At 44.9% G+C, this 57,671-nt stretch carries 51 protein-coding genes and 1 pseudogene (1 of these 52 only partly in view); 6 read left to right on the forward strand and 46 right to left on the reverse strand.

Annotated elements, in window-relative coordinates; genetic code table 11:
- The 4 genes from spoVK to H539_RS0103665 form a co-directional block, all read right to left on the reverse strand.
- Positions 1 to 455, reverse strand: partial view of a stage V sporulation protein K gene (gene spoVK / locus H539_RS0103650; RefSeq protein WP_026692390.1) — the start only. Its footprint begins 502 nt before the window's first position; only the first 455 of its 957 coding nucleotides appear in the window; its start codon is at positions 453 to 455; its stop codon lies off the left edge, out of view.
- A 315-nt stretch (positions 456 to 770) separates the two neighbouring features.
- Positions 771 to 1,007: an RNA chaperone Hfq gene (gene hfq, locus H539_RS0103655; protein WP_026692391.1), complete on the reverse strand. Its 237-nt coding sequence runs from the start codon at positions 1,005 to 1,007 to the stop codon at positions 771 to 773.
- A 29-nt stretch (positions 1,008 to 1,036) separates the two neighbouring features.
- On the reverse strand, positions 1,037 to 1,987 hold the full coding sequence (gene miaA, locus H539_RS0103660) for a tRNA (adenosine(37)-N6)-dimethylallyltransferase MiaA (protein ID WP_026692392.1): 951 nt from the start codon (positions 1,985 to 1,987) through the stop codon (positions 1,037 to 1,039).
- Between the two features lie 162 nt (positions 1,988 to 2,149).
- On the reverse strand, positions 2,150 to 2,518 hold the full coding sequence (locus H539_RS0103665) for a winged helix-turn-helix transcriptional regulator (protein ID WP_026692393.1): 369 nt from the start codon (positions 2,516 to 2,518) through the stop codon (positions 2,150 to 2,152).
- A 198-nt stretch (positions 2,519 to 2,716) separates the two neighbouring features.
- Between H539_RS0103665 and H539_RS0103670 the strand changes: the two genes are divergently transcribed.
- The 3 genes from H539_RS0103670 to H539_RS0103680 all read left to right on the forward strand — a co-directional run bounded on the left by H539_RS0103670 (position 2,717) and on the right by H539_RS0103680 (position 6,785).
- A complete protein-coding gene (locus H539_RS0103670) occupies positions 2,717 to 3,916 on the forward strand; it encodes an MFS transporter (protein ID WP_026692394.1) in 1,200 nt (399 codons plus the stop codon).
- Between the two features lie 280 nt (positions 3,917 to 4,196).
- On the forward strand, positions 4,197 to 5,294 hold the full coding sequence (locus tag H539_RS0103675) for an NAD(P)-dependent alcohol dehydrogenase (protein ID WP_026692395.1): 1,098 nt from the start codon (positions 4,197 to 4,199) through the stop codon (positions 5,292 to 5,294).
- A 15-nt stretch (positions 5,295 to 5,309) separates the two neighbouring features.
- Positions 5,310 to 6,785 (forward strand): aldehyde dehydrogenase family protein, encoded by a 1,476-nt coding sequence (locus H539_RS0103680; protein WP_035321878.1) that lies wholly within the window; start codon positions 5,310 to 5,312, stop codon positions 6,783 to 6,785.
- 123 nt (positions 6,786 to 6,908) lie between these two features.
- Here the strand turns inward: H539_RS0103680 and H539_RS30605 are convergent.
- From H539_RS30605 to cotE, 5 genes and pseudogenes are all read right to left on the reverse strand, one after another.
- Positions 6,909 to 7,052, reverse strand: a pseudogene (locus H539_RS30605) (aldo/keto reductase); the annotation flags it as partial.
- 192 nt (positions 7,053 to 7,244) lie between these two features.
- Positions 7,245 to 8,222, reverse strand: coding sequence for a ring-cleaving dioxygenase (locus H539_RS0103685; protein ID WP_026692397.1), 978 nt, complete (start codon positions 8,220 to 8,222; stop codon positions 7,245 to 7,247).
- Between the two features lie 397 nt (positions 8,223 to 8,619).
- Positions 8,620 to 10,572, reverse strand: a complete 1,953-nt coding sequence (gene mutL / locus H539_RS0103690) for a DNA mismatch repair endonuclease MutL (protein ID WP_026692398.1) — start codon at positions 10,570 to 10,572, stop codon at positions 8,620 to 8,622.
- A gap of 132 nt (positions 10,573 to 10,704) precedes the next feature.
- Positions 10,705 to 13,305, reverse strand: a complete 2,601-nt coding sequence (mutS, locus tag H539_RS0103700) for a DNA mismatch repair protein MutS (RefSeq protein WP_026692399.1) — start codon at positions 13,303 to 13,305, stop codon at positions 10,705 to 10,707.
- A 119-nt stretch (positions 13,306 to 13,424) separates the two neighbouring features.
- Positions 13,425 to 13,979, reverse strand: a complete 555-nt coding sequence (gene cotE, locus H539_RS0103705; RefSeq protein WP_026692400.1) for an outer spore coat protein CotE — start codon at positions 13,977 to 13,979, stop codon at positions 13,425 to 13,427.
- A gap of 319 nt (positions 13,980 to 14,298) precedes the next feature.
- Between cotE and H539_RS0103710 the strand changes: the two genes are divergently transcribed.
- A complete protein-coding gene (locus H539_RS0103710; protein WP_026692401.1) occupies positions 14,299 to 14,604 on the forward strand; it encodes a hypothetical protein in 306 nt (101 codons plus the stop codon).
- Positions 14,605 to 14,651: 47 nt separating this feature from the next.
- Here H539_RS0103710 and H539_RS0103715 read toward each other — a convergent pair whose 3' ends face one another.
- The 18 genes from H539_RS0103715 to H539_RS0103805 all read right to left on the reverse strand — a co-directional run bounded on the left by H539_RS0103715 (position 14,652) and on the right by H539_RS0103805 (position 33,190).
- On the reverse strand, positions 14,652 to 15,083 hold the full coding sequence (locus H539_RS0103715; RefSeq protein ID WP_026692402.1) for a YlbF/YmcA family competence regulator: 432 nt from the start codon (positions 15,081 to 15,083) through the stop codon (positions 14,652 to 14,654).
- A gap of 3 nt (positions 15,084 to 15,086) precedes the next feature.
- On the reverse strand, positions 15,087 to 16,628 hold the full coding sequence (miaB, locus tag H539_RS0103720; RefSeq protein ID WP_026692403.1) for a tRNA (N6-isopentenyl adenosine(37)-C2)-methylthiotransferase MiaB: 1,542 nt from the start codon (positions 16,626 to 16,628) through the stop codon (positions 15,087 to 15,089).
- Between the two features lie 325 nt (positions 16,629 to 16,953).
- Positions 16,954 to 18,132 carry a glycine C-acetyltransferase gene (locus tag H539_RS0103725; protein WP_026692404.1) on the reverse strand — a complete coding sequence of 393 codons (1,179 nt, stop codon included), beginning with the start codon at positions 18,130 to 18,132 and terminating at the stop codon, positions 16,954 to 16,956.
- Positions 18,133 to 18,165: 33 nt separating this feature from the next.
- Complete coding sequence (gene tdh, locus H539_RS0103730; protein WP_026692405.1) at positions 18,166 to 19,206, reverse strand: L-threonine 3-dehydrogenase; 1,041 nt, start codon at positions 19,204 to 19,206, stop codon at positions 18,166 to 18,168.
- Between the two features lie 226 nt (positions 19,207 to 19,432).
- The gene (locus H539_RS0103735; RefSeq protein WP_026692406.1) at positions 19,433 to 20,299 is read right to left on the reverse strand and encodes a 2-oxoacid:ferredoxin oxidoreductase subunit beta; all 867 of its coding nucleotides are present in this window, start codon (positions 20,297 to 20,299) and stop codon (positions 19,433 to 19,435) included.
- Entirely contained in the window at positions 20,286 to 22,037 is a 1,752-nt protein-coding gene (locus tag H539_RS0103740; RefSeq protein WP_026692407.1) for a 2-oxoacid:acceptor oxidoreductase subunit alpha, read from the reverse strand. The genes H539_RS0103735 and H539_RS0103740 overlap by 14 nt, the downstream gene beginning before the upstream one ends.
- Before the next feature lie 314 nt (positions 22,038 to 22,351).
- On the reverse strand, positions 22,352 to 22,612 hold the full coding sequence (gene spoVS / locus H539_RS0103750; protein ID WP_026692408.1) for a stage V sporulation protein SpoVS: 261 nt from the start codon (positions 22,610 to 22,612) through the stop codon (positions 22,352 to 22,354).
- Positions 22,613 to 22,929: 317 nt separating this feature from the next.
- Positions 22,930 to 23,724, reverse strand: coding sequence for a TIGR00282 family metallophosphoesterase (locus H539_RS0103755; protein ID WP_026692409.1), 795 nt, complete (start codon positions 23,722 to 23,724; stop codon positions 22,930 to 22,932).
- Positions 23,725 to 23,800: 76 nt separating this feature from the next.
- Positions 23,801 to 25,360 (reverse strand): ribonuclease Y, encoded by a 1,560-nt coding sequence (gene rny, locus H539_RS0103760; RefSeq protein WP_026692410.1) that lies wholly within the window; start codon positions 25,358 to 25,360, stop codon positions 23,801 to 23,803.
- Positions 25,361 to 25,644: 284 nt separating this feature from the next.
- Positions 25,645 to 26,688: a recombinase RecA gene (gene recA / locus H539_RS0103765; protein WP_026692411.1), complete on the reverse strand. Its 1,044-nt coding sequence runs from the start codon at positions 26,686 to 26,688 to the stop codon at positions 25,645 to 25,647.
- A 449-nt stretch (positions 26,689 to 27,137) separates the two neighbouring features.
- Complete coding sequence (locus H539_RS0103770; RefSeq protein ID WP_026692412.1) at positions 27,138 to 28,385, reverse strand: competence/damage-inducible protein A; 1,248 nt, start codon at positions 28,383 to 28,385, stop codon at positions 27,138 to 27,140.
- 21 nt (positions 28,386 to 28,406) lie between these two features.
- Positions 28,407 to 28,991 carry a CDP-diacylglycerol--glycerol-3-phosphate 3-phosphatidyltransferase gene (gene pgsA / locus H539_RS0103775; RefSeq protein ID WP_026692413.1) on the reverse strand — a complete coding sequence of 195 codons (585 nt, stop codon included), beginning with the start codon at positions 28,989 to 28,991 and terminating at the stop codon, positions 28,407 to 28,409.
- 82 nt (positions 28,992 to 29,073) lie between these two features.
- Complete coding sequence (locus tag H539_RS0103780; RefSeq protein WP_026692414.1) at positions 29,074 to 29,961, reverse strand: helix-turn-helix domain-containing protein; 888 nt, start codon at positions 29,959 to 29,961, stop codon at positions 29,074 to 29,076.
- Positions 29,962 to 29,978: 17 nt separating this feature from the next.
- Positions 29,979 to 30,770 (reverse strand): DUF3388 domain-containing protein, encoded by a 792-nt coding sequence (locus tag H539_RS0103785; RefSeq protein WP_026692415.1) that lies wholly within the window; start codon positions 30,768 to 30,770, stop codon positions 29,979 to 29,981.
- A gap of 286 nt (positions 30,771 to 31,056) precedes the next feature.
- Positions 31,057 to 31,317 (reverse strand): DUF3243 domain-containing protein, encoded by a 261-nt coding sequence (locus H539_RS0103790; RefSeq protein WP_026692416.1) that lies wholly within the window; start codon positions 31,315 to 31,317, stop codon positions 31,057 to 31,059.
- A gap of 221 nt (positions 31,318 to 31,538) precedes the next feature.
- A complete protein-coding gene (locus H539_RS0103795) occupies positions 31,539 to 31,940 on the reverse strand; it encodes a MaoC/PaaZ C-terminal domain-containing protein (RefSeq protein ID WP_026692417.1) in 402 nt (133 codons plus the stop codon).
- Positions 31,937 to 32,389: an FAS1-like dehydratase domain-containing protein gene (locus H539_RS0103800; RefSeq protein WP_026692418.1), complete on the reverse strand. Its 453-nt coding sequence runs from the start codon at positions 32,387 to 32,389 to the stop codon at positions 31,937 to 31,939. The genes H539_RS0103795 and H539_RS0103800 overlap by 4 nt, the downstream gene beginning before the upstream one ends.
- A 36-nt stretch (positions 32,390 to 32,425) precedes the next feature.
- Positions 32,426 to 33,190 (reverse strand): SDR family NAD(P)-dependent oxidoreductase, encoded by a 765-nt coding sequence (locus H539_RS0103805; RefSeq protein WP_026692419.1) that lies wholly within the window; start codon positions 33,188 to 33,190, stop codon positions 32,426 to 32,428.
- A gap of 200 nt (positions 33,191 to 33,390) precedes the next feature.
- Between H539_RS0103805 and H539_RS0103810 the strand changes: the two genes are divergently transcribed.
- Positions 33,391 to 34,608 (forward strand): NAD(P)/FAD-dependent oxidoreductase, encoded by a 1,218-nt coding sequence (locus H539_RS0103810; RefSeq protein ID WP_026692420.1) that lies wholly within the window; start codon positions 33,391 to 33,393, stop codon positions 34,606 to 34,608.
- Between the two features lie 375 nt (positions 34,609 to 34,983).
- On the forward strand, positions 34,984 to 35,874 hold the full coding sequence (locus tag H539_RS0103815) for a PHP domain-containing protein (RefSeq protein ID WP_026692421.1): 891 nt from the start codon (positions 34,984 to 34,986) through the stop codon (positions 35,872 to 35,874).
- 364 nt (positions 35,875 to 36,238) lie between these two features.
- Here the strand turns inward: H539_RS0103815 and H539_RS0103820 are convergent, their stop codons facing one another.
- The 19 genes from H539_RS0103820 to H539_RS0103910 form a co-directional block, all read right to left on the reverse strand.
- Entirely contained in the window at positions 36,239 to 36,499 is a 261-nt protein-coding gene (locus tag H539_RS0103820; RefSeq protein WP_026692422.1) for a hypothetical protein, read from the reverse strand.
- A 160-nt stretch (positions 36,500 to 36,659) separates the two neighbouring features.
- Positions 36,660 to 37,379 carry an elongation factor P 5-aminopentanone reductase gene (ymfI, locus tag H539_RS0103825; protein WP_026692423.1) on the reverse strand — a complete coding sequence of 240 codons (720 nt, stop codon included), beginning with the start codon at positions 37,377 to 37,379 and terminating at the stop codon, positions 36,660 to 36,662.
- 104 nt (positions 37,380 to 37,483) lie between these two features.
- Positions 37,484 to 38,770 (reverse strand): EF-P 5-aminopentanol modification-associated protein YfmH, encoded by a 1,287-nt coding sequence (gene yfmH, locus H539_RS0103830; protein ID WP_026692424.1) that lies wholly within the window; start codon positions 38,768 to 38,770, stop codon positions 37,484 to 37,486.
- Between the two features lies 1 nt (position 38,771).
- Positions 38,772 to 40,049 (reverse strand): EF-P 5-aminopentanol modification-associated protein YfmF, encoded by a 1,278-nt coding sequence (yfmF, locus tag H539_RS0103835; RefSeq protein WP_026692425.1) that lies wholly within the window; start codon positions 40,047 to 40,049, stop codon positions 38,772 to 38,774.
- A gap of 185 nt (positions 40,050 to 40,234) precedes the next feature.
- Complete coding sequence (locus tag H539_RS0103840) at positions 40,235 to 41,155, reverse strand: ABC transporter permease (RefSeq protein ID WP_425414693.1); 921 nt, start codon at positions 41,153 to 41,155, stop codon at positions 40,235 to 40,237.
- A gap of 39 nt (positions 41,156 to 41,194) precedes the next feature.
- On the reverse strand, positions 41,195 to 42,241 hold the full coding sequence (locus H539_RS0103845) for an ABC transporter permease (protein ID WP_026692427.1): 1,047 nt from the start codon (positions 42,239 to 42,241) through the stop codon (positions 41,195 to 41,197).
- Positions 42,234 to 43,772, reverse strand: a complete 1,539-nt coding sequence (locus tag H539_RS0103850; RefSeq protein WP_026692428.1) for an ABC transporter ATP-binding protein — start codon at positions 43,770 to 43,772, stop codon at positions 42,234 to 42,236. The genes H539_RS0103845 and H539_RS0103850 overlap by 8 nt, the downstream gene beginning before the upstream one ends.
- A 199-nt stretch (positions 43,773 to 43,971) precedes the next feature.
- Entirely contained in the window at positions 43,972 to 45,045 is a 1,074-nt protein-coding gene (locus H539_RS0103855; RefSeq protein WP_026692429.1) for a BMP family lipoprotein, read from the reverse strand.
- Positions 45,046 to 45,112: 67 nt separating this feature from the next.
- The gene (locus tag H539_RS0103860; protein ID WP_026692430.1) at positions 45,113 to 45,838 is read right to left on the reverse strand and encodes a GntR family transcriptional regulator; all 726 of its coding nucleotides are present in this window, start codon (positions 45,836 to 45,838) and stop codon (positions 45,113 to 45,115) included.
- A 221-nt stretch (positions 45,839 to 46,059) separates the two neighbouring features.
- Complete coding sequence (locus H539_RS0103865; protein WP_026692431.1) at positions 46,060 to 48,432, reverse strand: DNA translocase FtsK; 2,373 nt, start codon at positions 48,430 to 48,432, stop codon at positions 46,060 to 46,062.
- Positions 48,433 to 48,664: 232 nt separating this feature from the next.
- Entirely contained in the window at positions 48,665 to 48,895 is a 231-nt protein-coding gene (locus H539_RS0103870; protein ID WP_026692432.1) for a YlzJ-like family protein, read from the reverse strand.
- Positions 48,892 to 49,629, reverse strand: coding sequence for a ClpP family protease (locus H539_RS0103875; RefSeq protein WP_035321884.1), 738 nt, complete (start codon positions 49,627 to 49,629; stop codon positions 48,892 to 48,894). The genes H539_RS0103870 and H539_RS0103875 overlap by 4 nt, the downstream gene beginning before the upstream one ends.
- Before the next feature lie 175 nt (positions 49,630 to 49,804).
- Positions 49,805 to 51,472, reverse strand: coding sequence for a ribonuclease J (locus tag H539_RS0103880; protein WP_026692434.1), 1,668 nt, complete (start codon positions 51,470 to 51,472; stop codon positions 49,805 to 49,807).
- Positions 51,473 to 51,652: 180 nt separating this feature from the next.
- Positions 51,653 to 52,534 (reverse strand): 4-hydroxy-tetrahydrodipicolinate synthase, encoded by an 882-nt coding sequence (gene dapA, locus H539_RS0103885; RefSeq protein WP_281171379.1) that lies wholly within the window; start codon positions 52,532 to 52,534, stop codon positions 51,653 to 51,655.
- A gap of 12 nt (positions 52,535 to 52,546) precedes the next feature.
- Positions 52,547 to 53,803 (reverse strand): aspartate kinase, encoded by a 1,257-nt coding sequence (dapG, locus tag H539_RS0103890; protein WP_026692436.1) that lies wholly within the window; start codon positions 53,801 to 53,803, stop codon positions 52,547 to 52,549.
- 117 nt (positions 53,804 to 53,920) lie between these two features.
- Positions 53,921 to 54,979, reverse strand: coding sequence for an aspartate-semialdehyde dehydrogenase (gene asd / locus H539_RS0103895; protein WP_026692437.1), 1,059 nt, complete (start codon positions 54,977 to 54,979; stop codon positions 53,921 to 53,923).
- 133 nt (positions 54,980 to 55,112) lie between these two features.
- Positions 55,113 to 55,712, reverse strand: a complete 600-nt coding sequence (locus H539_RS0103900; protein WP_026692438.1) for a dipicolinate synthase subunit B — start codon at positions 55,710 to 55,712, stop codon at positions 55,113 to 55,115.
- A complete protein-coding gene (dpaA, locus tag H539_RS0103905; protein WP_026692439.1) occupies positions 55,709 to 56,611 on the reverse strand; it encodes a dipicolinic acid synthetase subunit A in 903 nt (300 codons plus the stop codon). The genes H539_RS0103900 and dpaA overlap by 4 nt, the downstream gene beginning before the upstream one ends.
- A 731-nt stretch (positions 56,612 to 57,342) precedes the next feature.
- Positions 57,343 to 57,594 (reverse strand): YlmC/YmxH family sporulation protein, encoded by a 252-nt coding sequence (locus H539_RS0103910; protein ID WP_026692440.1) that lies wholly within the window; start codon positions 57,592 to 57,594, stop codon positions 57,343 to 57,345.
- Between the last annotated feature and the right edge of the window lie 77 nt (positions 57,595 to 57,671).

Here is a 57,671-nt window from a genome sequence, read left to right on the forward strand (position 1 = left end):
ATGGCTTTCTTAATCAAATCTCTCGTCTTCTGTGCTGTGTGGCCGATATATTCTCCTACAAGATCAGCTCTCTCGGCTTCAATTAGATGCCCCTTCGACAAAACATTCATCTGATGAAATAGTTTACCGATTAATCGTGCTACTGTGGTTTTACCCGTTCCTGGATTCCCTTTAAACATCATATGAAGAGACTGCTTTTCTGCCTTCAGGCCGCTTTCTTCCCTTTTTTTGTTTACGTAGATCCAGGCATAGATTTCTTTTATCATTCTTTTCATTTCATTCATTCCCACTAGAGCACCCAATTCATTTTCCAATTCTAGCAGCGGGGCGTGCTTCAGCGGGAGAACCTCCGCTTCCATGCGGGACGGTATCTCTTTTTTTATGGCTTTCCTCTTTTGCCCGTTAAGTACAATATTAATCTGTCCGTTATTTTTCATCCGGAAAGGCTGCTCCACTTGTCTCACCTCTCGATCCTGTATATCGAATAAATGGGGCTTTTTCTTTTGACGCCTGCCTGTCATGTTAGACAGGCGGCCCCTGCACTTTCGCTATCCAGCTTTTTAATCTGCATGTTTCTACAAATATATTAAGGAATGTCATATTTTGCGCTTTCCCAGAAAATAATCCCTCTTCCTATAGATATTCAACTTAAAGTTATAACAGTATCAAATATTAAAAAAACTAACCATAAAAAAAGCAGGTGCTTCCTGGCCTCAGGTACATTGTACCGAGAACCTGGTGAACACCTGCCTGCAGACATTTTTTGTTTTTTAAGATTCCTTGCCTTCGAAATCTATTTGAACATTCCTTTGCGGCGCAAAGGTTGAAATGGCATGTTTATAGACCAGCTGCTGTTTGCCTTCACTTTCAAACAATACTGTAAAGTTATCGAAGCCTTTGATTTGGCCTCTGATCTGAAATCCATTTAATAAAAAGACAGTTACATATGTACTTTCTTTTCTAAGTACATTTAAAAATTGATCCTGGATATTTACGGATTGCTTCATGAATATGTCCTCCTCTATTCTCTCTATTGTTATCTATTCGCCTTTATTTTCAGCTTTCCTGCAATAAATGCGGATATTTCCTCAACTTTTTTCTCGAAACTGACGGGAGTTCCCATTTCAAACCAGGTGACATCCAGCTTGTTGCGGAACCAGGTCAGCTGCCGTTTCGCGTATCTCCGGGAATTTTGTTTCAAGCTTTCTACTGCGTCCTCAAATGAGGATTTTCCATCAAGATAAGCATACAGCTCCTTATAACCAATCGCCTGAATGGACTGGCAGTCCCTTAAGTCTGCCTGATATAAAGCTGACACTTCATCAAGGAGTCCCAAATCCATCATCATGTCCACCCGGTCGTTGATCCTCTGATAAAGCATATCTCTATCCATATCAAGGCCGATGATCGAAGCATCGTATTTCAGTTCCCGGGGCTGATCCTCCATCTGCTCGCTCATCGTTTTTCCCGTGCAATGGTAAATCTCCAGGGCACGTATGATCCGCCTTGTATTTTGATAAGGAATCCGCCCTGCGCTTGCAGGATCAATTTCCTTCAGCAGCTCATACACGGCTTCTGGACCCTCTTTCTCTGCCTTTTGTTCAAGAGAGCACCTGTATTTTTCATCACTTGGAGTTTCGGGAAATTGATATCCGTAAAGGACGGATTGTATGTATAGCCCTGTTCCCCCGGCAATGATGGGGAGCTTCCCGCGGCCGGCTATATCTGCTATCAATGAGCTTGCCAGGCTTTGGAACTCTGCAGCATTAAAGCTTTCACCCGGATTTTTAATATCTATGAGATGATGGGGGATGCCCATCATTTCCTCTGAAGTAATTTTGGCTGTACCTATGTCCAATCCTTTATAGATCTGCATAGAATCACCGCTGATGATTTCTCCATTGAAGCGGTGCGCCAGCTCGACGCTCAGCCTGGTTTTCCCGACAGCAGTCGGTCCGATAATGACTAATAATTTTTCCTTTTCCAACTTCCTTCACTGCCTAACTATCTTTTTCCCTATCTTACCATACTATTTTAAAGCAATTGAACATTTAACCATTATAGTTAAATATCTCTGGTTTTATACAGGGAAGTCAAAAAAACTTCCCTGATTGTATTACCCTGTTTCAAATGAGCGAAAACATGAAATTTATTTAAGCTGTTCATTCAGGATACTGTCTTCTAATACGGAAAATTTATCTCCATACACCTTTGTAATGTGAGTGGCTCCCCATGCACACAGCGAATCCAGGATTCCTTCTAAGCTCTCTCCGTATTCGCTCAATTCATATTCGACCTTCGGCGGGACCTGGTTATACACAATCCGGTTGATGATGCCGTCCTCCTCAAGCTCCCGGAGCTGCTGGGTAAGCATTTTTTGGGTAATCCCTGGCATCAGCCTCTTCAGCTCGCTGGTCCGTTTTTTACCTTGCGTCAAGTGGCAGAGAATCACACATTTCCATTTGCCTCCGATTACCTCTAGGGTTGCTTCGACCGATATATTATATTTTTTCGACATCGTCTTTCGATCTCCTTTATTAAGGCACTTAAAAGTACCTATAGAACTTTTTGGTTCCTATAGCACAAAAAAGTGCGTACTTTTCTATTTCACCTTTATATCCCATAATAACAGTTGCCGTCCAAAAATGGCTATATTTTTTTATCATTGACGTTCAGACGGCTGCACATACTAAAGATCATACTAGGAGGAATTATCATGTCCATCAATAAGAAAAGGAGTACCCTTGCTCTTCTGGCCCTCGCTGTTTCAGCTTTTGCCATCGGAACGACAGAATTCATCAGCGTCGGCCTTCTGCCGCTGATCGCGAGGGATTTAAATATATCTGTCACCACTGCAGGGCTTACCGTTTCCATGTATGCCCTGGGAGTTACTTTTGGAGCTCCCATCCTGACATCCCTGACATCGGGAATCTCCAGAAAGACCCTGCTTTTGTGCATAATGATCGTTTTCATTATCGGGAATACGGTTGCGGCCATGGCGCCAAATGTAGGCATCCTGCTAACAGGCCGTGTTATTGCAGCCCTTTCTCACGGGGTATTCATGAGCATCGGTTCTACCATTGCGGCTGGACTTGTATCAGAAAGCAGGCGGGCCAGCGCCATTTCTATCATGTTTACGGGTTTAACGGTCGCGACTGTTACAGGCGTTCCATTTGGTACATTCCTGGGACAGCAATTTGGCTGGAGAATTTCATTTTTCACGATTGTCATCTTTGGGGTAATCGGATTTGTGGCCAACATGATCCTGATTCCCGGCACTCTTCCAAAGGGAGTAAAAACAGGGTTTCAGGACCAGATCAAACTGTTGAAGAATGGACCGCTGCTTCTTATGTTCATTATTACAGCTCTCGGGTATGGCGGAACATTTGTAGTATTCACCTACCTTTCTCCTTTACTTGAAAAGGTGACCGGTTTTCATTCCGGAAGTATCGCAGCCATCCTGCTCATTTATGGAATTGCGATAGCGATAGGCAATATGATTGGCGGAAAGCTTTCAAACCGCAATCCCATATCCGCGTTATTCTATATGTTTATCATTCAGGCCATCATATTACTTGTTCTCACCTTTACCGCTCCATTTAAGATTGCCGGCCTGATCACCATCATCCTGATGGGTCTGCTGGCTTTTATGAATGTTCCCGGCCTGCAGGTATACGTAGTCATGCTGGCGGAGCGCTATGTTCCCGCTGCGGTGGATGTGGCATCTGCCCTCAATATTGCAGCCTTTAATGCCGGCATTGCCATAGGAGCGTATTTAGGAGGAATCATCACTGATAGAATCGGTTTGATTCATACGCCATGGATCGGCGCCCTGATGGTCGCTTCCGCAGTGATTCTTACCGGCCGGAGCCGCTCACTCGAACGGAAGAGCCAGAGGGCTGCCGCAGGAAATTAATCATAAAAAATGGATCAGTCCTGGAGCGGGCTGATCCTTTTAATTTTTTCAGTATAAACGGTACTCCCAGAGCTTACGTCTAAAACTATAATGAAATAAGCGTGTATTAAATTCTTATACGCTACTGATAATTTTAACTCAGTGATACATAATAGTACGTTTAATTTTATAAAAGCAAAAATTTAAAATAACGAAAATACAATAATGAAATTAAATAACTCAAATACAAGATATATTATTTATGAAAACGCTTACTATTTTAAAGGCGGGGGTGAAGTATGTGCTAACAAAAGCAGCTGTAACGTATGGAAAAGGAGAACCTTTTCAGATTGATGACATTACGATCGACAAACCGAAAGATGGAGAAGTGTTGGTCCGTATTAAAGCGGTCGGTATTTGCCATACGGATTTAATTGTAAGGGATCAATATTATCCTGTTCCTTTGCCGGCCGTACTCGGTCATGAAGGATCGGGTATTGTGGAGGAAGTCGGCACAGGTGTTACGAGTGTACAGCCGGGGGATCACGTTGTATTGTCTTTCAGTTCATGCGGGCAATGTACGAAATGTTTGTCCGGCAATCCTTATGCATGTGATACTTTTTTTGAGTTGAATTTCACAGGCACTATGGGAGATAGCACAAGCCGATTGCACAAAGACCATCATGACGTTTCAAACTTTTTCGGTCAATCAAGTTTCGCTCACTACTCCGTTGTGTCAGAGCGTAATGTCGTAAAAGTTCCAAAAGATGTGCCACTGGAAATTTTAGGTCCGCTTGGATGTGGAATTCAAACAGGCAGTGGTGCGGTATTAAACAAATTGCAGCCGCCTGAAGGGTCAAGCATTGTGGTATTTGGATGTGGTTCTGTAGGCTTAAGCGCGATTATGGCTGCAAACGTCGCCAACTGCACAACGATTATTGCGATCGACCTTCAAGAAAGCCGTTTAGAGCTTGCAAAGGAATTGGGAGCAACACATGCCATTAACCCGAAAGACGTCGCCAATACAGTAGAAGAAATTCAAAAAATCACTGGCAGCGGCGCTAATTATTCTGTTGAAACAACAAGTATCCCTGCCATACTGCGTCAAGCTGTTGACTGCCTGGCAACGCTGGGAAAGGCAGCGGTCATTGGAGCACCGCCAGTTGGGACAGAAGTTTCATTAGATGTTAATACGCTTTTGTTTGAAAGATCTGTGACAGGAGTTTTGCTTGGATCGGGTGTGCCGCAGACGTATATTCCAAAACTGATTGACTTGTATAAAAACGGCAAGTTTCCATTCGATAAATTAATTAAATTTTACTCTTTGGAAGAAATCAATCAAGCCTGTGAAGATTCTGAAACAGGAATAACGATCAAGCCGATTTTAAAGCTTTCTTAATTAGAGGAGGGAAATATGTTGGAAACAAAAACAGCGAAATACACTGACTGGAACAAGCTAATGATCAATGGTGAGTGGAAAAATGGTTCAAGCAGCAGAGAGTGTGTTGTTGAAAACCCTTATAATCATGAAGTGCTGACAACTTTTCAATATGCAAGTAAAGAAGATATAAATGAAGCATATGAGACGGCTGAAAAAGCGCAAGAGCATTGGGGTGCTTCTTCTGCTTATGAACGTGTGGAACTGCTGGAAAAAGTAGCTGCGTTATTTGAAGAGAGAAGAGAAGAGCTTGTTCAGCTTTTAGTTGAAGAATCAGGAAGCTCGCAATTAAAAGCAAATGTGGAAGTCAGCTGCTCTATTGCTGACCTTAAAGAAGCGGCAAAATATCCGCTGCAAATGGAAGCATCCATCCGCGCTTCAGCCGTTCCGGGAAAAGAAAACCGTGTGTATCGTGATCCAATCGGTGTTGTAGGAGCGATTACACCTTGGAACTGGCCTCTTTATTTAACCATTCGTGTTGTCGCTCCAGCCATTGCAACAGGAAACAGCATTGTTGTTAAATCCGATTCACAGACGCCAATCACGGGCGGCCTTATCATCGCTAAACTCTTTGAGGAAGCGGGTCTTCCAAAAGGCGTATTGAATGTCTTGGCAGCGGATCTTGAAGAGGTAGGCGATTACTTTGTAGAGCATCCTGTCCCACAGGTTATTTCATTTACCGGCTCAACAGCTGCAGGGAGACATGTTGGTTCACTAGCCGTGAAAAATCTGAAAAAACCAGCACTTGAACTGGGCGGAAACAATGCGCTTATCGTCCTTGATGATGCAGATGTTGACCTTGCCGTATCTGCCGCTGCCTTTGGCAAATATATGCATTCCGGTCAAATTTGTATCGCGCTTAATCGTATAATTGTAGACTACAAGATTTATGATTCATTTGTGGAAAAATTTAAAGCGGCCAGCTTGAAGATTAAAGCCGGAAACCCGGCGGAGAGCGACACAATTATTGGTCCGCTAATTAATCGTAAGCAGGTAGACCGTGCGCTGAACCTTGTGGATCAAAGTATTGGTGAGGGCGCAAGAGTAATCTTAAAAGGGGAAGTAAATGGAAACGTAGTAGAACCAATCATTTTAGCAGATGTAACGAATGATATGGCTGTTGCTCAAAATGAAGTGTTCGCGCCTGTGGCAGTTATTATACCGGTTGGTAGTGAAGAAGAAGCAATCAAAGTCGCAAACGGCACTCCATTTGGCTTGAGCGGCGCGGTATACTCAGGTTCCATTGAAAGAGGCATCAATGTCGCTAAAAAAATCAAAACGGGCATGATTCATGTGAACGACCAGTCTATTAATGTAGAGCCAAATGTTCCATTCGGCGGGGAAAAACTCTCTGGAATCGGCCGTTATTGCGGTGAATGGGCCATCGATGAATTTACTACAGTTAAATGGTTATCCGTCCAAAAAGAACCACGTGAATATCCATTTTCATAAATAAGGAATCCCCCTGACAATAAGCGGGATTCCCATTATAATGAATGAACGGCTGTTCTTGAAATAAAAATACGAAAGAGGGAAAATTCTTTTCCTCTTTTTCTATTTGCTTATTGAGTTTATCACTATAAATTTCGTAATAATAAACAATTCATCTCTTGCTGCACCACTGCGCTTGATTGCACTGCCGAATGCTTCTTCATTAAAATATGAGTCAGCGGTATCAATCAGACGATAGCCTGCCATAGAAGCGTCATAAACAGCTTGATAAAAAAATTGAGTGTCCTTTATTTACCCGCTCTGATTGCGTACCCATCGATAAAAACTATTCGTTAAAATTGCATTTCACGTTTCCCGCTGCTATAGAGTCTGACATGGATTTTCCTATTATGGGCAAAGTTATTATAGTATAACCAAAAAGACGCCTCCCTCATAAGTCCTGAGAGAAGCGCCTCTTGATTATTCTTTTATAAATTCCTTTGTACTGCGCACTGTGTCAATGGGTCTTACCAGTCTTTCAATCTGCTCGCGCTTCGGCTCAAGAAATGGAGGCAGCGAAAGCTTCTCCCCTAAGGTTTCATATGGCTCGTCTCCCATAAATCCAGGGCCGTCTGTCGCGAATTCGAATAAAATTTGAGGAGCCACCCTTGCATACAGCGACTCAAAAAAGTGCCTGTCCACATATCCTGAGGTCTGGAAGCCAAAGCTTTCCATGCGCTTGATCCACTCTTCCAAAACAGAACGGTCGGCCACCCGGAAGGCTGTATGATGGACGGTTCCGTATCCTTGGCGGGCTTCAGGAAGAATCGCATTATGCTCCACAACCACAGAGGCGCCATTTCCGCCCTCACCCACCTCAAACAGATGGACAGAGCCTTCCTTTCCAGTCTCCTTGAAAAGAAGGACTTTCTCCAGCATTTCCTTAAAATAATCAAAGTTTGCAACCCTGACAAAAATCGGGCCCAACCCAGTAATGGCATATTCCAGCGGGACCGGCCCCTTCTGCCATGGAGTGCCTGAGGAAACTCCCTGATTCTTTTCGTCCGATATCAGCTGGTACTGCTGATCATCAAAATCCGAGAAAGAGAGTGTCAGTTTACCAAATTGCTCCTTGATGCCGGAATGCTTCACTTCAAGGTGGTTAAACCGCTTTTCCCAATACTCCAATGCCGCATCACTCGGAACCCTGAACGATGTTTTGGAAATTTCATTTGTACCGTGAACTCCCTTAGGAATGCCCGGGAAATCAAAAAACGTCATATCTGTTCCCGGACTTCCAGTATCATCCGCAAAGAATAAATGATACGTCTGAATATCATCCTGGTTGACCGTTTTCTTTACAAGGCGCATTCCTAGGACATATGTGAAAAACTCATAATTTTTTTCTGCACTGCTGGTGATCGCTGTAACATGGTGAATTCCCTTTAAATGATTCATGCTGATTCCTCCTCTTCTTCCTTTAATCTTTCCTCTTTAATCGGTAATCTAATCTTTTATCCTTAATTAAAATATCTCTAATTGAAAGTAATATATCACATCACCCTCCATACGTCAAATTCCGCGGATATAAAAGGCCCGCACTGGCTCTCCCGTGACTGACCTTACGAAGCTTGGAGCGTTTAAATGGACTCGAAGTGGAATTCCAGCCAGGATGGATATATAAAAGAAAACAAAGACTATTCTATAAAAAATAGAGAGATAAGGAAAAAGTAAAAATGTTTTGTAATATATAAAATCTGCACCACATTACTTCAGAGCAATTGCGGCAATGTACGCAATCAGGCTGCTGGAAAATGGGTGCAGATGATATAAATGTGGAAAATCCTCCCCCTCTTTACATGACCCTTTTAAACATCTTCTCCATCTCATAGGTGGAATAATGAACAATGATCGGCCGCCCATGAGGGCAGGTAAATGGATCGGATGACCTTCTAAGCTCATCAAGAAGCGCCTGCATGTCTTCCTGGCGCAGGTAGTGGTTGGCTTTGATGGAGCCTTTGCAGCTCATGAGGATGGCTGCTTCTTCCCTTAATTTTTTCACATCGACCTTTTTCATATTAAGGAGCTGCTGGATCATATCCTCGATGACTTCCTGTTCGAGGCCTTTTGGCAGCCACTGCGGGTGTGCCCTTACAATATAGCTGTTGTGGCCGAATTCCTCCAGGAACACTCCGACCTTTTCGAGCTCGTCTTTGTTCTCCTGAATCCGGATCACTTCATCCGTTGAAAATTCCAGGGTCATCGGGATGAGCATTTCCTGCAGCTCGCTTTCAATCTGTCCGACTTTCTCACGGAAATACTCATATTTGATCCGTTCCTGGGCGGCATGCTGGTCGATGATATACAAGCCCTTTTGATTTTGTGCCAGGATATAGGTTCCGTGCATCTGACCGATCACATAAAGTACGGGTACCCGTGGGGCAGGGGCAGCTTCTGTTTCAGGAGAGATTCCGCTATATGAAGCCTCTTCCTTATGTTGAAATTCCTCTTCCGCAGGAATTTCATGAAAGGGATCAGCATCTGCAAATGAAGTCCCAAAATCCGTATCAGAAAATGAAAAGCCGCTGTCTTCCTCTTTGGATTCCTTGTAGGGTGATAGTCTATCGGCCCGCGGTATTTCCAGCTGCGGCACAACGGTTTCCTGCTTGAATGAATGTACTTCATTCATAGCCTCCTGCGTGCTTACCTGCTGCTCCTTTACGGAAAAACCGCTTGGTGGTGAATAGCTGTCAAACGAAAAGGCGGCCTGTTCGCTTTCTGGCTTTTTCTCTTTTTTGACAGGTGCAGCATTTGGGATCAGTTCCCTGGTTTTAAAGGCTTTTTTTATGGACTCTTCTATGAGCTGAAACAGTTCTGCCTCCTTGCTCAGCCGCACCTCCATTTTCGATGGGTGCACATTTACATCCACAAGGAGCGGATCCATCGTGACGGAAAGGAGCACGATCGGATATCTCCCGATCGGGAGCAGGGTATGATACCCTTCCATTACAGCCTTGGCCAAGGCAAAGTTTTTAATGAATCTCCCATTAATCATTGTCGAAATATAATTCCTGGAAGCTCTCGTGGTTTCAGGGAGGGAGATGAAGCCATTGACCTCAAAATCCAGTGACTTTCCCCTGATTGGAATCATGTTTTTGGCAATTCCGAGGCCGTAAATGGCCGCGAGCACCTGCCGGATATCTCCATTCCCATGCGTATGGAGAAGCTTTTTGCCATTATTGATGAGTTTGAAGGAAATGTCCGGATTAGCAAGCGCCAGCCTGTTCACTGTATCGGAAATATTGCCAAGTTCCGTATGGATGGATTTCATATACTTCAGGCGTGCCGGAGTATTGAAAAACAAATCCGCGACCGTGATATCCGTCCCTTTCCTGCTGGAATATCCTTCGTGCTCCTTCAGCTCCCCTCCTTCCATCACCACTCTTGATCCTGGTCCATCCCCGGTGGATGTGCGGAGCTCAAGCCTTGATACGGAAGCTATGCTGGGCAGCGCCTCTCCCCTGAATCCCAAGGTCCTGATCCTGAACAGATCCTGTTCATCTTTAATTTTACTTGTGGCATGCCGCTGAAAAGCTCTTAACACATCATCCGGTTCAAGACCATGGCCATTATCGATGATCCTGATACTGGAAAGACCCGCCTCCTCAAGGTGTATTTCAATGAGCGTACTTCCTGCATCGACGGAATTTTCCGCCAGTTCCTTCACTACGGATGCAGGACGTTCGACGACTTCACCGGCCGCAATTTTATTCGACAATGCATGATCAAGCTGAACGATTCTGCCCATGCTTCCACCTCCTAAACTAAATATTTGAATAGATCCCAAAATGTTCTGAAATGCTCATAATGCTTCTAAAGCATTCCGAATGAATCGGAAGAGATTCCGTACGGTTCGGAATCCCTTCTGAAGGTTTCAAAACTATAGGCTCTTAATCTTTTTCTGAATGTTATACAAGGCGTTCAAGGCTTCAAGCGGAGTCATTTCCAGTACAGATAAGGATTTGATTTCCTCCAATGCCTTTTCAGCCTTTGAATCCTTTTTCCGGCTCTTCTGGCTTTCACCGAAGAAGGAAAGCTGCTGGTCTACTTCAGCGGCCGTTGCCGGCTTCTTTTCGGGAACTATGGCCGCCTGCTGTCTGCCTGAGCCTTTTTCTAGCTCCTCGAGGATGCTGTTTGCCCTCTTGATCAGTTTATCCGGCAGCTCTGCCAGCTGGGCGACATGGATTCCGTAGCTTTTATCCGCTGCCCCTTCTTTGACTTTATGAAGGAACACGACCTTGCCATTCTGTTCAACTGCACTTACATGCACATTCTGGACTCTGCCGAGGGTTTCCCCAAGGACTGTCAGCTCGTGATAGTGAGTGGAAAAGAACGTTTTTGCCCCTATCTCATCATGAATATATTCGATGATGGACTGAGCGAGGGCCATTCCATCATAGGTGGAGGTTCCCCGCCCGATTTCATCGAATAGAATCAAGCTGTTCTCTGTGGCATGATCGATAGCATTTTTAGCCTCAAGCATTTCGACCATGAATGTACTCTGGCCGGAAATTAGATCATCCGCCGCTCCAATCCTCGTGAAGACTTTATCAAATATAGGGAGGACGGCCTCCTCGGCAGGTACAAAACAGCCGATCTGCGCCAGGATGGCGGTCAGGGCAATCTGCCTCATGAAGGTACTTTTACCGGACATATTCGGCCCGGTGACCAGAAGAATTTCCCGCTCCGCATCCATCCGGCAGTCATTCGGGACATAGCTTTGAGCCTGCATCACCTTTTCCACCACCGGGTGGCGCCCGCCTTGGATCCAAAGCTTCTTGTCTTCAGAAAACCTCGGTTTGGTATAGTGCCTCGCCTCACTTACAGCAGCAAAGCACTGGAGGGCATCCAGCTCACTGATCGCTTTGGCGAGCTGCTGAAGTCTTGGGATATATTCTTTAACCTTCTCCCTCAGAGTCAGGAATAATTGATATTCAAGCTCCATGCTTTTCTCTTCAGCCTCTAGAATAAGGGCCTCTTTTTCCTTGAGCTCCGGTGTAATGAAACGTTCAGCATTGGAAAGCGTCTGTTTCCGCTCATACCTTGTATCATCAAGGAGGTGGAGATTCGCTCTTGTAATCTCCAAATAATAGCCGAAGATCCGGTTGTAGCCGATTTTCAACGATTTTATCCCGGTTCGTTCCCGCTCGTCGCGTTCCAGCTGGGCAATCCAGCTCTTCCCATTTCTTGAGGCATCTCTGTACCTGTCCAGTTCGGAATGATAGCCATCCTTAATCATATTTCCTTCTTTGACAGACAATGGGGCGCTTTCCATGATCGCATTTTCCAGAATTTCTGCAAGATCACCGCATGGATCCATTCCTTCCGACATTTCTTTTGCGTGTCCCCCCAGGCTGTCTAGGACATGTATGATGCCGGGAACCTGCTGAAGGGATTTCTTCAGCTGAAGTAGGTCGCGTGCATTCACATTGCCAAACGCTACACGTCCTGCGAGCCTTTCCAGATCATAGACTTCCTTTAACCGCTCCCTCAGCTCCTCCCGTTCAAAGAACTGCTCCAGCAGCTGGGCAACCACATTCTGCCTTTTTTCTATAACATGCCTATTGATCAGGGGCCTGTCTATCCATTGTTTAAGGATCCGGCTGCCCATGGCAGTCTTGGTTTCGTCCAACAGCCATAATAAAGATCCTTTTTTTCCTTTGGACCTTACCGTTTCAGTCAATTCAAGGTTTCTCTTAGAATGGTAATCTATATTCATGAACTGGCTTCCTTCGTAATATGAGACCGGCTGCAAATGATCGAGGCTCCGCTTCTGCGTCCTGAACAAGTAATGAAGGAGCCTTGACACGGTCTTTTCTAAATCCGGCCTGCCCTTAATTCCTTCCAAAAGCCTTGTGAAATCCTCATGAGGTGAGTGTACCTCCTCAAAGGAAACGGCCATGCTTCCCCGCTCTTTAAAAGACTTCAAATGCTCGGGATTATGTCCGGGATCGACGACAACCTCCCTTGCCCCAATGGCCGCCAATTCATTGACCAGTTCATGGATCCTGCCCTGGACCACGGTTGCTCTGATTTCTCCGGTTGATAAGTCATTATAAGCCAGGCCGAAGCTATTCTCATCAAGCAGAGTGATAGAAGCGATAAAAATGTTTTCCTTATCCTCCCTGCCCTTTCCTTCCATCACAGTCCCCGGGGTGATCAGCTGGACGACTTCCCTTTTTACAACCCCTTTTGCCTGCTTGGGATCCTCCGTCTGTTCACAGATCGCCACCTTATATCCTCTCGCGATCAGCTGCTCTATGTAGCCTGCAGCCGAATGATAAGGAACACCGCACATCGGAATCCTGTCCTCCGTGCCTCCTTCCCGGCTGGTTAAGGTAATTTCAAGTTCCTGGGATGCAAGCTCTGCATCTTCAAAAAACATTTCATAAAAATCGCCAAGGCGAAAAAATAAAAAGGCATCCTGGTACTCTGCCTTAATTCGTAAATATTGCTGTATCATCGGCGTATATCCTGCCATATGCTCACAAAACCTTTCCTTACTTTGATTCATGTTCTCTTATTATAGCATTATTTTAAGAATTTCGTTCCTGGCACAATTTTAGCAGCAAAAGAAAAACCAGGAAGAAAAATTTCCTCCTAGTTTGAAGATTCTTTATCCTTTTCTTCAATGAAATCCGTCTTGATATCATCAAATTCGTCCTCGTCGACTTCACTGTCCCAGTCTTCGTCATCCTCGCTGAAGCCGTCTGGATGAACGGGCACCGTTACTTTTGTCTCGCCGATGACTTCTGTGTAAAATTCTTTCTCTACATCTACAAGAATCTTGGTCCCGCAATCTGAAATATATGCTTCCATACAATTTGGCTGCTGGTCGACCTTTACTACAATTTCATTGTCGTCCAGGCAGTCCGGATCACGGTACTTGAGCTTGATGGTTTCGGTATAGCGGATTTTCTCGGTAACCACTTCCGTTTTGGTATTCTTATTGTAGGAATACCAGCAGTTGACATCAAAAGTCCCGGTAATTTCTATCTTTTTCCCGACTTTTTTGGCATCATATTTATGATTAATAAGCCAGCAGCCTAGGATGCTTGTAGGATGATGGGCCGGACTTATGCTATGATTGGATTTTGTATATTTGCGCCCTTTCGCCACCACCGCTTTTGTTATTATCTGTCTGTATTGTGACATGCGAGCGAACCCTCCTCATTCAGTTTCAATTCATCCTATGCGGGTTAATAGTCTAATGTGCTTGCCCTTTCTATCTGGACACTTCTCTTTGTTCAAAATTTTATCTATCCCATCATATGCCCAGTGCCTACTATTGGTGTATCCTGTAAAGCCCAGGACAGCTTCTATAAAAAATATGATTCTATTATGTCACTTGTCCATACACTCGTCCCTTTTCTGCATATTTTATAGAGAAGCTAGTTAAAAGGGAGGGGAACACAAATGAGTTTTTGGCGTAATTGGGGTTTTTCTAACCGGCAAAACCAAAATAGGAACGATAATGAGGAATCAAACCGCTCAGAAAACCAAAGACATTACAACAATAGCAGCTATAGCAGCAATCATGACTATTCTGAAGAAGATGATCATTATTCAAATGCGGAGGACCAATATCATACAGGTTCTAATAACCGGGGAAGCGCAAAGCACCGGAGCGATGACTACAGCACAAATTACGGTGCAAACAACAACTTTGGAAACAGCGGAGGGCGCACTTATTCTTCCCGCTGCGCTTGCAAGAAAAAAAGAAAACATTATTGCTGAGAAAAAAGAGGCGCATCCAATATGCGCCTCTCGTCTATCCTAATAAAAAAGAGGATGTCTCCACCCCTTATGAGACATCCTCTTTTTCGATCAGCTGCAGCTACCGCCCGGGCTTGTTCTAACCTGTGAACCTGTTTCCCCTCGGAGTACATCGCCTCCGGTGGACTCAACAATTAAGTCTGTGACCGTGTTTGACACTGAAGAGGCCACCATTTGAAGAAGGTCATTCACATCGATTTGAGACTGCTTGAATTCCTGGACAATCGGAATTTCATCCACTTCCTGCTCCAGCGCCTCAATCTTTGCTTCCACCTGCTTTAAAGCTTCAAATTTTCCATAGTGCTGAAAATTCACAGCTTGTTTTTGCAGGCTCTTAATGCTTGCGATCAGTTCGCGCACCTTCTGGTTTTCGTTAATCTGAGCTTCTGCTTTTTTAAAGAAATCAACTTCTTCTGTATCGGCTATCATTCTGGATAATTCATCTGCTTTAGCTAAAATATCCTCTTTTGTGTATTTCCCCATTTTTTAAACCACCTCTGCCGTTTCTTCTACTACCATTTCCCCATTCAGTGACCATGTGTTTGCATTTGTGATTTTAACTTTCACCAGCTGTCCGATTGCTGTTTTTGGAGCTTTGAAATTAACAAGCTTGTTCTTTCTTGTGTAGCCTGCAAGGACATCCGGATTCTTTTTGCTTTCCCCTTCAACAAGAACCTCTACAATCTGGCCCTCATAATCCTTCATGATGCGCGCAGATGTTTCATTCACAAGCTCATTCAGGCGCTGCAATCGTTCTTTTTTAACCTCCATCGGCACATTGTCATTCATTTTAGCCGCGGGTGTTCCTTCCCTTGGAGAGTAAATGAATGTATACGCCGCATCATAGCCCACTTCCCGGTAAAGGGAGAGCGTTTCCTCGAACTGCTCTTCTGTCTCATTCGGATATCCTACAATGATGTCGGTTGTCAGAGTGGCATTCGGAATCGCGGCTTTAATTTTACGGACAAGCTCCAGATACTGCTCACGGGTATATTTCCGGGCCATAATTTTCAGGACATCGGTGCTTCCTGACTGGACAGGGAGGTGGATATGCTCCACAAGGTTCCCGCCTTTAGCAAGAACTTCAATCAAATGGTCATCAAAGTCTCTTGGATGGCTTGTTGTAAAACGGATCCTCGGGATATCAATTTTGCTGATTTCATCCATAAGATCACCGAGTCCGTAATTCATATCACTGAGGTCCTTGCCGTAAGCATTCACATTCTGTCCAAGCAGGGTAATTTCCTTATATCCCTGTGCTGCAAGATGGCGGACTTCCTGGATGATTTCCTCTGGTCGGCGGCTTCTTTCCTTTCCGCGTGTATAAGGGACGATACAGTACGTACAGAATTTATCGCAGCCGTACATGATATTCACCCAGGCCTTGATATTGCCTTTTCTTACTTTAGGAAGATTTTCAATGACATCTCCCTCTTTCGACCACACTTCCACTACCATTTCCTTTGAAAGGTAGGCTTCATTCAGGATATTGGGAAGGCGGTGTATATTGTGTGTACCGAAGATCATATCTACGAAGGAGTGCTTGGAGAGGATTCGGTTGACTACGGATTCTTCCTGCGACATACAGCCGCATACTCCAAGAAGCAGATCCGGCTTCTCAAGCTTCAGGGCTTTTAAGTGGCCAAGCTCGCCAAACACTTTATTTTCTGCATTTTCACGGATGGCACAAGTATTCAGCAGAATCACATTGGCATCCTCCACACCATCTGTAGGCTCATATCCCAGCGCCATGAAAATTCCAGCCATAACTTCGGTATCATGCTCATTCATCTGGCAGCCATACGTTCTGATGTAAAATTTTCTTCCTTCGCCCATTCCGCGGAATTCCTCGGGAATGGCAAAGTCATTGTGATACTTTACTTCTTCCTTTCCGCGCTTCTTTGCATCCTTTAGGGAAGGAGCAGTATACACCTTTTCAAAGTATTTGCTATAATCTTTTTCAGGCTTTTTATCCGGAGCTTGGGCGGCAGCAGCCTGTAATCCGTCTAATCTCTGATTTTCATTCATATAAAACGTCTCCTTTCGTGCAAAAAAACGGAGAAAAAAATCCGTTCTCCTTCATGCTTGATGGACCGGCAGGCGGCTCATACCCATATATCGATCTGCAATCGAACCACAGAATAAATGCATATATTCTAATATATTTACTACCTTGCACATTATCATAGTATAAAGCTTTTTTCGTGCTTAAACAATACTTAGAGACTTTAATCATGGACCTTTTCACATTTCCTTCCAGTCTGCATGGACTTCTTCCCGTCTATGACATTGTCAGCCAGCATTCATGAAAAAAGCGGCCTGCTATCCGAAGACAGCAGGCTGCTTTTCCATCTTATATAATTCCAAGTTCCTTTCCCGCTTTTTCAAAAGCATTCAAGGCTTCCTGAAGCTCTTCCTTGGAATGCTGGGCTGTTACGATGGTGCGTACACGCGCCATACCTTTTGCCACTGTCGGGAATGCGATTCCTTGTGCAAACACTCCATATTGCAGGACTCTGTCTGAAAAATGATGGGATAAGGCTTCCTCTCCCACAATAATCGGTGTGATCGGCGTCTGGCTCTTACCAGTGTTAAAGCCCAGGCTTTGAAGCCCTTTTTTAAAGAACCGGGTGTTGTCCCATAATCTTTCAATCAGTTCAGGCTCTTCAAGCAGGACATTCACCGCCTCGATACAGGCCATGGTCACCGCGGGCGGGTGGGAGGTGCTGAAAAGGAACGGCCTTCCTTTAAGAATCAAGTAGTCGATCAAGGTTTTGGTGCTTGCGACATAACCGCCCAGCACACCGATAGCCTTGCTTAAGGTTCCAACCTGGATATGGACCCGCCCGTCCAGCCCAAAGTGATTGACCGTCCCGCGGCCGTTTTTCCCAAGTACACCCGAAGCATGGGCATCATCCACCATGATGAGGGCATCATATTTCTCGGCAAGCTCCACAATTTCTGGCAGAGGCGCAATATTTCCATCCATGGAAAAAACTCCATCTGTTACAATCAGGCGCTTTCTATAGTCCTTTGATTCTAGCAGGGCCCTTTCAAGATCCTTCATATCGACATGCTTATACACCTTGCGTGCGGCCTTGGTCAAGCGGATTCCGTCAATGATAGAGGCATGATTCAATTCATCAGAGATCACCACATCTTCAGGAGAAAGAATGGCAGACAGCACTCCCTGATTGGTAGTAAAGCCTGACTGAAACACAAGGGAAGCTTCTGTATGCTTAAAATCAGCCAGCTTTTTCTCCAGCTCTTCATGCATGGTGAAGGTCCCGGCGATTGTCCTGACTGACCCTGTACCAGCACCGTATTTTTCAACAGCGTCAAGGGCAGCCTTTCGAAGCCTTGGATGGGAGGTCAGCCCGAGATAATTATTGGAGGAAAGCTGAATGACTTCTTTTCCATTTATGACGACCCGGGAGCCCTGCTCGGACTCCAGGGGCACAAGGGAGCGGAAAGTGCCGCTCTCCTTCATTGAATCTAATTCTTCCTGCAGATATTCGAATCCTTTCATAATGTACCTCCTGAAAAATTGGTAATGGTGATTTTTTTATGGATGCAGCACGACTTTTCCACATTCCCCTTTGATCATTAAGTCAAAACCTTTTTCAAAATCTTCAAGGGGAAAATGGTGGGTAATCATCGGTTTAACATCCACCCGGCCTGAAGCAAGGAGATTGGAAACCTGCTGCCAGGTCTTAAACATCAGGCGTCCGGTGATTCCCTGTACTGTAATTCCTTTAAATACCACATCATTGGTAATATCAATTTCCACCGGCTTTACTGGAAGGCTGAGAATGGAAACTCTTCCTCCGTTGGTCACCATCTTGAAGCCTTGATTCATGGCAATGGGATGGCCGCTCATTTCACAGACAACGTCCACTCCATTTCCTCCAGTCAGTTTATCGACCACTTCAAGTGGATCTTCCTTGGATGAATTGATCAGGTGGTCTGCACCCATTTTTGCAGCCAGGCCCAAACGGTAATCGTTCAAGTCAAGGGCAATCACGCGTGCTGCCCCTGCAGCTTTGGCCACTCCTGCAGCCATGATCCCGATAGGGCCGCATCCTATCACCGCCACCGTCTTGCCGGCTACATCCCCTGCAAGGACAGTATGGACTGCATTCCCCATCGGCTCCTGTACTGATGCAACATCAAACGGCATATCCTTCGGATTTTTCCAAATATTTTCCGCTGGCAGAGCTACGTATTCTGCAAAGCACCCTTGGGTATCCACACCGATAATCTGGGTATTTTTGCAGATATGAGATTGCCCGGTCAAACATTGCTGACAGGTTCCGCACACAATGTGTGTTTCAGCGGAAACCAGGTCACCTGGCTTTATTTCCTTAACCCTTGCCCCCGTTTCGACGACCTCGCCAGAAAATTCATGTCCGAACACGTATGGAGGATGAACCCTGCTTTGTGACCATTCGTCCCAGGTATAGATATGGACATCCGTGCCGCAGATTGAGGTTGCCTTAACCTTGATGAGTACTTCATCTTCTTTAATTTGTGGAATATCCACCTCCTGCAGCCTTGCGCCAAATCCACGGTGATGCTTTACAAGCGCTTTCATTTTTCCGTTCAACATGCACACTCTCCTCAAGAAGAACTAATCTGAATGATTGATATACTGGTATAGTACCATTATACAAGAATTCATGTAAATAGTGGTGTCCACCCTGGGAATACAGAAAGCTTTAATGAGAGGAACTTTCGATTTTTTTTTGCTTCAGCTATGCAAGCCTTTCATCCAGAAAAGAATTCTTAGAGTAAACCAAAAGGAAAAGGAGAGCCCTGGCCCTCCTTTTTTCCTACATAAATTCTGCTGCCAGCGCATCAAACCGCTCCTGCCCCAGGTTTAGATCACTATGGGCAAGCGGCGTTTCAGCATATCCCGGAATAAGCTCCTGATAAGATTTCCGTTCACTGTCCTGGTAAATGATTCCCGTCACCAGACTGTTATGCCTCATAAGGGTGCTCATGGCAGCCTCCCTGTCCGAAGGATCATAGCCTTCTATGGAGCTCAGTTTAGTAAGATTAGCTTTGAACCAGTCATATGTATTCACCTTGTTATACGTTACACATGGACTGAATACGTTGATCAAGGAAAATCCTTTATGTTTGATGCCGGCTTCTATGATGGCCGTCAGATCTTTTAAGTCTGTCGAAAAACTCTGGGCCACGAAGGACGCTCCCGCGGTCAGCGCCATTTCCATTGGAGATAGGGCAGGCTCAATGGACCCTTGGGGGGTCGACTTGGTTTTAAATCCTGCTTCAGACCGCGGGGAGGTTTGTCCTTTTGTAAGCCCGTAGATCTGGTTATCCATGACAATATAAGTGATATCAATATTCCGCCGTATAGCATGAATGGTATGTCCCATCCCGATAGCGAACCCGTCCCCATCGCCGCCAGATGCTATAACGGTCAAATGCCTGTTAGCCATCTTCACTCCCTGGGCGATCGGGAGGCACCTGCCATGAATCCCATGAAAGCCATAGGAGTTGATATAACCGGAAATGCGGCCGGAACAGCCGATTCCCGATATGACTGCCAGCTTCTCCGGCTCAAGGCCGGAATTGGCTGCAGCACGCTGTATAGCTGCCTGTACGGAGAAATCCCCGCATCCCGGGCACCAATTCGGTTTGACATCATTCCTGAAATCTTTAAATGTTATCATATTCAAACAGCTCCTTACACTGGGAATGAACATTATTCGGGAGAAACGGATTGCCGTCATACTTTAATAGACTGCTGATTTTTTGGACATTTCCCACATTCATTTTAAGGATATTAGCCAGCTGGCCCGTAGCATTATTTTCAAGGACTACGACCTTCTTGGCGGCATCTACCAGAGGCTGCATGTCCTCCGCCGGGAATGGGTGAATCAAACGGACATGGGCATGATTCACTTTTATTCCGTCTTGCTCCAATCTTCCCATGGCTTCTTCAATGACTCCCCTGGTGGAATTGAAGCCTACAAGAAGGATATCCGCTTCTTCATGACGGATGTTCTTGTGGATCGGCCTGTTGAACCTGATATCCCTTGTTTTCCTCATCCGTTTATCCATCTGCGCCTTGCGGTTTGCGGCAGCCTCTGACGGTTTTCCAGTCTCATCATGCTCTACCCCTGTTACATGAAAAATGCCATTTTTAGTACCTGGAAGGACCCTTGGCGAAATTCCATCTGAAGTAAGCTCATACCTTTTAAAATACTCTTTATTTTCTGCTTTAGGGATATTTCCGGTGACCAGCTTTCCCCTCCTGATTTCTATCTCCTCATACCGAAGGGGCTCCACTGTCTGCTTTCCAAGGGATAGTTGCAAGTCAGAAAGGATAATGACCGGACATTGATATTCCTCCGCCAGATTAAAGGCTTCGGCTGTATCATAAAAAGCTTCCTCCGCCGTGCTTGGAGCCATTACAATTTTAGGGATTTCTCCATGAGTGCCATATATCATGGCCATGAGATCTGACTGTTCTTGCTTTGTGGGAAGGCCTGTAGATGGGCCTCCACGCTGTGTATCCACGATGACGAGCGGAGTCTCGGTTATGCCCGAAAGGCCGATGGACTCCATTTTCAGTGAAAGTCCGGGACCGGCCGATGCAGTCATGGCCCGCACCCCGGCGTAATTTGCTCCAATTGCCATGGTACAGGCTGCAATTTCGTCTTCGGTCTGGATGACGGTCCCTCCGAGAGCCGGAAGCTTCTTAATTAAATATTCCATGATTTCTGAGGCAGGTGTGATCGGGTAGGCGGCCATGAAGCGGCAGCCTCCGGCTAATGCTCCCAGTGCGATTGCATCATTGCCAATCATAAATAAACGTTTTTGGCCGTCCGCGCGTTCCAGCTGATGAGTCCCTACCTTAGAGCCCAATTTGGCTTTCATAAATTCAAAACCGTGGCTTAATGCCTCCATATTTTTTTGTACGATCTGCTCCCCTTTGCGGCCGAATATCTCCCTGACTACTTCTTCAAAAACTTTTATATCAAGCCCTAGCACTGCGGAAGAAGCACCGACAGCCACCATGTTTTTCATCAAGGAAGTTCCTAGCTCAGCGGCAATTTCGGTGAAAGGGATGGAATACAGGGCAGCTGTTGAATCATCCGGATTTTTAGGGTCAAATTTTGTGTCGGCAATAATGACTCCTGTGTTATTCAGTTCTTTATAATTCACTTCAATGGTTTCCTGATCAAAGGCTACCAAAATATCAAGATCGTCCGCAATGGACCTCGTATCTGTAATACTGACCCTTATCTTGTTATTCGTATGCCCCCCTTTAATTCGCGAAGAAAAATGACGGTACCCATAAAGAAAATATCCCAGCCGGTTTAGGGCCGTGCTGAATATTTCCCCCGTACTCTCAATCCCTTCCCCCTGCTGTCCTCCAACCTTCCAAGAAAGCTGCTTAATCATGTTCCTACACCCCTTTTGATTGACACTAAAACTGGTATAACTTCCAAATGCAGAAGACAGCATAGAGCACTCTTTCAGGAAGCCTTTACATGATGTTTGTATGCCTCATCCTATATTGGAAGGCCGTGCTAAACGATTTCATTCTAGCGGGAGATTCCACAAAAAGCAACTTTATTGTTTAATTTTTCTGAAAATTAATGTAGTAAAGGTATCTGGTTCCCCTCGCTGCATGAAAGATTTATTTCCTGCCTATCCTTTAATTCGACGCGGAATTGTAAATGCCTGCCTGCAAATGATGCAGACAGGCATTTCAATCATCTTGGTTCCACAATAAGCTTGATAGCCGTCCTTTCTTCCCCGTCAATCTTGATATCAGTAAAGGCTGGAATACAAATCAAGTCCACTCCACTAGGTGCGACAAATCCTCTTGCAATCGCTACTGCCTTTACGGCTTGATTTAACGCACCAGCACCGATTGCCTGAATTTCTGCGGCCCCTCTTTCCCTTAGTACACCCGCAAGTGCGCCTGCTACAGAATTAGGATTAGATTTTGCTGAAACCTTTAATATTTCCATTCCCTAGCTCCTCCTTGTATTATCCCATACCAAGTGTTTGTATGCTTCCAGGCAGTCATGTAAAGCTTCGCCCGCAAAAGGCATGAACCATGGTCGATCTATCCCTGTACAAGAATGCTGTCAATAAGCTTCACACTTTTGCTTAAGGATATTTCTACTCAATTAACTATATTCATGCACATCAAGAGGTATTCCTTGTCCCGTAAAATCAGGAAAATAGCTTAGAGTCCGGCGTCTTTCACTAACCAATAAAAATCGGACGAAAAAAGCCGGCAGCAAAGGTACTGTCTGCTGCCGGCCTGAATATTTTTTTCATCCTAGCTGAAGAATGGATGATCATCGTTAATCAATAACCGCTCGGTTTTCCTGGCCATCCCGGTTTTAGGGTCGATATCAATGATAACCCCACTGAGGATGGTACGCCCTTCTGGAACCTCAAATCTTACCGGCATACTGGTAAGGAATCTTTTCAGGACAGCTTCTCTTTCCATGCCAAGGATCCCATCATACGGCCCGGTCATCCCGACATCCGATAAATAGGCTGTCCCATTCGGGAGAATGCGGTTATCCGCTGTTTGAACATGTGTGTGTGTTCCAACAACAGCGGAAACTCTTCCGTCCAGATACCAGCCCATTGCCTGTTTTTCACTGGTGGCTTCAGCATGGAAATCCACAAAGATGAAGGAGGTTCTTTTTCTTGCAGCATCCACCAGTTCATCCGCTTTTTTAAACGGGCAGTCAAGATCGGCCATGAAGGTCCTGCCCTGAAGGGAAATAACGGCGACTTCCGCTTGATTGAATTTTATGAACTTCAGTCCTTCCCCAGGCGTGCCAGAAGGAAAATTTCCTGGACGCACCATGTATTTTGCAGAATCTATAAAATTAAAAATATCACGGTTATCCCAGGAGTGATTCCCGAGGGTTACAGCCTGTGCACCGGCTTCTAGAAATCCACGATAAATCTTTTCGGTGATGCCTTTTCCGCCTGCTGCATTTTCCCCATTGATAATCGTAATCTGTGGTTTGTACTTTTCTTTTATTCTTGGAAGGTAATCCTCCACCATTTTCCTGCCTGGGGAGCCTACCACGTCTCCTATAAACAAAATTCTCATATAAATTCCTTTCCTGCTTAACATTCTCTGCTTCAGTATACCAAAAGCTAAAAAAGAGTGGCAAATGCCACTCTTTTTATTTAGCGTATTCTACTGCTCTTGTTTCCCTGATTACCGTTACTTTTATATGCCCCGGATAATCAAGCTCTTCTTCAATGCGCTTTCGTATATCTCTAGCCAGTCTGTGAGCTTCCAGATCATCAATCGCTTCCGGTCTGACCATGATTCGAACTTCACGTCCAGCCTGGATGGCAAATGACTTTTCAACGCCCTCATAGGACTCAGAAATTTCTTCAAGCTTTTCAAGTCGGCGGATATAGTTCTCAAGCGTTTCACTTCTCGCTCCCGGCCTTGCTGCTGACAGGGCATCTGCTGCAGCAACCAGAACCGCAATGACTGAAGTTGGTTCAGTATCTCCATGATGCGATGCAATGGAATTGATGACAACCGGGTGTTCCTTGTATTTTGTTGCAAGCTCCACACCGATTTCAACGTGGCTTCCTTCCACTTCGTGATCGATTGCCTTCCCGATATCATGAAGCAGACCTGCGCGGCGGGCAAGCGTTTCATCCTCACCCAGCTCGGCAGCCAGCAGACCAGATAAAAATGCCACTTCCATCGAATGCTTTAACACATTCTGGCCATAGCTGGTACGGAATTTTAACCGGCCCATAATTTTTATCAAATCAGGATGCAGTCCGTGGACACCTACTTCAAAAGTGGTTTGTTCACCGATCTCACGAATATGTTCATCCACCTCACGCCTTGCTTTGTCTACCATTTCCTCAATTCGTGCAGGATGAATTCGTCCATCCTGGACAAGATTATCAAGGGCAATCCGGGCTGTTTCGCGTCTGATTGGATCAAAACCGGACAGAATTACAGCTTCTGGAGTATCATCAATAATTAGGTCAATTCCGGTTAATGTTTCAAGCGTACGGATATTACGCCCTTCACGGCCGATAATGCGGCCTTTCATCTCATCATTAGGAAGATTCACTACTGATACGGTTGTTTCAGCTACATGGTCTGCTGCACATCTCTGAATTGCCAGGGAAAGAACTTCTCTTGCTTTTTTGTCCGCCTCTTCTTTTGCACGGTTCTCACTTTCTTTGATCATCAGTGCCGTGTCATGAGCCAATTCCTTTTCCACCTTGTCGATAATGATGGATCTGGCTTCTTCACGAGTAAGTCCTGATATGCGTTCCAATTCCGCTTTCTGAGTTCGAACCATCTCGTCCACTTTGCTTTCCATCTCTTCAATATGCTGTTGTCTTTGGTTAAGAGAATCATCCTTCTTCTCTAAAAGTATGTCACGTTTATTTAACATTTCATCTTTACGGTCGAGATTCTCTTCTCTTTGTAATAATCGATTTTCCTGTTTTTGTAATTCAGTTCTCCGTTCGCGAACTTCCCGTTCGGCTTCTGAACGAAGCTTATGAATCTCATCTTTCGCTTCCAACAGGGCCTCTTTCTTTTTGGAATCTGCTTCACGTTTTGCATCTTCAACGATTTGCTCTGCAGAAACCTTTGCCCCGGCTATTTTGTTCTCGGTCATATTCTTCCGGACCAAATAGCCAACAACTGCACCGACGAATAGGCCAAGCAAAATGGAGATGATTGTAATGAGTACCATCCTAACACCTCCTCTTGCTATGAACTTTTTGATTTTTTGTTAATTTTTAGAATGTCGGCATGTACATTGTTACATAACTTCAACATACAACCCCTTAAGGCTCGTTCATTTTCATTTTTTGAAAAAATGTAAAATATACATATTAATTTTAAGCTTGAGATATTTTATTGTCAAGGGTTTGTCCTTTGATACAGGGCTATTTGCCCGAATAAGGAAATTATTCCCTTGTTTTTTAAGGAATATAAAGGAAGGACTTGAAGGCTGAGCTTCAAGTCCCTTAAGTGTTAATCAATCAAGTTGAGTTCTTCCTGGTCGTCCTCTTCCTCAGGAGCAACATGGTCAGCATCCAAACCATGATGATCGCGGATTTTTTTCTTGATTTCATCTCGGACTTCCGCATTTTCTTTTAAGAACAGCTTGGCATTTTCACGACCTTGTCCAAGTCTCTCTTCATTATAGGAATACCAAGATCCGCTCTTTTGGACGATATCAAGATCTGAGCCCATATCAATAACTTCGCCTTCACGGGAAATTCCTTCTCCGTACATAATGTCGACTTCCGCCTGACGGAATGGAGGAGCTACTTTATTCTTTACGACTTTGATTTTGGTCTTATTCCCCATGATATCATTTCCCTGCTTCAGTGCTTCGGCACGTCTTACTTCCAGACGGACAGAAGAATAGAACTTTAACGCACGTCCTCCAGGTGTTGTTTCAGGGTTACCAAACATCACTCCGACTTTCTCACGGATTTGATTGATAAAGATTGCAATGGTTTTTGATTTATTAATAGCTCCGGAAAGCTTGCGCAATGCCTGGGACATTAAACGCGCCTGAAGACCCACGTGGGAGTCTCCCATTTCGCCCTCAATTTCAGCTTTAGGCACCAATGCTGCGACAGAGTCAATAACAATGATATCAACCGCTCCGCTTCGCACAAGCGCTTCTGCTATTTCAAGTGCCTGTTCGCCTGTATCAGGCTGTGAAAGCAAAAGCTCGTCTATATTGACTCCCAGCTTCTGCGCATAAACCGGATCCAATGCATGCTCCGCATCGATGAAGGCTGCCTGGCCTCCGCCTGCCTGCACCTCAGCAATCGCATGAAGGGCAACCGTCGTTTTACCTGAACTTTCAGGGCCATAGATTTCAATGACTCTTCCTCTTGGATATCCGCCGACTCCCAAAGCCACATCAAGGGCAAGCGATCCGCTTGAGATTGTGGAAATCCTGCGGTCCGTCTGTTCTCCGAGCTTCATGATGGAACCTTTACCAAACTGTTTTTCTATTTGCTTTAATGCCATTTCAAGGGCTGCTTGACGTTCACTCACTAAAGTTCCTCCTCTTATATATAAACTAACCATTTATAAAGGTTAATAGCTGTTCTCACAAGTTGTTTCAAAACATTTTCTCATCTCAAAACCTATCTTTACTATACCCCTTTTTGAACCTTTTGACAAGCAAAAAATCGAACATTTATTCGGTTTTTTTACTGGCCTTCTTCGGCTGAAATTCCCCTTTTCCCCAGATCGAAAATCTCATTTTTCTCCTGTTTTATAGTGAAAATGAATAATTCATAGAAAGACTTTAAGGCTTACCCCCAGGCATTGCTTGAAGTCAGGGGTTGATCCGAAGAATGGGCGGCTCCGCAGAGAGAATATACCAATCTTTTAGAAACAGCCTTACAGCAGCAAAAAAGCCGCCCTGCAAGGTCCTTCCTGTTCATAAACTCTTATAAGCTATGAAAAGAGAGCCCCTGCCGGGCAGCTTTGATTCATTCTTAATGATTAGTGAGCCCCAGTTCCTGAAGCAGGTAGTGGCAGCCGTATTTTACGGTCCGGATTCTGATCTGCGCACGGCTTCCCGATAGATTCAGCTTTCTGACAGCCGTTGCCTTTCCTTTTAGAGATATGCCGATGTAGACGGTGCCGACAGGCTGGCCTTCCAAGGTGTCCGGCCCAGCTACTCCAGTGAAGCTCATACCTACATCAGATCCAGTCAATTCCCGGATATTCTCCGCCATCTCGGCGGCACACTCTTCACTTACAACCCCAAACTTTTCAATGGTTTCTTCTTTAATCTTTAACAGTTTCATTTTGGCTTCATTTGTGTAGCTGACAATCCCGCCTTTTAAAATGAGCCCTGCGCCGGATATAGCGGTAAGCTCCTCCTGGAACATTCCGCCGGTAAGGCTCTCGGCAGCAGCTATGGTATACCTTTTGCTGCTGAGTTCCTTTACCGCTTCTTTCATCAGCGAGGTTTCTCCTTCACCGTAGCAGAACTCACCGACACGTGAACGGATTTCCTTCTCCATGTCTGAGATCAGCCGTTCGGTTTTTTCCTTGGATACATCCTTTGCTGTAATCCTCAATTTCACTTCCCCATCTGCAGCAAGAGGGGCAAGAGTTGGATTTGATTGGTTCACAAGGAGATCATCAACCTTCGTCTCGAGCAGAGACTCGCCGATCCCGAAGAAACGGAGGACTTTGGAATCGATTCGTTCCTTGATATCCAGCTTATCCAGCAGGTGTTTATATCCAAATTTACGGAACATCGGCTCCATTTCTTTTGGCGGGCCGGGAAACAGCATATAAACTGACTCTCCCTTTTCCACCATCATTCCTGGTGCCATTCCATGCTCATTGGGAAGAACGGTCGATCCTTCGATAACAAGAGCCTGTTTCTTATTGTTCTCCGTCATCTCTCTTCCTCTTTTTTTATAGTATCCTACAATTGAATCTAGAGCTTCCTCATCCATCACAAGCGGCATATCCAGGTGCCTGGATATTGTTTCTTTTGTCAGGTCATCCTTCGTGGGGCCGAGTCCGCCGGTCAGAATAATTAAGTTCGAACGTGACTCCGCGATTTCAAGTACATTTTTAAGCCTTTCAGAGTTGTCTCCTACCACTGTATGGAAAAAGACATTTATTCCAAGCTCTGCGAGTTGGGTGGATAAAAATTTCGCATTCGTATTATTGATCTGGCCCAAAAGCAGCTCTGAACCAACCGCAATGATTTCTGCGTTCATTTCCAAGACTCCCTTGCTATTTTACTTTGAGTTTTTAAATATTCCCTTATTTTTGTCAAAGTAATCCCAGCCTGACCAGATTGTAAAGATTAATGCAACCCATAACGCAATCTTATCAAACGGGAAGTGGATCCATTCAAAAGGAAGATTATGAAGCAGGAGGGCCGAAACAGCTACTATCTGGGCCCAGGTTTTAATTTTCCCAAGCATGTTCGCAGCCACAACCTCGCCCGTTCCAGCCAGAATGAGCCTCAGGCCTGTAACCGCAAACTCCCGGCTGATGATCACGATGATGATCCAGGAGGGAGCGTACACATGGTCCAGCTCCACCAGGATGATCAGCGCTGCCGAGACCAGCAGTTTATCTGCCAGAGGATCCAGGAATTTGCCCAGATTTGTGACCATATTGAGCTTTCTGGCATAATAGCCGTCAATCCAGTCCGTGGTAGAAGCGATGATGAAAATCAACGCCCCCAGTAAATGATTGACAGGAATGTCTATTCCAGCCGTATGCCAATCACCCCATGACAGGGGAAGCAGCATGACAAGCATAAAAATAGGGATCAACAAAATTCTCGATACTGTTATCTTATTAGGTAAATTCACAGAAAAACCTCCAAAAATCAACATTCTTCTCAATTATAATATATTTTCCCTTTTATAAGCGAAAAATAGCCATCCAGGATGACTATTGTGCAGGTGTAAACTGAACCTTTATGTTCTGAGAAACTGATTTTTGCGGAGATACTGCATATTGAAGCTTTTCTCCATTGATGTAAACCTCTGTTTCGGTGGTCTTGCCGATAATCAGGTTCGCACCCTTTGCGCTGGTAAGATCGAATTCCTTGCCTTGGGATTTGCTTAGAATGCCCTGATAAAGCGATTTATTGCTGCTATCCTTAATGGACACCCACGTCTCGCCTGTAGACAGGACCTTCAGCTTGAATTCCTTTGCGTTCGATAGGGCATAGGCCGAATTCTTGCCGCTTGAGGACACCACTTTGAGCTCTGGCTGAACCACTGGCTTTTCTTCAGGCTGTTTTGCCGGTTCTTCCTTTTTTCCTGTGTCTTTTTTCTGGTCTGAATTCTTGTTTTGTTCTTTCTTCAGCGGTGAATCTTTGGCTTCATCCATGGATACAGCCTGGTCAGACTTGTCTACCTTTTTATCTACAGAATGATTTAAGTTCTTTGAAACCAGGACCCATACCAGTACTGCGGCTCCGAGTACAAAAAGACCTACCAGGATTTTCGGTAGTGCTTCAAGGAACTTTGAGTTACTTGGTGCTATCATTTTCCGTGATTGTACCCTTGATAGCTGCTGCGGCATTTCTTCGTGATATGTAACAGGGATTTCGTTTTTATATTCTTCAAATATCTCTTCCGGCTCAAGCCCTACGGCTTCAGCATACTGCTTGATGAATGCACGTACATAAAATTTTCCGGGCATGGCATCATAATTACCTTCTTCTATGCCTATTAAATACCTTTTTTGTATTTTTGTCGCTTTTTGTAAATCCTCTAAGCTCAGGCCTTTTGCTTCCCGTTCTTCTTTAAGTCTGATACCTAACTCTGTCACCAACAACCACCACCATTTTAAAAGTCAAAAGAGCCGAAATCAGAGCCTCCAAACTCATTGCTTTGTTCAACCACTTCATACGTAATTTTTTCATCAGGATCGTTCCGAAGCTCAATAATATAATCAAAGTCCTCCATGGAGTACTCCGTATTCTGCACAAATACATCGGGATGCTCGACTACCTTGACTGCGTCCATCCGCATAATTTCCCTTACAAGCTGAAGGTGCCTTTCATTTGCCCTCCGGGTAGACACAATGCCATCCAGGATGAATAAATTATTTTCACTGTATTCATCTTCAATGAGCTGGCTCCTGATCGTCTGCTTCAGGAGTGTGGAAGAAACAAACAGCCATCTCTTGTTTGCGCAGACGCTTGCAGCCACAATGGATTCTGTTTTTCCGACACGGGGCATCCCCCGGATCCCAATCAGCTTATGGCCTTCCTGTTTGAACAGCTCCGCCATAAAATCCACAAGCAGACCCAGTTCATCTCTTACAAATCGGAAGGTTTTCTTATCATCAGCGTCTCTTTGGATATATCGTCCATGTCTTACAGCAAGGCGGTCACGGAGTTTTGGCTCTCTTAATTTGATTACTTTTATCGTGTCCATCGTCTGCAGAATAGATTCGAACCGCTGGATGTTCCTGCTGTCCTCTGTCAGCAGCAGCAGTCCCCTTCTGCCTTCGTCGACTCCATTTATTGTTACGATATTAATTGACAGCATACCAAGCAAAGAAGATATGTCACCAAGCAAACCAGGACGGTTCTTTTGTATTTCATATTCAAAATACCATTCTTTCTTTTCCATTAAACCACTCCCCTTGACAGTGACAATCCGGCTTTAATCTCTAGCTTCTACTATAATAAATGATTTTCTGAGAAGATTAAAGGGATAACCCAGAAAAATTGCTATTTGTTTTTCCTCTTCAATCATTTGAAAAACCGTATAATCAAGGGGCACTTTCGAAGCTGAAGGATCGGTCCCATATCAAAACCATAAAACGAGAAAAAAGGATTCAGAATAACTGTTCAAGAACCCTTTCACCACGAAAAATAGAAGCCTGGCATATGCCAGACTCCCATTTGTACCTCTATTATTTTTCTGTAGCGTTGTTTTCAACCAGTTTCACCATCATATTGGCAATAGCATGCTTCTCTTCATCAGATGCTACAGACCATAAATCAGCTAGGACTCTTTCCTGCTCATTCTTAGGGTCTACCTGCTTGGCAAGGTAGCCTCCGACTTGATAGGCCATATTCGAAACTACAGAAGTATCCATTCCTTCATTTTGGGCATGGTTGAGACGGTTCCCTAAAAAGCTCTTCCAATCTTCCCAGTTTTCTAATACTGACATGAATTTTCCATCCCTTCTATTAATAAAGTCAGCATTAGTTTGCACCCCCTTGGCGTTTTCATACGCAAAAAAAACAAAATTTTTGATGAGGCAGGATATAAACTCATTCATCCATAACAAGATTTATTTTTTTGCTTCAATGAGAAAAAGGGCCCCGAATTACGGAACCCTTAAACTTAGGAAAACCCTGCAGATAAATCAGAATCTGCATGGACCTTCGTTTACGCATATTGTAAAAAGATGATATCCCCCTTGATCACTTCTTTTCCATTCTGGTTGAGTGCGGCTGTTTTAAAAAAATATCGATGATTATCCCGATCACTAAGAACAGCTTTTAAGGTAAGGATATCGTTTAAAAAAACCATATCCTTAAATCTGATTTGGTAATCCTCGATAAATCCCTGTTCATAAAGAGGTGTAAAAAGCTTGGATAGATTCCCCATTGTCCACATGCCATGCGCTATGACTCCGGGCAGGCCGCTTTTTTTTGCTTCTTCATCTATCGTATGTATCGGGTTATAGTCGCCTGAGGCACCAGCATATTTGATTAAATCGATTCTTGAGACAGGAGCAAGCCTGATTTCCGGAAGAGATTTTCCAATCTCCAAGTCCGCTATCATCATCTCACTATCATCTCCTCTCTGACCGTTTCGGTAATGATCACAATGGCTTTGGATGAAAAAACAGTCTGACCGATTGAATCCTCTCCGAACCTCCTTAAAATGAGAAATCCCATTAAGCCGCTTGCTCCTTTTCGTTCGTAATAATCCTCCACTTCGGTATAACACAGGATCTCATCACCAACAACCAGAGGCCTGTTATAATGGAAAGACTGTTCTCCATGGATCAGCCCTGTATCCGGGAGCCTTAAGCCATCTATCTCCCCGTAATCAAAAACAGCCGGAAAAGTAGGCGGGGCAATATTCGCTTGATAAATCGATTCTTCGCCCGTTTTTTCATCGTGAAATAGGGGATGAGGGTCACCGATTGCTTCCACAAATTTTTTTACCTCTCTGCCTTCTACCCTATTCAGGACTTTTTCTGATTTTAACCCGATATATTCTTTTAACAAATTCTCCCCTCCGTTTTTACGAATCTTATTGACCTATTAGTTTTTCGGACCTCCTGAAACATACAGAACCTGTCCGTTCACAAACGAGGACTGTTCGTCTGCAAAGAATGCTGCAGCATGTGCAATATCCTCCGGCTTTCCGCTTCTCCCAACAGGAATCTGTTTCAGGCTCACATTGATCAGTTCTTCAAAAGAAATGCCGATACGGCTGGCCGTTTCCCTGGTCATTTCTGTTTCGATAAAGCCTGGAGCTACAGAATTTGCTGTAATGCCATATTTCCCAAGCTCTATGGCCAGTGTTTTCGTGAATCCCTGCAATCCTGCTTTTGCCGCTGAGTAATTGGCCTGCCCCCTATTTCCAAGTGCCGAGGTGGAGGATATGTTGATGATTCTGCCATAGTTCCGTTCAACCATATATTTCTGTACGGCCCTGGCAGCTATAAAAGATCCTTTCAGGTGCACATCCATTACCGTCTGCCAATCTGAATCCGTCATTTTGAAAAATAAATTATCCCTGATCACGCCTGCATTATTCACCAGGATATCAACAGATCCAAATGTTTCCACTGTTTCCCTCACAGCATTTTCAACCTGCTCCTTGTCAGTCACATCCGCCATTTTCGAATAGATCGAGAAACCGCTATCATTCAATTCAGCAGAAGTTCCGCTCAGTGCTTCCTCGTTTAAATCGATAAAGGCCACATTGGCTCCTTCTTCAGCGAACTTCTTCACAATGGCCTTTCCAATCCCCCTGCTGCCTCCTGTTACAAAAGCCGTTCTGCCTTCAAATCTTTTACCCATTTCCTGTCCTCCCCCTTTTCTTGCTGAGTCAGTATAAAAGTATACTAACCAGTCGGTATATTTACATTTTATTTTAAACTTTCCGAAAAAAACAAGCAGTTTCCTATAAATCCTCATGCAATCCTCTCTCAAGGTTTAGAGTTTCTAATCTCTTAAGAGAGGGTATTCTTTTTACAAAAACGAATGATGGAGGGTTTTATTTGGATCTGCACAATGGAGCTTTATTCTGGAAAAGCATAAAGGAAGATATACACATTGAACGAGGAGACATCGACGACATTTTCGATGTTGTCATCGTAGGAGGAGGAATGTCTGGCTCCCTGGCTGCTTATACACTGTCCGCCGAAGGGCTTAAAATTGCAGTCATTGATAAGGGTAAAATCGGACAAGGAAGCACTCTTGCTAATACAGGGCTTCTCCAATTCTCAAGCGATATTATGCTTCATGAATTAATTGAGCAGATTGGCGCAGAAAAAGCCGTCCGCTTTTATAAAACCTGCCGGGACGCAATTGACGAGCTGGAAAAAGCCGCGTCATCTCTCAGTATATCAAGTGATTTCAAGAGGAGGGACAGCCTTTATTTCGCAAGCAAGGAAGCTCATGCTGAAAAAATTCAGAAAGAATATCGCACTCTGGTGAAATATGGTTTTAAAACAGAGTATCTCTCTCCTTCTGATATCCTATCTCGTTATTCATTTTCAAAGCCTGCTGCATTACTCACCCATGGGGATGCGGAAATCAACCCCTACAAGTTTATTAGAGGAATCCTTCAGGATATAAGCAGGAAAGGTGTTCAAGTTTTTGAAAACACGGAAATGACAGAAATAGAAGAATCTAATGATTTTGTAAAAATCCACACTTCAGCCGGAGTGATCCATTCTTCGAATATTATTATTGCCACCGGCTACGAACCTCCCTTCCTTTTATCCGGTGCCAAAGCCAATCTGAATCGATCCTACGCTATTGCCACGGAGCCCGTAAAGGATTTAATGGACTGGAATAACAGGGAGCTGATCTGGGAAACCGCTCGGCCATATCTCTATATGAGGACGACAGCTGATGGAAGAATTATAGCAGGCGGACTCGACGAAGAGGAACCAAGTACACCCAGTACGGATTGGATAAAGAATAGGGCAGAAAGGCTCCAAAAGGAAATCCAAAACCTGTTTCCCGCTCTGAAGGTAAAGACTGCCTATGCATGGGGAGCGGTATTTGGGGAATCTTTGGACAATCTTCCTTACGCCGGAAAACATCCTTCTAAAGACCATATTTATTACCTGCTCGGCTATGGAGGTAACGGAACGATATACAGTATGCTCGGTTCACAGATCATCCGGGATTTAATTCTGAACCGAAAAAATAAAAATACGGAAATTTTAAGGCTTGACCGTCCTGTCCATGCCGTCTCTATCCACTAAGAAAGCCGTCCCGACGGCTTTTTTTACTGTCCCCTTTAGCTTCTCAAATCAATACAGTCTGACTCAAACGGATAGATGAATGACAGGAACCCGCCATGCCAGCATGTTTAGGGAATTGGATATTATTGCATAATATTGAAACCTTCTGTCTCTTTTCGTCGTCTAATGGGTAGATAACATGAAAAGAGGCGGTGTTTCACTTGTTTAAAAGTAAATTAACTGGCCCTGATTTAGCGATTGTCCTGTTGTATATATTCAATATTTCCATAGCCGTCCTGCTCTTTTCCACTTTGTTTCATATTGATTTTTTGGATATCATTAAAAGGACAGCGTCCAGTATTATACGATTTTAATATATTTTAGGAGGAAGCATCCATGAGACGGCTGCAGATCGGCATGTGGCATGAATTTTCAGAAGGAAATTGGAAGAAATACAGCAGGAAAGGAATAAGCGGCATTGAAGTATCCTGTTACACCCAGGAACAGGCACTGCAGCAAGCAGCTGACTTTTGCAGAAAACATTTGCTCAGTTTCGGAATACATACACCCATATTTGAAGGGGAAGATTCTATGCCCCAGGTTACAAGCCTTGATATGGACGTGTATCTTAAGGCAGTTAGGGAAGTAGAAAAACAGGTTCAGACTGCCTCACAATATGGAGCAGACTACCTTTTGCTTCACTATCCGTTCCCCCCTATCTATCCTGAGGATAAAGACTGCCGCTACTGGGATGGGCCGCCTGTGCATTCCTACTATTACTCAGAGAATTACAGCCGGGAGGAATTCAGGATGACGAGCGAGCGGCTCTTTTCAGAGCTAGGCGCCCTTCAAAAGAACTATCACCAAAGGATTGTCCTTGAATATGACTTTTTCGGAGAACACGAGGATATACTTGCTTCCATGTTCAAGGAATATCCCGAAATCCAGCTCGTGGTGGATACACAGAGAATGGAACACCATAAAAGGACCTTCCCGGGCTTCGACCCTTTCACGTGGATGGACAAAATCCACCCATCCGTATATCTGGTTCACTACAGCAATGTCCGATTCGGAAAGCAAAAGAAAAGGCACATCCCTGTTCTCCCGCATCAGGAAAACGACCCCCAATACGGAAAATCCTTTACCTATCTGAAATACCTGGCAGAAAAAAACAGCCAGTTCCACATCACATTCGAACATCATCCCGAACTCGTCAGCAAAGATGAATTGGAAGAATGCTACCGGGCAGCAGAAGACGTTTTAGGACTTGCCTGGAGTCTGGACTGAGAAGAATTGATTCCTTGCAATTCGACCCCTGTGCCAGGTGCCTTTTTTGCGGGTATTTTTCAAGTGTCCTGGTATATATGCTTTACGTATTTAGATATATGGATTGTGGGTTCATGAATCACTTGATTGGTGATTGGATCACGTTTGGTTTTTTTGGATCATTTTGATTGAGGTTGGATCATTCCCGGGTTTATTGGTTCATTTAGGGTGAGAATGGAGCATTCACCGGTTTTTTGGTTCATATGGAAATGAAAGTTAGATGAACAATTACGGTTTGGATCATTTTTGTAATATCGGATCATTATCTTAATATTCTGGATCATTAATCACGAGTATTGGATCATTAGGTTTCAAAAATGATTATTTATGTTGGGAAGGCACCGTCCTGCGCTTTTCTATTTGTCCAGCTCCAAGCTGACACCTTCGGTCTTAAGCCAGCCGCCATCATAAGGCAAAAAGCGCCTTTCGCTGCCGTCTGTCTTATGCCTGTCAGGTGTCTGCCTGCAATTTTTTTTTGGTTCTTTAAATTTCTGTGTTCGACATTATGCTTTAGATTAGTTACGTGTGCAGGCACCGCTTTCCGCTTTTCCTGCTGTCCAGCTCCGGACTGAGACCCTCGAGTCATAAGCCAATCAGTCCATGAGGAGAAAAACCGCTCCTCACAGCCTGCTCGTCTTATGCTTGTCGGGCCTCTGCCTTCCTTTTGATTTAGTATTTTCAAACTTTTTCAGTGCTACACTGTGCTTTAAATCTTTTTTGTTTGGAAGGCACCGCTTTCCGCTTTTCTAGGTATACCATCCCCCATTGACTCCTATGATTTGGCCGGTGATGTAGGCGGCTTTTGGGGATAGGAGGTAGGCGGCGGTTTGGGCTATTTCCTGGGGGCGGCCCAGTCTTCCGATTGGGATTTCACTAGCCAGGTCTGTCAGTTCTTCTTCGGTGAAGTCTTCCATCATGGGAGTCGCAATGGCTCCTGGGGCGATGGCGTTGATTCTGATGCCGGAAGGAGCGAGTTCCTTGCTGAGTGCTTTGACGAAGGTGTTTTGGGCTCCCTTCAGCATCGAATACAGGACTTCGTTGGAGGCTCCTGTCTGGCCCCAGATCGATGTGACCGCGACGATGGCGGCATGGGATTTGTGCCTCAGCTTTGGCAGGAGGGTTCTGGTGAGCTGGAATGGACTTGTTATGTGCAGCTGCACCATTTCCTGGACCAGTGCATCTTCCATGTCTGTGATCAGGCCATAGGCGCTTTTTCCGCTGTTCAGGACGATATAATCCAGGGAAAAAATATGGCCGGCAAGCTTCGTATATCCGTCTTTTTTGGATAAGTCCGCCTGGATTGGAATCAGTTCAGTTCCATAGGGGGCAAGCTCCTCCATGAGGATGCTGATTCCCTCTTGATTGGTGTTATAGTGCAAATACAGGGACATTCCCTCTTTTGCCATCTCATGAGCAATGGCCCGGCCGATCCCTCCGCTTGCTCCCGTTATTAAGGCAAATTTCAATGTACATCCCATCCTTGAATATCTATTTTGATCACTGCTACTTTATCAATCCCTTCTGCTGCCTGTCAATCCGCATAGAAAAAGAAGCCGCAAGGGGCTTCTTTTTATTTTGGTACTACCTGGCAGACCGTGATCCTGGATTCGTCTATCAGGGAAGCCGCTGTCTGTGCGACGTCCTCCAACGTGATTTTTTCCATCTCGGGCAGAACATCAAAGAGATCCATTTCATTAAAGGCATAGCGTGTGAACTGGTTGGCTATGTACTCCGGTGAATTGAGGGATCTCAGGAAGCCTCCGATCTTTTTCTTCTTTGACCGGGTCAGGGCTTCCTCGCTTAGTCCGCTGCCGTCTTTCGCTTTTAACAGATAGCTTTTTAATTTTTCTTCGAGTTTATCAGGGTCATGAGTGTCGCCGCCCATCATGGCAAAACCGAATCCAAGCTCCTGGGTATAGTCATAATAGAAACTCTGGTCAATGAGGCCTTCATTGTACAGTTCTTCATACGTTTTAGAGCTTTTCCCAAAAATCATATCAAGAAGCACGTTGATGACTAATTCGTTTTTCAGCATCTCGTTTCCCTGCTGATCGGTATTCAGAGCTTTGATTCCCACCAGGCATTTTGATGTTTGAACATGCATTTTAAGAACCTTTTTCTTCTCTGCGACTTCTGCAGGCTCTTCATCAAATGACCGTTCAATCTCCGGCTGGTCTTTATAATCCTTTTTGCTTTGATTATCCCTTATCTGGTCCATAACCTTTGAAGGCTCAACCGGTCCCACCACAAACAGCAGCATATTGCTTGGATGATAGAAGGTTCCATAGCATTCATACAGTAATTTATCTGTAATATCCGCTATAGATTCGTTTGTGCCTGCGATATCAATCTTAACCGGATGGTTTTTGTACATATTTTCGATTAAACCAAAATAAAGCCTCCAGTCTGGATTGTCGTCATACATATCAATTTCCTGCCCGATGATTCCTTTTTCCTTCTCCACCGTTTTCTCTGTGAAATATGGATCTTGGACAAAATCTATCAGGGTCCCCAGATTTTTCTCGAATTCTGAAGTGGAAGAGAATAAGTAAGCAGTTCTGGTAAAGGATGTAAAGGCATTGGCGGATGCCCCCTGCTTACTGAATTGCTGGAACACATCTCCGTCCTCTTTCTCGAAGAGCTTATGCTCAAGAAAATGGGCAATCCCATCAGGTACTTTGATCATCTCACTTTTATTCAGCGGCTTAAAATGGTTATCAATCGATCCGTACTTTGTCGTAAATGTGGCATACGTTTTGTTAAATCCTTTTTTCGGAAGGATATACACGCTTAATCCGTTATTCATTTTTTCGTAATACAGCTCTTCGTCCAGCTGGTCAAAAGGTATTTTTTCCATCTTATTTTCCCTCCGATCCCGTTAAGAAATAGATTGTGTCCATTTCAATTTTTTGAGCCACTTCAGTGATTTCAGAAGCAGTGACTTTATCTGTCTGCTCCAGCCAGTCATCCATATCCACTGGAATTCCAGAAACGACTCCATGATAAAGGATTTCAACAAGGCCCCTGCCGATATCAATCGTTTCGAGCAATTGATTTCGGATGACAGCCTTGGTCTGGGAAATCTCCTGTTCCGTGAAGTCCCCTTTTTTCATGGCCTCCATTTGCTCTTTAATGATCCGTACGGCCTGCTCATAATTTTTATTTTCAATGCCTGACATGACCATCAGCAGCCCTTTGTGGCTTTCCAATCGGGCTGAAGCATAGTAGGCAAGGCTCGCCTTTTCTCGGACATTGATGAATAATTTGGAATGCGAGAAGGCGCCGAATATTCCGTTAAAGACCTGCAGGGCATAGTAGTCGCTGTCTCCGTAAACCACGTGCGTACGGTAGCCGATATTGAGCTTGCCCTGCTTGATGTCCTGATTCTCGATGACTTCGTTCACATCCTGGATCTCTTTATCCACACTTCCCCTGCTTACTAAAGGAGTACGGTCCTCAAGTCTGAATAAGCTGCCTGCTGCCTGCTGGACTTCCTCCTCGTTCACGTCACCGATTACATAGAGATCCAGTTCGTCCTCCTGCAGAGCTTTCTGGTAATACTCATAGAGAGTCTCCGGACTGATGGCATCAATACCCTCCAGTTCCCCATTGACATCCAGGGCATATGGTTCGTTTTTGCACATTTCTTCTACAAGACGGTTTGCAGAGTACCTCATCTTGTCATCGTACTGAGATTGGATCCTCTGTTTTAATGAACGTTTTTCATTTTCTACGGTTGCTGAATCGAATGAGCTCCCATTCACATGCGGATTAAATAGCACATCTGATAAGAGCTCCATCCCTTTCCTTAAAAGAGGGGTGCTGTCCGTCAGAAATTTCTCATTCGCAATTTCCAGAGTGATGGTTATGATCTGATACTCTCCCTTTTTGGATAAATCTACGTATAGGCTGGCACCGTAGAGGTCATCCAGATAGGACCTTAATGCAGTCGTGGAAGGGTAAGTTGCTGTACTGGACTGTAAGACGTATGGGAGCAGGGATCTGAGTGTCACTGTCTCCTGTTCGAGAGGGGCTTTCATTTTCCAGACAAAAGTATTTGTTTTATATTTACCAGTATTGACGATATGCAGGGTGAGACCTGCCTGTTTCTGTACCGCTTCATGAATGATGGCCAAGAATAATCCTCCTTTTAATGGAAAGGTAACGCTTGTTTTCCTCCACTATTTTTACACGTTTGGACTCATTTAATTCTTCTTATTAGTATACACCTAAGTTTGCCGGAGCAGACCTGAACAACACTTTATTTCCCTTATACAAACAGCCCAAAACCGGCTGGTTCTGGGCTGTTTGTTTTTTGGGGTCAGCGTTTTCCTTTTTCATACGGCTGTCCAGAAGCTTTCGGGGCATCTGCACGCCCGATAAATCCTGTCAGGGCCAGGATGGTTAGAACATATGGAGCCACGAGCAGATACACGTTCGGAATATCCTTGAAGAAAGGCAGTCCTGAACCGACGATGCTCAAGCTTTGGGCAAATCCGAAGAACAAGGCTGCCCCCAAGGCACCGATCGGATGCCACTTTCCGAAGATCATGGCAGCAAGGGCCATGAAGCCCTGTCCGCTTATGGTCGCATGTCCGAAGTTATTGGTAACAGTCATGGCAAACACCGCACCGCCAAGCCCTCCAAATCCTCCAGAAATCATGACCCCCATATAACGCATCTTTGTTACATTGATTCCCATTGTATCGGCAGCCATCGGATGTTCCCCGACTGATCTGAGACGCAGCCCAAACGGGGTCTTGTAAATCACATACCAGGCAAGGACTGCCGCAGCAATGGCGATATATGAAGTATAATACGCATCACTGAACAACAGCGGCCCAAAAAACGGGATGTCTTTTAAAACCGGGATATCCACTTTCGCAAATGAAGCGGTTATGGAATCTGTTTCCCCTTTTCCATAGATCATCTTAACAAGGAACATGGCCAGTCCCAAGGCAAGAAAGTTTAATGCAACACCGCTGACTGTCTGGTCTGCTTTAAACGTGATCGATGCCACGGCGTGGAATAGAGAGAATACGGCACCCGCCAGGATGGCTACCACAAGAGCTAGCCATGGTGTCAGCGCGCCGAATGTATCGGCAAATGTTAGGTCAAAAACAATGGCGGAGAATGCGCCGAAGACCATAAGTCCTTCTAATCCTATATTGACAACTCCGGATCTTTCCGAGAATACACCGCCCAGGGCAGTGAAAATCAGGGGTGTAGCAAGAAAGATCATGGAAGGAATGATGATTTGCAGTATTTGAAAGAAACTCACTTACTTTACCCCCTTCTTATTGAACCGGGTAATCGCCCAGCGGATGATATAGCTGGAAGCAATAAAGAATATGATAAGGGCAATGATAATATCCACAAGCTCCGTTGGGATTCCTGTCTCAAGCGGCATATTGAGGGCGCCAACTTTTAATCCTCCAAAAAGGATCGCAGACAGGATGATTCCTACAGAGGTATTGCCTCCTAACAGCGCAACAGCGATTCCGTCAAACCCGATTCCGGTGAATCCGCCCTTGATGGATGCATAACCAAACGTCCCGAGACCTTCCATAGAGCCGGCAACCCCTGCAAAGGCTCCGGAGATGACCATGGACAGGATGATGTTCCGATTCACATTCATCCCTGCATATTCCGAAGCGTGATGATTGAACCCTACTGATCGTAACTCATATCCTTTCACAGTCTTTTCGAGAATGAACCACATCAGGAATGCTCCCGCCAGCGCAATGAGAAAGCCCCAGTGCAGCCGTGAGAAATCTGTATGAGCTTCAAGAAAAGGTGATTTGAGCAGCGCTGATTTTGGTACGTCAGGCGTGCGGTCACTGTTCTTCGAAAGCACAGTACGGATGATATTGTTTGTTACATGCAGGGCAATATAATTCATCATGATGGACACAATGACTTCATGGACACGGAAGCGGGCTTTAAGAAAACCCGGAATGAAGCCCCAGAGAGCGCCTGCAGCCGCTGCCGCGATAATGGCAAGCGGAAGGTGGATCACCTTCGGCAGGTCAAATGCAAGGCCGACCCAGACTGAAGCAAGCCATCCTACAAGCACCTGGCCCTCGACTCCTATATTGAAAAGGCCTGTTCTGAACGCGAATGCAACCGCAAGCCCCGATAAAATGTAAGGAGTGACCTGGCGGATGGTTTCACCGGTATAAAATACCTCTCCGAACATTCCATAAAATAGTGCAGAAAAACCTTCGATCGGATTATATCCGGATACAAGCATGATGATCGTACCGGCAATTAAGCCAAGCAGCACAGATACAACCGGAACGAGGATATTAATTAACCGTTTAGACATTAGAATGTTCACCTTCTTTCCTTGTGACCGTACTGCCCGCCATTAACAGCCCAAGCTCCTGCTCGGTTGTTTGCTTTGGATCCACAATGGCCACGATCTTACCTTCATAAATGACTGCGATACGGTCACTGACGTTTAAGACCTCATCCAGTTCAAAAGAAATCAGAAGTACCCCTTTTCCACGGTCCCTCTGCTCAATAAGGCGTTTATGCACAAACTCAATCGCACCTACATCGAGCCCCCTTGTCGGCTGTGCGGCAATAAGGAGATCCGGATCACGATCCACTTCGCGGCCGATGATGGCCTTTTGCTGGTTTCCGCCTGATAATGCCCTTGCAAGGGTATACTCGGTAGGCGTCCGCACATCATAGTCCTTGATCAGGGTTTTTGCCTTCTGATAAATATTTTTATAGTTTAATATGCCATTTTTAGAATATGGCTTTTTATAGTAGGTCTGGAGGACCATGTTTTCACCAATCGGAAAATCCAGTACAAGTCCATGCTTATGACGATCCTGAGGAATATGGCCCAGCCCTGATTCCGTTATGCGCCTAGGCTTTAAATTCTGGATTTCCTTTTGGTTTAAGGATATCGTGCCGGATTCAGCCTTTTTCAAGCCGGCTATGGCCTCAATCAGCTCAGTCTGTCCATTCCCGTCAACTCCGGCAATCCCGACTATTTCTCCTGCCCGTACTTCAAGGGAAAGGCCATTGATGGCAGCTACCCCTCTGGTATCCTTTATCACAAGGTCTTTGATATCAAGGACGCTGGCAGCAGGGTTTGCTTCCGTTTTATCCGTTTTAAATACAACATCTCTTCCTACCATAAGGGAAGCGAGCTCATTCGGATTGGTATCTGAAACGTTAACAGTCCCAATACCCACACCTTTCCTTATAACGGTTACACGGTCGCAGACCTCCATGATTTCCTTCAGCTTATGAGTAATGAGAATAATGGATTTCCCTTCTTTAATAAGCGTTTTCATGATTTCTATTAATTCTTTAATTTCCTGAGGAGTCAGGACGGCTGTCGGTTCATCAAAAATGAGGATATCCGCGCCGCGATATAAGGTTTTTAAGATCTCCACACGCTGCTGCATGCCGACAGATATGTCCGAAATCTTAGCTTCCGGATCAACTCTAAGCCCATATTGCTCAGAAAGCTGCCTCACCTGCTTAATGGCATCCCTCATATTGATTCTTCCTGCTTTTGATGGTTCGCTTCCGAGGATAATATTTTCTGTCACTGAAAATTTATCAACCAGCATAAAGTGCTGATGAACCATCCCGATCCCCAGGTTATTGGCAACATTCGGGTCCGTGATATTCACTTTTTTTCCATTCACACGGATTTCTCCGCGTTCCGGCTGGTACAGCCCAAACAATACATTCATCAGGGTGGACTTTCCTGCCCCGTTCTCTCCAAGCAGGGCATGGATCTCTCCTTTTTTCACCTGCAGGGTTATATTGTCATTTGCCACAATTCCCGGAAACTCTTTACGGATATTGAGCATCTCGATTACATATTCCACTTCGTTTTCATCTCCTTTACTAGGATAAATCCCAGGGAACAGCCCCCTATACCTTTATAGAAATCAAAGGAAAAACTGCAAATTCTTACAGTCTTTCATTTAATTTCCTTGTCCAAGAAAAGATCGAAAACCCAAAAATAAAGGAATACCGGGCTGGACCTGCCAGCCCTATATTCCTTTATATAGATTCGTAAAATTATTATTTAAAGTTTTTCAATTCAGCAGGAGTGCCTGGTACTTTCACTTCGCCTGATTTAATCTTAGCTGTCCACTCATCCACAGCCTTCAGTGCTTCCGGAGAAACATTGTCCTTTGTAGGAGCAATTCCTACACCATTTTCGTTAAGACCATATTCTACAACTTTTCCTCCAGGGAAATCGCCGTCTTTTGCTTTCTTGGCAATATCCTGAACAGCGATATCTACACGTTTAACCATGGAAGTCAGCATAATGTTTGTATTGGCGTCAATCTTTCCATCAGGAGCCTGGTCGCGGTCAACACCGATTGCCCAGACATTTTTGCTTGGATCTTTCTGCTTCACAGATTTCACTTCATTGATCATACCGATTCCAGTAGCTCCGGCAGCGTGGAACAGGATGTCTGCACCTGATTTGATCATTGTGTCAGCAGTAGCCTGGCCAAGATCCGGCTTGTCAAATGCACCTGTATATTTCGTAAGGACTTCAGCTTTAGGGTTAACAGATTTAACACCCGCTTTAAATCCAGTTTCGAACTTTTCAATCAATTCCCCTTGAACACCGCCGATGAAGCCGACTTTGTTCGTCTTAGTTGTAAGTCCTGCTACAACTCCGACAAGGAAAGAGCCTTCGTTTTCTTTAAAGGTAATGCTTGCTACATTGGGCTTGTTCACTACAGCGTCAACAATCGCAAATTTTGTGTCTTTACGCTGGTCAGCAACCTTGGAGATTGCATCTTCCATTAGGAAGCCGATTCCGTAAACTAGGTCGAAATCCTGGCGGGATAGTGTATTAAGGTTTGTTATATAATCAGAATCGGATTTTGATTGAAGATAGTCATAGCCATTCTTGCCTTTTTTCAGGCTGTTGTCTGATCCGAACTTTTGCAGGCCTTCCCATGCGGATTGGTTGAATGATTTGTCATCAACACCGCCTACATCCGTTACCATACCAACTGTGAATGAATCTTTCTTACCGCCGTCTCCACTCTTTTCTGAACTCTTTCCACAAGCGCCAAGCATTGTGCCTGCTGCTAATACAAGAGACAGAGCTAATCCAAATTTACGCTTTTTCAAGAATGATACCCCCAATGTTTTTTTGAATTAGTAGAAAATAAAGAATTCTCATTACCTGCAGGTCTGTTTAAACCCGCTTGCGCAGCACATGGAAACTGAATTTATCAGCCTTAAAATAGTTGACTGAGTATAAAATCGGCTGGTCCTGTTCGTTGTAATGAGTCTGCTTTAAAACCAAGAGAGCCGTTTCAGGTTCACAATTCAGAATCGGGGATATTTTTTCGTGATATCCGATCGGTTCTATATGTGCAATGGCATAGGTAACTTTATTGGCTGACTCCTTTTCAAGAAGATCCAGAAGGGATTCTTCTTTCTGGGAAAGGTCCCATTCCAGTATGGAAGCGGGAATTTTATCAATACAATAAACTACGGGATCTCCATTGGCTGTCCTGACACGTTCAATTACAGATAGAGTCTGGTCGCTGTCAAGGGCAAGCTTTTTCTGATCCTCTTCTGTAGGCTCCTGGGTATATGAATCTAAGAAAATAGTACCCGGATTCATTCCGGCATTCTGGATCATCCCGGTAACACTATTCAGCTGTTCAATACCCGAGGTAAACAGGGGCTTCCCGTTTACAAATGTGCCGACGCCATGGCGGCGGATAATCACATTTTCCTCTTCAAGGATCCTGAGTGCTTCTCTAAGTGTTGCTCGGCTTACTCCCAGCTGCTTGGCAAGATCAAATTCAGAGGGCAGTTTTTCTTTCTCTTTATATACCCCTGACTCTATATCCTGTTTAATTCTGTCAATAACTTGTAAATACAAGTGCCGATTATCCAGCTTAATAGGCATGCACGTTCCTCCAAAGACATTGTCCTAGTCATCAGACCTCTGATTTCTATCTTTTCTACTAATCGAATATACTTTATCATTATTTCTAGTAGAAATAAATAGTTGAAAAAAAATTGTTTATATGCTGTATTTTATTTTTTTTCTCAAAATTCCCTCAAAACCGAATAAAAAAAAGATTTATATCCAAATTTATCGGATATAAACCTGTTTTTTCCAAATTATTAAGATGTATGGGCTTCGTTTTCGTCTTTCGTTACGAGTACCGTTCTCGGCTTACTGCCTTCATATGCCCCGACAATGCCTCTCTGTTCCATTTCATCGATAAGCCTTGCCGCTCTTGAATAACCGATTCTAAAGCGTCTTTGAAGCATGGAGACCGATGCGGTCTGCATTTCTACCACGAGCGAGACGGCTTCCACATACAAGTCATCCTCGACTTCCCCTGATACCTCCGGAATATCATCTGGAATCATTTCTTCATTATACTGAGCTTTCTGCTGTGAGATGACATAATTCACAATGGTCTCTACTTCATCATCTGAAAGAAAAGCTCCCTGAACCCTGACAGGCTTTGATGCTCCTACCGGAAGAAAGAGCATGTCCCCCCTGCCTAATAGCTTTTCCGCTCCGCCCATATCGAGTATGGTCCTTGAATCTGTCATGGAAGAAACGCTGAACGCAATCCTTGAAGGAATGTTTGCTTTAATAACTCCCGTAATTACGTCCACGGATGGCCTCTGGGTGGCAATGATAAGGTGAATGCCGGCAGCACGGGCCATCTGGGCAAGCCTTGTTATGGCATCTTCCACATCGGAAGAGGCGACCATCATTAAATCCGCCAGCTCATCGACGATCACCACTATATAAGGAAGCAGAGGCTGCTTTGCTTCACTTTCGGCATTATGCCTCTTGACTGACTCATTGTAGCCTTCGATATTCCTGGTTCCGCTGTGGGAAAACAGCTCGTACCGCCGTTCCATTTCGCCTACGACCTTTTTCAGAGCCTGCGAAGCTTTTTTAGCATCGGTCACCACTGGTGCAAGGAGATGCGGGATCCCATTATAAACGTTTAACTCCACCATCTTGGGGTCAATCATCATCATTTTTACCTCATGAGGTTTGGCCCGCATAAGGATGCTTGTGATGATTCCATTTATACAGACAGATTTCCCGCTCCCTGTAGCGCCTGCCACCAAAAGATGGGGCATTTTATTGAGCTCGGCAAGTACCGCTTCACCGCCGATATCCCTGCCAAGGCCGATCTGCAGCTTGGCATCAGGCTTGTTATGGTCCGGAGAGTCAATGACTTCCCTTAGTGTAACCATGGCGATTTCGGAATTAGGGACCTCTATGCCCACTGCGGATTTACCCGGAATAGGCGCTTCAATACGGATATCCTTTGCAGCGAGAGCAAGGGCAAGATCGTCAGAAAGGCTGACAATTTTGCTGACCTTTACCCCTACGTCCGGATGAACTTCATATTTTGTAACGGCCGGACCTAAATGAACCTGTGTTACCTTTGCTTTCACCCCAAAGCTCAAAAAGGTCTTTTCAAGCTTGGCTGCATTGGCATGAATAAGTTTAAATTCCCCGCTTTGGTCTGCCTTTTTAGGCTTGGCCAATAGATTCAGGGACGGAAGCTGATATTTCGCATTTTCCACTTCCGTAAAATTAATTGCCGGAGATAAATCTTCTTTTTCCTCTGATGAGGGCTTACCTGTCTTAGGCTGAACCTTTTCATTTTCACGTTCTTCTGTATCAGCCTGGTTTTTTTCCTCTCCATATGCCTTACTTGCAAAGTTGGAAATGATTCTTGGCTCTTCCGCTGCCGGAACAGGATCAATCGGAAGATCTGGAAGCGGAGCAGACTTGGACCTTGTCCGCCTTTCCGGTTTGGCTTCCTTATCTCCAGCCTCCTGCTCCTCCTCTTTCAGCCTCTTTTTTTCCGACCGGTCTTCGTGCCAGCCCTTCATATCTTCTATAAAAGCTCCCCACTGCGAGCGCGAAAAACCTGCCAGCGATTGGACAAACTTTCCGATTGTTTCTCCGAGTGTTTTACCGGTTACCAGAATAAGCCCCATAATAATCATCAAAAAGGCGATGATTTTGGTTCCTGTACTGTCAAACAGAAAATAGCTTGCCGCAAAAAGGACAGCTCCTATCATCCCGCCCCCCAGGTCGCTTGTGCTTGTCTGACCCTTCGCCTCCATCCAGAAAAGCTCCCAGGTATTCGCAATCACGCTCGGTTTTTTAAATGGGCCTCCTTCTGCCAGAAGGTTGAATAATGTAACATGGCTGAGCAGCAGGATGGAAGCAACGATAGAATATACTCCCACAAGCTGCCTTTTGAAGAAAAACGGGATTTTTCTTTTCCACATGAGATACATACTTAAAATGCATAATCCGATCAGGGAGAGTATATACCACTCTCCCATAAAGAAACGGACCAGCAGGACGATCGACTTTCCTACTGTACCCAGGCCGGCCATGGCAATAGCCGCCAAACCAAATAAAATGAGTCCGATTAATTCATATTTCAAGGTTTCCTTGAAGCCTTCTGTTTTTTTGCTGGATCTTCTTTTTCTTTTAGCCATTTCATCACCTTTTGCTTACTATACTAAAAGCGCCCCCCTCTTTACGAAGGGCACTGCTGTCCACATGGATGGGCTGCCCTGCTGCGGAGTCTTTCCTGGCAGCCATATATGTATGAACAAATAAAACCCGGCGTCTGCCGAGCTTAAGAAAAGAGTAGAACGATCCCCAGACGGCCGGGCAGTGTTCTTCTCTATGCTATTATAGCATAATTAAATGGCTGTAACTTATTAATCATCTAGCAAAATCCGACGGGGAATACTGCAGAAAGCTGCCGGGCTGGATATCAGCAATCAAATAGTGGCCTGGTTCCGTGCTGATAATTCTTTCGACCCGGAAGCAAAATGGCGAATGCATTTGGACCTCCAGCTGGATTCCGCGGTAATCAATCTCCATACAATCGGGATATCTCTCCATCTCCTGGCCCAGCATCAATTCATGCGGCATGGTGGTATAGAGGATCATTGGATCATCCCTTTCCCCGCCTCATTATATTCAGCAATCAATTCATTGAGCCTTCTCATAGCCTGTCCCACGCCGCCAACCGAGTCGATGAGGCCGGAATCCACTGCTTCTGAGCCAACCACATTGGTCCCGATATCCCTTGTCAGATTTCCTTTGGCAAACATCAATTCCTTAAATGTCTCTTCTGGGATTTTAGAATGCTTGGTAACAAAATTGACAACCCGCTCCTGCATTTTATCCAGATATTCGAACGACTGAGGCACTCCGATTACCAGCCCTGTCAGCCTGATGGGATGGATAGTCATGGTGGCTGTCTCGGCAATAAAGGAGTGGTCACAGCTTACTGCGATAGGGACGCCAATGGAGTGTCCGCCGCCCAGAACAATAGAGACGGTCGGCTTCGAGAGGGATGCAAGCATCTCCGAAATGGCCAGCCCCGCTTCGACATCTCCTCCAACCGTATTTAAGATAACCAGGAGGCCTTCTATGTTGGGATTTTGCTCGATGGCCACGATCTGCGGGATCACGTGCTCATATTTGGTTGTTTTATTCTGGGGAGGAAGCTGTAAATGTCCTTCAATCTGTCCAACGATTGTTAAGCAATGAATCTTGGAATCCTTCGACATCTGCGGCACATTTGTCTCGCCCAGCTCCTGGATTTTTTCAATCAGGCTTGAGGCATGCTTCCCGGATTCCTGCTTTCCGCCCTCAGACGGCTTCTCGTCTTTAATCATCATCATTTCCCCTTTATGTTTAGTCTCATGTAGTATGAGCCATTCTTTTTGAGTTCATTCGCCCTTTTACATACAGGGCAGGGGACGACGGAGATGCAGGGCCGCGTTAAACAAGCCCTGGCCCAATAAAAGAGCCCAGGCGCTTGAACATGCACCTGGACTCCCGCAGTCTAATTCAGCCCTCCATGATGATTGGAAGGATCATAGGACGCCTCTTTGTTCTTTCATATAAAAATTGATTAAGGGAATCTCTTAATTCCTGTTTAAGGCTGGCCCAATCAAAGGATTCGCCTGAGATTTTCTTTTCGACGATGCCCCTTACAAGGCTGCCCGCCTCATCCATCAGCTTTTCGGATTCTCTCACATACACGAAACCGCGTGAAATGATTTCCGGGCCGGCTGATATTTGCCTTCTGGATTTATTCAATGCCACCACTACAATCAGGATACCGTCCTGGGACAAGAGCCTGCGGTCTCTTAATACGATGTTCCCTACATCTCCTACTCCGCTGCCATCAATCAGCACATTTCCTGAAGGAACCTTTCCGCTGATACGGATTGTGTTTCCTTTAATCTCAGCTGCTTCCCCTTTATCCAGCACCAAAATCCTGTTCTTTTCCATACCCCATTCCGCAGCGAGTTTTACATGTGCCTTCAGCATCCTGTATTCTCCGTGGACTGGAATCAGGAATTTCGGCTTCATCAGGTTCAGCATCATTTTTAATTCTTCCTGGCTTCCATGGCCTGGTACATTTATGACCTTTTTCCCAGAAACCACTTCGGCTCCTGCGCGGTATACCATATCCATGGTTTTGTATAAATTCAATTCTCCGCCTTTGATTGGCGGAGCTGCGATAAGGACGGTGTCTCCCGGCTGGATATTGATCTGCCTATGGTTCTTCTTGGCCATTTTTCGCAATGCTTCTATCGGCTCTCCCTGAGAACCCGTAATCAGCACAACCAATTCATTGTCTGGATAATCCGAAATCTGCGAAACTGGAATGATCATATCTTCAGGAACATCAAGATACCCGTTCTTTAGTGCTATTTCATAGACTCTTTCCAGGCTTTTTCCCACTACCGCAACTTTTTTTCCATTTTCATGGGCAGCATTAAACACATGCTGGATTCTATTGATATGAGAAGCAAAGCAGGCAACAATAATCCGGTTCTCTGCATTGTAGAATACATCTGCCATCCCTCTTGCCGCAACGGCCTCAGAAGGTGTATAACCCGGCTTTTCTGCACCCGTGCTCACAGAAAGCAGCGCAAGCACTCCTTTTTCGCCAATGGACGCCATCCTGCCTATTTCAGGCTGATACAGCGGTGCTGCTGCCTGGTCAAACTTAAAATCGCCTGTATAGACAATCGATCCCTCTGTGGTATCAATGCAGATCCCTACAGATCCAGGGATGCTGTGATTGGTTCTGAAAAAGCTGATTTCCGCAGAAGGAAATGAAAGAACTGTTGATGAATCAACGACCGAAAACTCGACATTTTTCTTCTGCTTGCGATCCAGTTCTTTTAAATTGGCTTTGGCCAGTTCCAGAGTCAGCTTTGTTCCGTATACAGGCACTTGAAGCTTGTCCACAAGATACGGAAGAGCCCCTATATGGTCCTCATGGCCATGGCTTAAAAAGATTCCTCTTATTCTATGTAAATTCTCTTCAAGATAGGTAATATCAGGAATTACGACATCTATGCCGAACATTCCATCCTCAGGATACATCAAGCCTGCATCCAATACATAAATATCCTCTTCCACCTCAACCAGATACATATTTTTGCCAAGCTCTCCCTGGCCCCCAAGTGAAATGATTTTAATAGATTGTTTATTTTTCAAATGATTGTCCTCCTATGCTGATATGGTTCCGTTCATTGCAATTGGTTTTATTATACATGAATAGAAAATGGAGTGCCAACCAATTCATATATTTTCTTTAGCCTGCATACAAAAAAACGCCTGATTCCCTCGATGGCTCTTGGGGAATCAGGCGAATAAGTGTATATGCTTTCTAGCATATTATAAAAGGTTCATAGTATTCTCAAGCAATTCTGTAAGAGTATTTCTCTCTGTTTCCGTCAAGGCCACTAGAGGAAGTCTTACAGATCCGACGTTCAGCCCTTTCAGCTGAAGCGCAGTTTTTACCGGAACAGGGCTTGGGGATGTAAATAATCCCTTCATGATCGGAGTCAGCTGCTGATGAAGCTTCGCTGCTTTCTGGTAATCACCGCTATAAAAGGCTTCTACCATATTCTGCATCTCGCTGCCGATTATATGGGAAGCAACCGAAATAATTCCCGTTCCCCCAATGGCCAGGACTGGCAGTGTCAAACTATCATCTCCGCTGTAAAGCATAAAATCATCATCTGTAGCAGCCAGAATTTCCGTCATGGCATTCAAATCCCCGCTGGCTTCCTTAACAGCCACAACATTAGGGATTTTTGACAGTCTTACAATTGTCTCTACAGAGATATTGACAACTGCCCTGCCAGGGATATTGTAGATCATGATAGGAAGGGAAGTGCTTTCGGCAATGGCTGCAAAATGCTGGTACATGCCTTCCTGGTTTGGTTTATTGTAATAAGGGGCAACGAGCATGACTGCATCCACTCCGGCTTCTTCAGCCTTTTTTGTCAGTTCGATGGAAGCACGTGTATTATTGCTTCCCGTGCCCGCGATGATCGGGATCCTCTTGTCTGCAGCTTTTACCGCATGGCGGAAAAGGGCAGCCTTCTCTTCAGTGGATAGGGTAGGTGATTCTCCTGTAGTGCCGGCCACAACAAGCGAATCGCTTCCGTTATCAATTAAATAGTTTATTAGCTGTGTCGTTTTGGCAAAGTCGATATTCCCCTTGCTGTCGAACGGGGTTACCATTGCCGTAGAAACTCTTCCAAAATGCAAAGTGCTCACTCCTTAATTAAACTGGGTTTTATCTTCCCCTAATCCCTCTATTGATTCTACATGCAATTCAAAAGCGTCGTGCAGAGCGTTTACTGCCTCCACCAAATTCTCTTCCTTAACGAGTACCCAGATGGTAGTATGGCTGTCTGCTGACTGCAGGATACTGATCCCTTTTTCAGAAAGGGCAGTCACAATCTTGGCAGTAACCCCCGGAACCCCGGTAATGCCCGCTCCGACCACAGACACTTTGGCGCAGTCCCTGTGTACAGATGGTTCATACCCTAGATCATGCAGGATCTGGACGGCAAGATCAGCCATGTCATCCGCCACAGTATATACCACTCCCTGAGGGGAAATATTGATGAAGTCCACACTGATATGGGCGTTGGCCATAGCCTTGAAAACATCAGCCTGAAGGTCATACTGATTTTTTTTCGCGGTAACCTTGATCTGGGTAATATGGGATACATGCGCGATACCCGTCACCAGGCGCTCTTTGATATCGGTTCCCCGTTTATCTTTACTGATGGAAGTGACAAGCGTTCCAAGGCCGTCTGAATAAGTGGACCTGATCCTTACAGGAACTTTCGCCTGCATGGCGATTTCCACCGCTCTAGGATGTATGACCTTTGCTCCCTGGTACGCCATGTTGCAGACCTCAGTATACGTAACCACCTCAAGAGGGCGTGCGTTTTCCGCTATCCGAGGATCTGCAGTCATGATGCCTTCCACATCTGTGAAGATATCCACCCATTCTGCATTCAGCGCAGCTCCCAGGGCCGCTGCAGACGTGTCACTGCCGCCGCGTCCGAGCGTCGTGATATCCCCGTTCCTTGCCGCCCCTTGAAAACCAGCCACGACTACAGCATCATGATGCTCCAGCTCACGTTTAATCCGGTCGCATTTCATTTCAATAATCTTTGCATTTGTATGGTCGCTGTTTGTCCTAAAACCAGCCTGGGCGCCAGTGAAGGCCGTAGCTTTAATCCCATTCTCCACGAGCAGATTAGTAAATACCACTGATGAAATGGTTTCCCCCACGGATAATAACAGGTCATGTTCACGCTGTGACAGCCTGCTGTCGGATCCGTTCACAAGGGAAAGGAGAGTATCGGTTGCATAAGGCTCTCCCTTGCGTCCCATAGCCGACACTACAATAACAGTCTTGTATCCTTCCTTTAAAGCTCTCTGTATATGGCGAAGTGCATGACTGCGGCTTTTTTCATCACGGACTGATGTTCCGCCGAATTTCTGAACGATGATTTTCATGATAACACCTCTAATAAATTCAACAGGCTGGCTTCCCAAGCGAAAGACTATATCCCTATCTGTGTAAGTCTTGACGCCTGCACATGAGCCAGCCCTGTCTGTTTTTCCTAGTTTTTATTATGCTCTTTCTTTAACTAATTCCATTCGCAGAAGGCTTTCAGCGATTTGGACTGAATTCCAGGCAGCCCCTTTTAACAAATTGTCTGAGACTACCCACATATGAAAGCCTTTTTCTTCATCAAGGTCTTTCCTGATCCGTCCTACAAATACTTCATTCTTTCCAACGCTGTGTGCAGGCATCGGATAGACCTGTTCAGCCGGATTATCCTGAAGGATTACACCAGGTGCCCCATCCAGCAGGCTTTGAATATCCGAAGCTTCTACTCCATCCTGGCCAATTTCAATATAAACAGACTCAGAGTGCCCGGTTTCCACTGGAAGGCGGACACAGGTTGCGGCAACTTTAAGCTCTGGCATATGCATGATTTTCTTGGTTTCATTCACCATCTTCATTTCTTCAAATGTAAATCCATTATCCTGAAATTTATCAATTTGCGGAACTGCATTAAAAGCAATCTGGTATTTCTTTTTATCGCTTCCTACAGGAAGAATCTGCGGAGTGAATTCTTCATTGTTGATCAAGGCACGCGCCTGATCTTTAAGCTCCTGGATGGCTGCAGCCCCTGCTCCGGAAACGGCCTGGTACGTTGAAACCACAACCTTATTCAGCCCGTATTGCTTCCTGATCGGTTCAAGGGCAACCACCATCTGAATGGTTGAACAGTTTGGATTTGCGATAATGCCGTTATGCTTTCTTAAATCCTCTTCATTCACCTCAGGCACTACAAGCGGGACATTTTCATCCATGCGGAAGGCACTTGTATTGTCGACCACAATTGCCCCGCGTTTGACCGCTTCGGGAGCAAGTGCTTTTGATACGCTGCCACCAGCTGAAAATAAAGCGATATCCACGCCTTCAAAGCTTTCAGGCTTTGCCTCCTGCACGGTATACTCTTCACCCTTAAAAGTGATTTTAGTTCCTGCTGACCTTGCTGAAGACAATAATTTCAGCTCTTTTACAGGATAATTTCTATTTTCAAGCGTACGGAGCATCTGCTGTCCAACTGCACCAGTAGCTCCTACAACTGCAACATTCAATCCTCTTGCTTCCCCCATGTATAACCCTCCATCATCAGCTATTGTGTATTGTCTTTAGAAGTTATTGTAATGTTTCTTGATTTATTAGTCTAATAAACATGTTCAATTTTATCATACTAGAGCGTTAAAGTTACAGTTTTATTCTGGTTTCTTACTCCGCATCCCTAAAACGTTCTATAATGACCGGCTGAATCTGCTCCCTGTTCAAGGCATACATGATAGTATCCCTCAGGCTTTCCATCCTTGCTACCATGGAACTCGGTTTCTTTTCGGGATCATCCTGCCCAAATGGAATAAAATAAATATTCTTTGCTCCCATTAATCTCATTAAATTCACACCATTCAGGCCGAGGGCATCATTTGTAGAAATCCCAAGGACAACCGGTCTATGATTCCTCATGGTGGCCTTCGCAGCCATAAGGACCGGGGAATCATTTTGTGCATTGGCCAGCTTGCTCATCGAGCTTCCTGTTAAAGGGGCGATGACCATGCAGTCGAGCGGTAGCTTTGGACCCAGCGGTTCCGCTTTTACAATGGTATCGACAACACGGTTGCCTGTGAGCTCTTCAATTCTTGCCACCCAGTCTTCCCCTTTTCCGAAACGGGTTTCTGTGTGCTTAACGGTCTGGGTAACAATCGGGATTACTTCTACCCCCTCATTGACCAGGTTTTCAATTTGAGGAAAAACGGCATCATATGTGCAATGGGATCCTGTAAGGCCGAAGCCTATTCTTTTGCCTTTTAAACTCATGGTGTGTCTTCCATCCTTCCGCTTAAATCATTTCTTAAAAGCTGGGCCAGAACATTAGCCAATATTTTTCCGGCTGTCTTAGGTGCGACTATTCCTGGAAGTCCAGGGGCAAGCAGAGCTTTGATCCCCCGCTTTTCCGCATATCTGAAATCGGTTCCCCCAGGTTTTGAAGCCAAATCAATCACCAGGGTATGCGGCGGCATATTGGCGAGCACAGCCGCAGTCACAACAGGATATGGTACAGTATTTATGCAAATATCTATATCTTGAATCTTTTCCTCCAAATCCTTGATATGAAAAGGAGTCAGGGCCATTTCTGTTATGCGGGCTAAATCTTCGCTTTTCCTGGCACCTACCTTTACATGGGCGCCCAATGAGTGGAAGGTTCTGGCCACACTCATCCCCACCCTGCCAAGGCCCAAAACCATGACATTCGATCCATGAATGGTGTAATCCGTATGCTGAATAGCCATCATGATCGTGCCTTCAACGGTTGGAATGGAATTGTAGATGGCTACATCATCCCGCTCAAACAGCTGAACGAGCCTTCTATTCGCATTCTTGGTAATTTTATCTAAGTATGCGTTGGTGATCCCAGAATAAATCGTGCAATGGGAAGGGGTTTTTTTCAATATTTCCTCTGTTAACACCACTTCTTCGCTGGAAAAAATGGTTTCGATGCCTCCTTCTGTGCCGGTACCGGGAACAGGAAGAATAATGGCATCAATGGTGCTCATATTCAGGTCCTTAAGCTTTTCTTTAACCGCTCCCGTAAAAGCATGGTCCAGTTGCTCAAAGCCTACCAGCCATAATTTCGCATCGAGCTGCGTCAATTTCCTTATCACTTCCAGCTGTCTCGCATCTCCGCCAATTACGGCGATTTGTATGCCTGTCAGCATTTAAATTTCACCTTCTCCTAAATAAATGTATGAAAGCGTCAGGATGTCTGGCAGGTGAAAAGTGTGAAATAAGCCTATTCGCTTCCGCCAGGTGTATTCGTTCCTTTTATTCTATGTGCATCGGTTTTATAAGGTGATACTCTCCATTATCTTGTTTAGCCTATGCAGACGGCAGCCATTAGGGAATAAATGGGCAAAAAAAATAAGGATGTCCAATAAGTCCTAAAAAAAGCAGGCGGAGAAACGAAAATCCACCTCCACCTGCTTTTAGTTTTATTCGGCTGACTTCACCATCTAGGATTTGACGCATGGTGGAGGTGATTGTGCATCCGTACTGATTTTAGTGGGAAAAATCTCTTAATTCGGTAGTGTGGGATAAAAGGGGCTTCTTCAATAGAGGGGAAAACTCCCCTTATTCGTAGTGCGGGATAAAAGGGGCTTCCTTCAATAGAGGGAAAAATTCCCCTTAATTCGTAAAGTGGAGTAAAAAGGGCTTCAATAGAGGGAGAAATTCCCTTTATTGACTCAAAAAGTGCGAAAATGAGGGCTTTTTTTTCCCATAAGGGAAAAACTTCCCTTATATTCCTCAAAAAGGCATCTGGTCAGGATTTAAGGGGAATTATTCCTCTTATTTTTATTCCTAATCTAACCCGAATAAGGACTATTATTTAAAAAGGTGCCCTCCGGAAAGCCGGTCTACCTGACCTTCTGGAGGGCACCTTTCCGGACTTCTATTCTGGCTCAGCTTCTGTACCAGGAATATCGATGATAATCATATCGGCCCCGATTTTTTTGATGTGATTCCACGGAACTCTTATTTCATTTCCATTCTTTTTAAAACCAAACCATTTAACATTTGGAATGATCAGAGCGGTAATCTGTCCCTTTTCATTGATCTCTAAATCCGTCTGGCCAAGCACCCCTAACCGCTCTGCACGCTTAACGTCCACAATTTCCTTGCCGCTTAACTCGCTGAGCCTCAAAACAGCATCACCTCCGAATGTCCCATTACTTAATCTATATAAGATATGACGGGATAATATGAGAAGGAAATTTTTTT

This window comes from Peribacillus kribbensis DSM 17871 (assembly GCF_000430765.1).
Lineage (GTDB): Bacteria > Bacillota > Bacilli > Bacillales > DSM-1321 > Paraperibacillus > Paraperibacillus kribbensis.

Bases quoted from the DNA above. Each gene is read 5' to 3' on its own strand.
- H539_RS0103900 (WP_026692438.1), bottom strand. From the start codon at position 55,712: ATGAGTTTAAAAGGCAAAAGAATAGGCTTCGGCCTTACAGGATCCCAT.
- mutL (WP_026692398.1), bottom strand. From the start codon at position 10,572: ATGGGCAGAATCGTTCAGCTTGATCATGCATTGTCGAATAAAATTGCG.
- H539_RS0103770 (WP_026692412.1), bottom strand. From the start codon at position 28,385: ATGAACGCAGAAATCATTGCGGTTGGTTCAGAGCTGCTTTTGGGCCAG.
- H539_RS0103870 (WP_026692432.1), bottom strand. From the start codon at position 48,895: ATGATCCTCTATACCACCATGCCGCATGAATTGATGCTGGGCCAGGAG.
- asd (WP_026692437.1), bottom strand. From the start codon at position 54,979: ATGGGGGAAGCAAGAGGATTGAATGTTGCAGTTGTAGGAGCTACTGGT.
- H539_RS0103805 (WP_026692419.1), bottom strand. From the start codon at position 33,190: ATGGGTAAAAGATTTGAAGGCAGAACGGCTTTTGTAACAGGAGGCAGC.
- H539_RS0103785 (WP_026692415.1), bottom strand. From the start codon at position 30,770: ATGGAAAAGAAAGAATGGTATTTTGAATATGAAATACAAAAGAACCGT.
- hfq (WP_026692391.1), bottom strand. From the start codon at position 1,007: ATGAAGCAATCCGTAAATATCCAGGATCAATTTTTAAATGTACTTAGA.
- H539_RS0103790 (WP_026692416.1), bottom strand. From the start codon at position 31,317: ATGTCAGTATTAGAAAACTGGGAAGATTGGAAGAGCTTTTTAGGGAAC.
- H539_RS0103815 (WP_026692421.1), top strand. From the start codon at position 34,984: ATGAGACGGCTGCAGATCGGCATGTGGCATGAATTTTCAGAAGGAAAT.
- H539_RS0103845 (WP_026692427.1), bottom strand. From the start codon at position 42,241: ATGTCTAAACGGTTAATTAATATCCTCGTTCCGGTTGTATCTGTGCTG.
- H539_RS0103755 (WP_026692409.1), bottom strand. From the start codon at position 23,724: ATGAGAATTTTGTTTATAGGAGACGTGGTAGGCTCCCCAGGCAGGAAA.
- spoVS (WP_026692408.1), bottom strand. From the start codon at position 22,612: ATGGAAATATTAAAGGTTTCAGCAAAATCTAATCCTAATTCTGTAGCA.
- H539_RS0103820 (WP_026692422.1), bottom strand. From the start codon at position 36,499: ATGACTCGAGGGTCTCAGTCCGGAGCTGGACAGCAGGAAAAGCGGAAA.
- H539_RS0103680 (WP_035321878.1), top strand. From the start codon at position 5,310: ATGTTGGAAACAAAAACAGCGAAATACACTGACTGGAACAAGCTAATG.
- H539_RS0103865 (WP_026692431.1), bottom strand. From the start codon at position 48,432: ATGGCTAAAAGAAAAAGAAGATCCAGCAAAAAAACAGAAGGCTTCAAG.
- yfmH (WP_026692424.1), bottom strand. From the start codon at position 38,770: ATGGAAAAAATACCTTTTGACCAGCTGGACGAAGAGCTGTATTACGAA.
- H539_RS0103735 (WP_026692406.1), bottom strand. From the start codon at position 20,299: ATGATAACATTTAAAGATTTCAGGAATGATGTCAAACCGAATTGGTGC.
- H539_RS0103710 (WP_026692401.1), top strand. From the start codon at position 14,299: ATGAGGAATCAAACCGCTCAGAAAACCAAAGACATTACAACAATAGCA.
- H539_RS0103840 (WP_425414693.1), bottom strand. From the start codon at position 41,155: ATGATCTTTCTTGCTACACCCCTGATTTTCACTGCCCTGGGCGGTGTA.
- dpaA (WP_026692439.1), bottom strand. From the start codon at position 56,611: ATGCTGACAGGCATACAAATCGCCGTAATTGGCGGAGATGCGAGACAG.
- cotE (WP_026692400.1), bottom strand. From the start codon at position 13,979: ATGTCACAATACAGACAGATAATAACAAAAGCGGTGGTGGCGAAAGGG.
- H539_RS0103685 (WP_026692397.1), bottom strand. From the start codon at position 8,222: ATGAATCATTTAAAGGGAATTCACCATGTTACAGCGATCACCAGCAGT.
- H539_RS0103670 (WP_026692394.1), top strand. From the start codon at position 2,717: ATGTCCATCAATAAGAAAAGGAGTACCCTTGCTCTTCTGGCCCTCGCT.
- mutS (WP_026692399.1), bottom strand. From the start codon at position 13,305: ATGGCAGGATATACGCCGATGATACAGCAATATTTACGAATTAAGGCA.
- rny (WP_026692410.1), bottom strand. From the start codon at position 25,360: ATGGTACTCATTACAATCATCTCCATTTTGCTTGGCCTATTCGTCGGT.
- H539_RS0103795 (WP_026692417.1), bottom strand. From the start codon at position 31,940: ATGATGATAGCGGACTTGGAGATTGGAAAATCTCTTCCGGAAATCAGG.
- dapG (WP_026692436.1), bottom strand. From the start codon at position 53,803: ATGAAAATCATCGTTCAGAAATTCGGCGGAACATCAGTCCGTGATGAA.
- H539_RS0103740 (WP_026692407.1), bottom strand. From the start codon at position 22,037: ATGATTAAGCAGCTTTCTTGGAAGGTTGGAGGACAGCAGGGGGAAGGG.
- H539_RS0103665 (WP_026692393.1), bottom strand. From the start codon at position 2,518: ATGTCGAAAAAATATAATATATCGGTCGAAGCAACCCTAGAGGTAATC.
- H539_RS0103715 (WP_026692402.1), bottom strand. From the start codon at position 15,083: ATGGGGAAATACACAAAAGAGGATATTTTAGCTAAAGCAGATGAATTA.
- H539_RS0103875 (WP_035321884.1), bottom strand. From the start codon at position 49,629: ATGATTAAAGACGAGAAGCCGTCTGAGGGCGGAAAGCAGGAATCCGGG.
- H539_RS0103860 (WP_026692430.1), bottom strand. From the start codon at position 45,838: ATGCCTATTAAGCTGGATAATCGGCACTTGTATTTACAAGTTATTGAC.
- miaB (WP_026692403.1), bottom strand. From the start codon at position 16,628: ATGAATGAAAATCAGAGATTAGACGGATTACAGGCTGCTGCCGCCCAA.